Raw genomic sequence first — 54,146 nt, forward strand, 5'->3', positions numbered from 1 at the left:
ATTCAGCACCGTGCGGCACTGGCGTTTGCCTATGGCAAGCATTATGCGGTTGGCACCACCAACGTCAGTATTCTGGTCAGTTCGCTGGGCAGCGATCTGGTGAATCAGAAAAGCGACATCATCGAACACACCGAAACCGAAACCCTGCGCATCCGTCGTCAGGGTGAACGAGAGCGGCAGTTGCGCCAGGAACTGGCCGATCTGGGCTTCAAGGTCGCCACCCGGCAGAGCAAGGCCCTGCCCGACAGCGCGGGTGACATGTATGAACTGCCCAACGACAAGGCCTGGCTGCATTTCGTGCTCGATGACCTGCCACGGTTGCGCGAGCAAGGTTGGGAAATCGACATTCAGGACGAGTTCGGCTTCGACGTCACACCCGTAGAGGACTGGTATGCCGTCATCGACGAAGAAACCGAACGCGACTGGTTCGACCTGGAACTGGGCATCATCGTCAACGGCGAACGCCTGAGCCTGCTGCCGATCCTGATCAACCTGATCCGCAGCCATCCCGAACTGATGAGCCCTTCCGCCGTGGCCAAGCGCGGTGACGAAGAACAACTGCTGGTGCAACTCAATCATTTCACCCAGAGCGGCGGCAGTCCGGTACAGATCGCGCTGCCATACGGCAGGCTCAAGCCGGTACTGGCAACGCTGGGCGATTTCTACTGGCGTCAGGATGGCAACAACGCGCTGCGCATGAGCAAGGCCGATGCAGCACGCCTGACCCAGCTCGAAGACCTGCCGCTGACCTGGCAGGGAGGTGATCGCCTGCGTCACTTTGCCGAGCGCCTGATCAATATAAAGGACGCGCCGGTCAGCCTGCCCGATGGCCTCAACGCCACGCTTCGCCCCTATCAGCTTGAAGGCCTGAGCTGGATGCAATCGCTGCGCGAGCTGGAAGTCGGCGGAGTGCTGGCCGACGATATGGGCCTGGGCAAGACGCTGCAGACCCTGGCTCACCTGCTGATGGAAAAACAGGCCGGGCGCCTCGACCGCCCCGCTCTGGCAGTCATGCCGACCAGCCTGATCCCCAACTGGCTGGACGAGTCCGAGCACTTCACTCCGGACCTCAAGGTGCTGGCCCTGTACGGTGCCAACCGTCATCAGGATGCCGGCAATCTGCAGGATTACGACCTGATTCTGACCACCTACGCGCTGTTGCCACGGGACCTTGAGCTGCTCGAAAAACAGCCTTTCCATGTGCTGATTCTCGATGAGGCGCAGTACATTAAAAACCCCAACAGCAAGGCTGCCCAGGCAGCACGCAACCTCAACGCCCGACAGCGACTGTGCCTGAGCGGCACACCGCTGGAAAACCACCTGGGTGAGCTGTGGTCGCTGTTCCACTTCCTGATGCCCGGCTGGCTGGGCAACAGCAAGGAATTCAACAGCAATTACCGCGCGGCCATTGAAAAGCATGGCAATCAGGACCGCCTGCATCACCTGAACGCGCGCATCAAGCCATTCCTGCTGCGCCGCACCAAGGAACAGGTCGCCACCGAACTGCCGCCCAAGACCGAGATCATCCACTGGGTCGACCTCAATGACGCCCAGCGCGACGTGTACGAAACCGTACGCCTGGCGATGGACAAGAAGGTCAGGGACGAAATCACCCGCAAGGGCGTAGCGCGCAGCCAGATCATCATTCTTGAGGCGCTGCTCAAGCTGCGTCAGGTGTGCTGCGACCTGCGGCTGGTCAATCATGATATGCCGTTCAACAGCAAACAAGGCACCTCGGGCAAGCTCAACAGCCTGATGGAAATGTTCGAAGAACTGCTGGCCGAAGGGCGCAAGATCCTGCTGTTCTCGCAGTTCACGTCGATGCTGAGCCTGATCGAAGAAGAGCTCAAGCAAAGGGGTATCGCCTACGCCCTGCTGACCGGCTCGACCCGTGATCGACGGACGCCTATTCACGACTTCCAGAGCGGCAAGCTGCCGATTTTCCTGATCAGCCTCAAGGCCGGCGGTACCGGTCTCAACCTGACCGCTGCCGATACTGTGATTCACTACGACCCGTGGTGGAACCCTGCAGCCGAAAACCAGGCGACTGACCGTGCCTATCGCATTGGCCAGGACAAGCCGGTGTTTGTTTACAAGATGATCGCGCGGGGCACTGTCGAGGAAAAAATCCAGCGCCTGCAACGGGAAAAATCAGCGCTGGCCGCCGGCGTGCTCGATGGCCGGACAACCGGTGACTGGAAACTGCGCGATGAAGACCTGCAGGCTCTTTTCGCCCCGCTTCCCGCAGCGCCAAAGAAAACCCGCAAGTAAGCCCGTCAGGCGCTTATTCGACAGCAACCTGCTGAAGAATCTGCGCTGTGGACAGCACCGTAGCGTACTCGCCATGCAGATTGGCCAGCGACATCGCGTGCACCTCTTCGGCACTGCGCGGCGTGCCGAAGAAGTCCTTTTGATCAAAGGTAAAACAGGCGTCGTGTGCGACCAGCACGTCAAACCCCAGATTGCCGCCACTGCGCGCAGTGGACTCGACGGAGTTGTTGGTGATCACACCAGCAATCACCACCTGCCTGATCCCGTCCGAGCGTAACCACATCTCCAGAAACGACCCGCAAAACGCATCGGGCACCTGCTTGCTCAATTCCCGTTCATCGGTTTGCGGCAAAAACGCGGGCTGGTACTCGACCCCTGACTGCTCTGGCCAGAAAACTGATTCGGGCGACGTCGAGAAATGCCTGACGTGAATCACCGTCCGCCCGGATTGGCGCCACGTGCCAAGCAGTGCGCTGATGTTGGTCTCGGCCAGTGGATTATTACGCCGCCCCAGCTTGGGATGATGGATGCCCTGCTGCAGGTCGATCAGGATCAGCGCGCTGTTGTCTTGGATATCCATGATGAATCAGTCCGAACTTTTGGTTCAGGAAGACTATCGCAATCAGGGTCTATTCTGGTCGCAATCGTCGACAAGCTCAGGCTTGTCCGAGACCTGCCCCCAAGGAGAACATCATGATCGAACACCTTAAACTCGCTGGCAAAGTAGCGCTCGTGCAGGGCGGCTCACGTGGCATAGGCGCAGCCATTGTCCAGCGGCTGGCCAAAGAAGGCGCAGCCGTGGCGTTTACCTACGTCAGCTCCGAGGTCAACGCTCTGGAGATTCAAGACAGCATCGTCGCCAATGGCGGTCGGGCACTGGCCATTCGCGCAGACAGCGCCGATGAGAAAGCCATTCGTCAGGCCGTGCAGACCACCGCCGAAACCCTCGGCAGGCTGGACATTCTGGTCAACAACGCCGGCATTCTGGCGATTGCACCACTCAATGAATTCAGCATGCAGGACTTCGACAAAACCCTGGCGATCAACGTGCGCAGCGTGTTCATCGCCAGCCAGGAGGCCGCCCGGCACATGGAAGAAGGCGGACGCATCATCAACATCGGCAGCACCAACGCCGACCGCATGCCTTTTGCGGGCGGTGCCACCTACGCCATGAGCAAATCGGCGCTGATCGGCCTGACCAAAGGCATGGCTCGCGACCTGGGCCCGCAAGGCATCACCGTCAACAACGTCCAGCCCGGCCCGGTGGATACCGACATGAACCCCGAGCACGGTGAATTCGCCGAAACCCTGAAGGCACTGATGGCGCTTCCGCGCTACGGCAAAAGCGAAGAAATCGCCAGCTTTGTTGCCTACCTTGCGGGACCGGAAGCGGGCTACATCACCGGTGCCAGCCTGACCATAGACGGCGGCTTCAGCGCCTGAGGCCGCTACCCTACGCGGCTCTTTGCCCAAGGGCCGCATCCCTCGCCAGGCCCTTTTACTGGCGAATTAGCGTTTATTTGCTTAAGCGCATGAAAAATCTGAAAAAAAGTTTTGCGTTAAGAAAAGGTTTCGACTACATTAGCGCGCCTCGACAGACACAACGTTGTCGTCGAGATACGGTGAGGTGTCCGAGTGGCTTAAGGAGCACGCCTGGAAAGTGTGTATACAAGAAATTGTATCGAGGGTTCGAATCCCTCCTTCACCGCCATATTTGAAACACACAAAACCCCTGAATTCGTTGAAGAATTCAGGGGTTTTGTGGTTTCCGGGGTCTGAAAAAATGGCCGTGGGACGCTGTATGGGACAGATCTGGGACAAAACAGAAATTAAGGGTGGCAATGCCAAGGACGTCGGCTACGCTCTCCAGCTGGTGGCATTTAGCCTCACAAGGAGAGTTTGATGGGTGCTTTTTAATCGGTTACGACTTGATATCCCCAGGAAAGGACTACTCGGCAATTATTTCTAATATTAAGAGATCCACAACGACAGCCACTTCCCTTGAGCCCAGATGTAGGTGATGTCGCCCTACCAGACCCGATTCGGCGCCGGCACATCAAACTCTCGATTCAAGATGTTCGGAATGTAAGGCCGCTCAACCGTCGCTCGTTTGTAGGCATGTGATCAAGGTTGTTTGCTGACCAGCTCCAGCTCCAGTTCCCGCACCAGGCCTCGCACCTTGAACCGCCCAATTTGCTCGCCGTCTTTCAGCATCATCGACACGATGCTGCGGCGTGAAGATGCGGTCGTGTGACCGCATCTTCACAGGCATGTACAGGCTTGAAGCAAATGTTATTTTTACCGCATATCGCGTGTGTCGTAAAAAACTCAACCTTCGCCGCCACCGCCGCACGAAATCAGTTCAATAAGTCCCATTTGATACCATTTATTCTGGCAACTCCACCCGTGTTCAAATGTAAACGCACTTGCAGTGCCGCTGAATGCAACGCCCAATGCGAGCGCCAAGGCGATTCCAATATTTCGCGAGCGCACTTTCTTCATGTTGTCTTTCATAAATGCTCCATAGTTTTAGCAGGTAATGCGAGCCTGTAAAGGCTGCATGAACGTCACAATACCCTACCGACTTTAACGCTTTATTGTCGGCACCCAAGGTACACTGCCACGGCCCTAAACCGTGACCAGGCAAACATCGCCCCTAAGTCAGCTGCATGATTTTTGATTTAGAGATGCGCTTCTCTATGGCACATTTGAGTACTGAAACCCAATACAATCAATAGCACAAATGGGCTAATAGCCTCATGCCACAAGGTCAGGCAGCACACGCGTCCCCGGTGTCAGGATATTTGTCGCCTATCCGGTATTTCCTAGGGCTTGTCTGAAAAGTACTAGATTGCCGTTAGAAATCGCGTCCACAAGCTTTTCTTCGGCCAGAGGAACCGGCCGAATAATGATCGGTTCGCCGGCAGGATGTTTCTCCGCGCTGTATTTGCGCGAATAGCAGTGATATGAAAACGTGACGTGCACCGCCAAAGTTTCCTGGCCAGCTTACTGACGACTTCGAAGAAAAACGACATTTTCAAAAGAGTCGACCAAAAGCTGTCGGTCAGATGTGTCCAAGAAATTGTTGATGACTTAAAAAGCGGTCAGGTGCAACCGACTAAAACGTCCAAGATTGCACTAATTTAGACACCCTTTTCCTTCCGAGGCCTATATCGGGCAGGCTCGAATCGCTGCTTCACCGTCATATCTGAAACACACAAAACCCCTGAATTCGTTGAAGAACTTCAGGGGTTTAGTGGTTTCTGGGCTTGAAAAAATGGTCGTGGGATCGATTGTTTAGCAGCAGGCCTCACACGCGGCACACCCCCTTTCTCCGATCCGGAACGGCCACCAAAACGCCGTGCAGGCGTTTTGATAGCGCACGCTCACATCAAAAATAAAGATTGAATCCTCACAAAAAATGTTATTTAAATAACACAAATAAAAGCCGCCGAAGCTTCCGTCGGCGCGAGTGAGGTCAAAATAACAATGGGCAAGATTGCAGTCATCGGCAGCAACATGGTCGACCTGATCACTTATATCGAACGCATGCCTTCCCAGGGCGAAACCCTCGAAGCACCGCGTTTTGCCATGGGCTGCGGCGGCACGGGTGCCAATCAGGCCGCTGCAGCGGCGCTGCTGGGTGCCGACGTACTCATGCTCAGCAAGGTCGGCGACGATGCTTTTGCCGATACCACCCTGGCCAATTTTCAACGGCTGGGCATTGATACGCGCTTCGTCGAACGGGTGCCGGGCGTATCGAGCGGCGTGGCGCCGATCTTCGTTCAGGAGAACTCCCACAACAGCATCCTCATCGTCAAAGGCGCCAATGCCCACCTGAGCCCGGCCGATATCGACCGCGCCGAGGCGCAGCTGCGCGATTGCGCTTTGATTGTGCTGCAACTGGAAGTCGAGCTGGCGACCGTTTACCACGCCATCACCTTCGCTCACCGGCATGCCATCCCGGTGCTGCTCAACCCCGCCCCGGCCCTGGCCGGCCTGAGCCGCGAGCATCTGGCGCAGCTGGATTTTCTGATCCCCAACGAGAGTGAACTGGCACTGATCAGCGGCCAGCCGGTGACGAACGCCGAGGAAGCAACTCAGGCTGCGCGCCAATTGGTCACGCTGGGCGTACGCCACGTCATCGTCACCCTGGGCGAACAAGGGGCGCTGTACGTCGGTGCCGAAGGCGAGTGGCAGGTGCCAGGGGTCAAGGTTCAGGCTCGTGACACCACCGGTGCCGGTGACGCCTTCATTGGCTGCTTCGCCCAGCACTGGAGCCAGGACCGCAATATTCGCCAGGCCATGCATCAGGCGGTGGCCTACTCCGCCTGCTCGGTCACCGGCCTCGGCACGCAATCTTCTTACCCCGATGCGCCGACGTTTGCGCAATTCCTCGGTGCATCGGCCAGCTGACACTCACCAGCATCTCGCGGAGAACAATAATGAATAAGCCTGCGCTGCAACAAACTCCGGACGGGTTCTACCTGAACCGCACGCCGTGGTTCGCCTTCCTCCTGCTCTGCAGCATCTTCGCCCTTTGGGCGGCGGCGGCGAGCATGAACGACGTGCTGATCGCGCACTTCAAGAAAGCCTTCATGCTCAGTGACTTCCAGACCGCTTTCGTCCAGTCGGCGTTCTATCTGGGCTACTTTTTCGTCGCCATTCCGGCGGCACTGGTGGTGCGCCGCTTCAGTTACAAGACCACCATCCTCATCGGCCTGATGCTGTACCTGTTCGGCTGTGCCCTGTTTTTTCCAGCGGCGTCGACCGCCAAGTACGGCATGTTCCTGATGGCACTGTTCGTCATCGCCGCAGGCCTGTCGTTTCTCGAGACCGCGTGCAACACCTATTCGACACTGATGGGACCGCGGGAAACCGGCACCCGACGCCTGAACATCTCGCAGACCTTCCACCCATTCGGTGCCATGACCGGGGTGTACGTCGGCAGCTTCGTGATGTTCAAGGACACCGACGCCACGCGCGAACAGTTGGCCCAGATGAGCGCCAGCGAGGCAGCGGTGCAGCAATTGCAAATGATTCAGTCGACCCTGCTGCCGTACAAATGGATGATCGCGGTACTCATATTGATGTTCATTCTGATCGCCATCACCCGCTTCCCCGCGTGCAAGGGCAACAGCACGGTCAGCGAACCGCGGACGAGCATCGGTCAGAGCCTCGGCCGCCTGCGGCGCAATCCGCGCTTCTGCTTCGGTGTACTGGCGCAGTTCCTCTACGTGGGCGCGCAGGTCGGGGTGTGGAGCTTCACTATTCGTCTGGCCATGCAAATGGGCGGCATGAACGAGCGCAGTGCCTCGTGGTTCTTGCTGACCACCTTTGCCGCCTATTTTATCGGCAAGATGATCGCCAACCTGCTGATGCGCAAAATGCACCCGGCCAAAGTCCTCGCCGTGTATGGCGTGCTGTGCATCGTGCTGCTGGCCTACACCATTCTGGTTCCGAACATCAGCGCGGTGTATGCCGCGGTGGGGGTCAGTGTGTTTCTCGGGCCTTGCTGGCCGACCATCTATGGTCTGACCATTGATGGGCTTGGCGAGGACACCGGTGTCGGCGGCTCATTGCTGGTGATGAGCATCGTCGGCGGTGGCGTAATACCGATCTTCCAGGGCCTGCTCAGCGATGCCAATGGCGGCAACATGCAGATTGCCTATAGCGTGCCACTGCTGTGCTTCGTGGTCATCGTGATGTACGCAGTGCACTGCATGCGCCAGCCGCAACCGGTGCTGGGTGGCTCGGCCACGGCGGTGGCGCAATGAGTAGCGAGCGTTGCGCCTGCCGCTCTATCCACAGTTCTGGGACCAGGCCAGCCGGCTGCTGCTCGAATCAGCGAATTTCAGCGTGCGTGCCTGGACCTACCCCAGCGGGGTCAAGGCGCTGTCACTGGAAAATAGCCGCGGCAAGCTGGTGGTCCTGCCCTGGCAGGGGCAAATGATCTGGTCGGCCGAATTCGACGGTGTTGATTTGACCATGCTCAATATGTTCACCCAGCCGCGGCCCAGTGCAAGCGTGATTGGCACCTACGGCTGTTTCATGTTTCACAGCGGCCTGCTGCGCAACGGTTGCCCGGGGCCAGAGGATGATCATGCGCTGCACGGCGAAATGCCCTGCGCGCCGATGGACGATGCCTGGCTGCAAGCAGGCGAAGACGAGCACGGCGCTTATTTGCGCCTCGGCGGCACTTGTGAATACGTGCAGGGCTTCGGCGACCATTACCGGGCCAGCCCGAGCGTGACCCTGCGCGCGGCCAGCGGGCTGTTCGAGATCGGCATGCAGGTGGTCAATCTGGCCGGCAAGGCCATGGACCTGATGTACATGGCGCACATGAACTACGCCTACGTCGACGACGCCCTCCTCACCCAGCCGTTGGGCTGCGAGCGCACACGGGTGCGCGCCAGTGTGCCGGCCCATGTGCGGCCGACGCCGGCCTGGAGCGCCTATATCGCCGAACTCAGCCAGGACCCTGCCCGCCTCAAGGTGCTTGACTCGCCCGCGCTGTATGACCCGGAGGTCGTCTGTTTCTTCGACGACGTGCGCAGCGACCCTCAGGGCCAGGCACACTTCTTCCTTGATCATCCAGGCGGCGCGGCGTTCTACACCCGCTACAGCCCCCGGCAATTTGAACATGCCGCGCGCTGGATCCTGCATAACACCGATCAGCAGGTGGCGGCCTTCGTATTGCCAGCCACCTGCGAACCGGAGGGCTACCGCGCCGAACTCGCCAAAGGCAACGTGCGCCGCCTCGCGCCCGGTGCCAGCGCCGAGTTCAGCCTGACCACCGGTTACCTGAATGCAGCCGAACGCCGGGCACTGCAATCGTGATGCCGCTAAAGCACAAGCTGCGCACCGCGCGCCTCGATGGCCTCGCGGTAGCTACGAGGGATTTTCTTGTCGCTGACCACGCAATGGAAATCGCTCAAGGCACCGAAATGCGCAGTGCGTACGGCGTCGAATTTGGAGTGATCGGCCAGCAGCAGGCTTTGCCGGGCCTGGCGCATGACCTTCTGCTTGACCTCCACCTCGTGGAAATTGAAGCAGGTAACGCCGCAGTCCAGGCTGACCCCGGCCGCCGAGACAAAGGCCCAGGTCAGGCGCACGCCATCGAGGATGCTGGTTTCGGCGTGACTTTCGAACACCTGGTTCTTGCGGTGGAATATGCCGCCGCACAGGACGATGCTGCAGTTAGGTTTCTGCTGCAGCTTGAGCAGCACGTTGAGCGAGTTGCACACCGCGGTGAACTCCAGTTCGTCGGGTATGAAGTCGACCACGAAGGGGATCGTCGTGCCACAGTCAAAAAAAACCGTGTCGCCGGGACTGATGAAAGCGGCGGCCAGCTTGCCGATGCGGCGCTTCTCCTCGACATGTCGGGCGTCCTGTTCGCTGACCCGGTAATCCCCCGGTTCAGGATCATCATGGGCACGGGTGATGTAGCCGCCCAGCAGCCGTAATTGCTCGGGGTGCCGGCTGAGGTCGCGACGCAAGGTCATTTCGGACACCTCGAGCAGCGCCGCCATCTCCCGCAGATGGATAGCTTTCTGATCTTGCAGGGCCTGTTGAATTTGTTTGATGCGGTCGGTTTTCTTGACGTCCACGGGCATCCCGGCAATCCGTTGGTGGTGTCAACAGAGTAACACCAAGCGTTAATTTTATAACTTGCAGGTATCCACCCAAGTCTTTTTACTGATGACAGGAATCCCTTGATGAATTCACTTGAACCCGCTGCGCTGGCCCAGGCCATCGATCACACTTTGTTGGCGGCGGATGCCAGCCGAGAGCAGATTGCCACACTTTGCGTCGAAGCCCGACAACATGGCTTCTACTCGGTGTGCGTGAACTCCAGCCAGGTGCCTTTTGCCGCTCGACAACTGGCCGGGGCTGCCGTGAAGGTCTGTGCGGTGGTGGGCTTTCCGCTGGGTGCCGGGCTGAGTGCCAGCAAGGCGTCTGAAGCAGCCTTGACGATCGCTGCCGGAGCTCAGGAAATCGACATGGTGCTGAACATCGGCTGGCTCAAGGACGGCCTGTTCGATGAGGTCCGCGATGATATCGCCGCAGTGCTGCAGGCCTGTGGCAAGGTGCCGCTCAAGGTGATCCTGGAAACCTGCCTGCTTGATGAGGCGCAGAAGGTGCGTGCCTGCGAAATCTGCCGCGAGCTGGGGGTGGCATTCGTCAAGACCTCTACAGGCTTCAGCCGCAGTGGCGCGACGCTCGAGGATGTGGCACTGATGCGCCGTGTGGTAGGCCCTGACATTGGCGTCAAAGCGTCTGGCGGGGTGCGTGACGTAGCCACGGCCAGAGCGATGATCGAAGCCGGCGCAACACGCCTGGGTACCAGTTCCGGGATTGCGATCGTGACAGGCGCGGGTACGGGGGCCGGCTATTGAGTCTGCGGGCTTTGACATCAAAGCCCGCTGCACTTAGCTCAGATCGATCACACCGGTCATGGCCGTGAAATGGCTTTGCTTGTGCTGAAGCTTGTCGAGAATCTGCGCAGGGGTCGACTCGCGGAAGACCACCATGTGCCCGACGTCCTTGCCGCCCTCGGTCACGCGTTCGATATCGTTGATCATCCAAGTGGTCAGCTCTTCGGCAGTAATGCCCAGTTCGGCCGCCACTCGCTGGTGAAGGCGCTCGGTGTCGTATTGATTGAATTGATCGCTGTTCATGGGGCTGGCTCCTTCAAGGGGTGTTAAGTTCAGTCCCTGTGAGGGCTCAACAGTTCAATCGCGTTCGAGCGGGCAGCAGACGACCTGTCACTCCGGCTTTGCACCAGGCTCCCGACACACCGGGTATTTGCATATTTTTCTTGCGCCGGAAGACTTCAGAGATGCTGTAAACCGAGAAAGCAATCAGCCCGAAGGCCATCACCACCGAGCTCAGATCCAACGCGAAGTCTGGAAACGGGGGCTTTCCGAACGGGCTCAGGTATTCCCCATCAAGACGTGAGCCCGGCCCCTACGCCAACCGTCTCATGGACAAATTCATCTGTCCCATCAAGTCTCTTTGCTCTCTGAGAGAGAGCACCAGCCGTGCGATGGATCGGCTGCTCTCTACCTCAGACAAGGACAGCCCCGTGACATAGAGCTGGATATCACCTGATTCAGGGTGGACAAGCTTAACCGAGAAGGTTTCATTCGACGCTACAACGCACTCGCACCTGGAAGGCAGAAAAGCTGTTTCAAGAACTCGCTGAATATCGGGCTTTGAAAACATGGTGCGTGCGTCCTCTGGAGGGGGCCAAATTATGATGTGAAGTGTAGACGAGTTTTGGGCGAACAGGTTTCCGACCGCGCAAGGGATGCACACGGCGCAGGGGCTTTTTGTGACGAATGCCCAGAACCGTTTTTGCCTGATCAAGGAACTGCCTGCAACACCTCACGCTCTCTGGTCTAAAGTACCCTCTCCTGAACTCCCCGAGCCTCGACCGATATGAATGACCGCGCACGTGAACTGGCGTCTCGTCTGATTCGCAATTTCAACGAGGCTCCCCTAGAACATGAAGTTCGTGAACCTCTCTACGAAAGCTCGGCAGCACGCCTTGGCACCGGCACGGCCGCGCAAAAGCTGGGGGCATCGATTGATGTCGTAGCGCCGGGCAAGCGCTCCTGCCCTTACCATTTCCATCATGTCCAGGAAGAGATGTTCGTGATCATCGAGGGCGAAGGCAGTTTGCGTGTTGCGGGCGAAATGCTGCCCATCAGGACGGGCGACATTTTATTCATTCCGGCCGGGGCCGAATACCCTCATCAGATTATCAACACCTCTCAGGCACCACTGAAATACTTGTCGATCAGCACACGAGAAACACCCGAAGTGTGTGAATACCCGGACTCTGGGAAGTATCAGGCGATGGTGTCGGCTAACGGAACGCGAGTGTTCACCGCCAATCAGCGGACCACGGAAAACCTCGATTACTGGGACGGCGAGCCGTGATTTGAATTGTTTGTAAATTGTATCCGGCAGTTCACGCTTTTTTCACGTTCGCGGGTTTATTGTTAACTCAATTCCCAGCAAGACCTTAAGCCCGCTACCCCCCATCGCGGGCTTTTCTTTGTCTGCGATTTGAGTGCGCCTCACCCTGCATTCACCAAGAGATATCAGGAACACGACGGCTTCAGCAGCGTCGGGCAGATAGGGAACATCATGCAGAATATGGTTTCCAAGCCCTACTTCCCGGAAGAAAAACCGCCCACCATGAAAGACACTCTCAAAAAACTGGCCCTTACTGTTGCGTGCCTGACGGCGGCTCCAGCCTTCGCTGCTTGCCAGATGACTCCCGTCTCCTATGACATGCCCTCACAGCGCCTGGATGAAGCGCTGCAGCAACTGGCTCATCAATCAGGCTGCCCGGTAAAGGTCGATCTGGGCGCGGACAGCAGCAGAAAGGTCAAGAAGTTCAAGGGCACATTTACCCCGGATCAGGCGCTTTGGCTGGTATTGAAAAAAACCGGGCTGGAAGGCTATGTCGAAAATGACGGGCTCACGGTTGACCGTCGAGGTCAGGATTTTGTAAACCAGCGGGCAACGGAAATACGCACGGCTATCGATGAGGCGGGTACGCGGATGGAGGCCAGAAAGAAGAAACGCTTCCTTCACCAACTGGACACCATCGAGTCCGGAGCGAAGAAATTGGTGCTTGAACAGGGCTTTGTCAGCGCAGCCGAGATGGCGAGTTACAGGCGTGACTTCGACGAACTGTCGAGCCAGATACCGGCCAGCAAGTGAACCTCCGATAATTGCGCTAACATTCGTCGCTTTTTACCAGACGGCCGCACGCGCTGTGGGATATCGATGAGAAAAACTGCCTTATTCGTAGCGGCACTGGCGCTGCACCCGCTGGCTTATGGCGCAGGTGATGCAGAGGCCGGAAAAGCAGTCTTTACCCGCCTCTGCTCCGGCTGTCACAAGATCGGCCCTTCTGCACGCAACGCATTTGGCCCGCCCCTCAACGGCATCATTGGTCGTCAGGCGGGGCAGCAGGAAGGCTATGTATACACCGACGCGATGAAGAACTCGGGTCTGGTCTGGACGCGTGAAGAGTTGCGCACCTATATCAAGGACCCGAGCGAAGTTGTACCCGGCACCCGCATGAAACTGTGGTGGATGGGCAACGATGAGCGAATGGAAGACTTGCTTGAATACCTGGACTCAAACAAGTAATACAGGCCGATAGGTAAACCGCCCTCGGTGTATACCGAGGGCGATCAGTCAGTTACTTATCCGGCGTGTAAGGCGGGTAATCATCCTTGCTGCCCTTGTCACTGGCAGGCGTCTTGGCGGGCTCGGTCGGATCGATTTGCGGATCCTGGGTTTTCGGTGACTCTTCGTCAAAACCCGGATCATTCTTGTCTTCGTTGCTGCCTGGCTGGATGCCGGTCATGTGCGCCTCCATTGGGTAAATTCAGAACCTGATATTCAGAAAGCGGATCAACACAGCCGTGCGATATGTCTGACGAACGGGGCCTGGCGGCAAGAGGACATGGCGGCATTCACAGGCAAATGGTAGCCTTGCGCCATGCAAGGAGAGAACCATGAAAAGGCTTTCAACCACACTGGCAGTGGCAGCGTTACTGAGCGCAGGTACGGCGCACGGCGAGATATTCAAATGCACATCAGCGCAGGGACAGGTGAGCTATGCGTCGATCCCCTGTGACAACGCTGCGCAGAGCGCACTGCAGCGCCAGGGACCGCCGAACATGCGCCGCGAGGATGAACCGCTCGATTATGTTCACCAGACCAATCTCAAGGCCACTGAATACCTGAAAATCAGCGGCCGCACCCACGTGACGGTATACGAGACGGAACGCTACAAAGCGTATCAGCGAAACCGCCCGCCACCGCCGAACATCCCCTCGCAGTGCCAAAGCCCGCAGTACGACAGTCAGTGTTTCGATCCGTCGGGTGGAATGTCCTCGAAAAAACGGGCAGCCTTTGGGGATAGTGCTCGATAACTTACAGAGCAGTTTTCACATCGGCACGTACTTCACTGATCTGAATTTCAGGGATCAGGTCGGTGTAGTTGATGATGTCGGCGTTGATCTGCTTTGAATGCGGTCCCATGCCGGCTTCAAAGTCTTCAATGGAATCGCAATAGATGTGGCACATGCCGATATACACGGGGTCGGAGCCTGGCGTTGCCCCGCCTATGCCTCGGTCCACGCTGTAACCCTTGCAGAACTTGCCCATCAGCTTCTGCACCAGCGGCATGTGTCTGTCACGATAGTAATCGTGGTCGAAACGGGCACCTTCTTCATACGCATACAGCACGCTGACTTTGATCATCTCGATAGGCTCCTGAGTGAGGGTCATTAAATTCGTCTGGACACTCTAGCGATTATTGTCGCCAGGTGCTGACATCAATGACCTGCTCCCTCACAATCACGCCGTCCTGCCTCGCCACCCTTAAAACGGCCGGGCCATAGAAACGTTCGAGGAACCCCGCATGAATACACTTGAGTGGAACGAGGCCGCGCTGGCGAAGTACCTCGCGACCCATCCGACCCTGAAAGATGAAATCAGCGCATTGAGCCCGAAGGAGCAAAAGCAGCAATTGCAGTGGGCGTTTGAGGACGAGGCCGAGAGCCAGGGCATCGAGACCTGGGAACTGGCGCTGGAACTGATTGCCGAATCGCCAGAACAGTTGCAGAGCATGCGCCTGGAAGCGCACCGCCAGGTAGCCGAAGCGCTGGGGATGGACTGGGAAGAATATTGCGGGTTCAACGATATCCAGCCATGAATGGAGCCGCCATCAACGGCGAATCGGCCATTGACAGTCACACTGCTCAGTGACTCATCAGTCAGCGCTTTACCTGTTCCTTATGGATGAGTAACGTCTGCTCACTTCAATAAAGGAATCACGTCATGAGTGATCTGGTCTCGTATCATCTGGACGACGGTGTCGCCACGCTGACGCTGAACAACGGCAAGGTCAATGCCATCTCCCCGGACGTCATCGTTGCGTTCAACGCGGCGCTGGATCAGGCAGAGCAGGATCGGGCAATCGTTATCGTCACGGGGCAGCCCGGTATTCTTTCGGGCGGCTATGACCTCAAGGTGATGACGTCGAGCGCCGAAGCAGCCATCAATCTGGTTGCCCAGGGTTCGACACTGGCGCGACGCATGCTTGCGCACCCCTTTCCGATCATCGTTGCCTGCCCTGGCCATGCGGTTGCCAAGGGAGCCTTTCTGCTGTTGTCCGCCGATTACCGTATCGGCGTTGCGGGGCCTTTCAGCATCGGGCTGAACGAAGTGCAGATCGGTATGACTATGCACCACGCCGGTATCGAATTGGCACGCGACCGGTTGCGCAAATCAGCGTTCAATCGCTCGGTGATCAACGCCGAGATGTTCGACCCTGAGGGTGCGATGGCTGCCGGCTTCCTGGACAAGGTGGTCAGCGTCGAGGAACTGCAGAGCGCCGCCCTCGCGGTCGCCGGCCAGCTGAAGAAAATCAACATGAGTGCACACAAGAAGACCAAGCTCAAAGTCAGAAAAGCCCTGCTCGATACGCTGGATGCAGCCATCGAACAGGATCGGCAGCACATGCTGTGACACCCGATCAAAGCCCGCACGTGCGGGCTTTTGTTTACTCGCGAACTCATACGCATTTGATCAATCTGATCAGCTACCGCGCATGTTTTTTGCGCCACTGACATATTGAAGAAGCGATAGCGCCATGGGTCGAGTTGTTGCAGCAGCGGTGTACAGCAAAGGCAAGAAAGTCCGCGATATTACCCTTGATGAAGGTGCCGCCTGGGCCGCAAAACCCGATCACTTTGTCTGGATCGGGCTGGAGCAGCCCAGCGATGAGGAACTCACCAGCCTCAAAGAGCAGTTCAACCTGCACGAACTGGCTCTTGAAGACGCCATGGAAGTTCACAGCCGTCCGAAGCTGGAGACCTTCGGCGATGCGCTGTTCATCGTGACCTACGCGCCGGTACGCGACAATGGCAAGCTGCTGTTCATCGAAACCCACATCTTCGCCGGCAAGGGCTACATCATCACCTCACGCAACGGCCACTCCAAGTCCTACGGGCTGGTGCGACAGCGCTGTGAAGCACGGCCATTGCTGCTGGAACACGGCGAAGACTTCGTGCTTTACGCCCTTCTGGACTTCGTGACCGAGAACTATCAACCGGTCACCGAAGCCATCCACGCCGAACTCGAATTGCTGGAACAAAGTGTCATCGGTGGTTCACTGCGCGAGTCGGATATTCAGCACATTCATGCACTGCGTCGCGATCTCCTGCGGATGCGCCGTTACGTGGCCCCTATGGTGGAAGTGGGTGAGGAACTGCAGAGACTCAGCTTCCCCTTCATCGACAAGAACATGCGGCCCTACTTCCGCGATGTCGAAATTCACGTCAAACGGCAGATGGAAGACCTCGGCAATCTATGTGACATCGCCAGCCAGACGATCGAAATCGGCTTGCTGCTGGAGTCTTCGCGACAAAGCATCGTGCAGCGCAAGTTCGCCGGATGGGCAGCGATTCTGGCGTTCCCGACGGCCATTGCCGGCATCTATGGCATGAATTTCGAGAACATGCCCGAACTAAAGTGGCATTACGGTTACTTCATCGTACTGGGCGTAATCGTGGGCGGCTGTGCGGCGCTGTTCGCCAGCTTCAAGCGCTCTGGCTGGCTGTAGCAGAGCAGCCCCCCCGCCCCCCTGCAAACCGCCGGGCGCATGACCACACGTCATGCGTTCGCTCACACCGACTGCGCGTGCGGCTTATGCGCCACAAAGCGCATCATCCACTCAGCAACCGTTGCTCCATGATGATCGTGGTCGAGGCTGGCAACCCCCTGTTGGTAGATGTGCTCGCCCAGTGCGTCCTGGCGAAGATCAAGCAAGGTGCGGGAAAACTCATGAATGAACTCGGGATGCCCCTGGAAACATAGCACCTGATCATTGATATGGTAGGCGGCAAACGGACAGAACTCGCTGGAAGCAAGGACCGTTGCGTTCTCGGGCAGCGCGGTAACCTGATCCTGGTGGCTGATCAGCAGCGTGAGTTTGTCCATCGTTGGCGTCATCCACGGCCTGGCAGGTGCCAGCTGGTAGTGATGGATACCGACTCCCCAGCCCTGTACGGCACGCTCGGTCTTGCCACCCAGCAGCAAGGCCAGCAACTGGTGGCCAAAGCAGATACCCAGCAGTTTTTCGCCGCGCTGATAAAGCTCCAGCAGATAAACCTTCAACGTCTGAATCCATGGATCTGTGCCAAATGAATCGGCTTTGCTGCCAGTCACCAGGTAGGCGTCGAACCGCTCGTCTGCAGGTGGATAGTCCCCTTGCACCACGTTATACACCGTCAACTCTGCAGCGATTGGCTGGCGCGCGAAGAGCAATTCGAACATCCGTCCGTAACCATGGTATTGCTCAACCAGTTCCGGTCGAAGGTTGTCGGTTTCCAGAATACAGATGCGTAAAGACATAAAAGAGACCCTGAAACAGTGATGAGGCAAAAGCGTATCGGCAGAGCCTGCCTTGAAGGCCGCAGCAAATCAAGCAACAGCCTGCCCTGCCCCGGACGTTTAATTCGCGTAGGAAAATTCTGCCCCTGACGAACGGTGCAAAGCCGATGCTCACCCACGAGGCGTCTAGAAAAGGCTTGTGCATTCAGCCATGCAGTTGGTAATAGCGTTAACGTCTAAATAGGCAACTTTAGATTCCCAACCGTTCTAAATTACAGGGCACCCCGGCTCTATGGTTAGATCTGTAACAGGAAGCGCGCAAAATCCTTTCAGCGCTCGGGCCGACGGTCGGATGATCGGGCCCACCTGTTCAGTGCGTACCCTTGTCGGCAAGTCGATCATCTGCGTCACAGAGTCACAGAATCGATTTGCTTTGTCGCTCAGGAATAACAACAAAAGGCGGTCAGCCATGTTCAAGTTCAAGCAGTCCAAAGTACGTCAGGCGGGATTGATACTCTTCACCACTGCACTGTTATTGATTGTGCCTAACCTGAACCGGCTGTTCGGCTGATCACAGACGCTTTCGGTCCACGTATAACTGTGCCACTCTTTCCATTCGTACTGAGGGAGATGAGCCTATGCGCCAATGGATTGCTGTTTTTGCACTCGCCGGCAGCTTCGCTGCGCACGCGGGCATGGTGGATCAGGCTGCGGCCGTGGCAGCACTGAAAGAAGGCAAACTGGCGATGGATGTGCGCAGTCAGACCGACTACGACGCAGGTACGGTGTTGAATGCAGTGCGCGTCGATGACAGACGGCTGGTCAACCAGATGAAACAGGTACTCAACGACCGTAACGCGGTGTTCGTCATTTTCAGCAGCACTGACAGCAAGGCCGACAAAGCCCAGGACAAGCTTCGGGCTGCCGGCTACTACAGCGTCATTAATGGCGGTAACTACGAAGAGCTGCATAACGCGCTCTACGACATCACCGACGACCCTGCAGAATAGACAACGGCCGGTGCTTTGGCTCCGGCCGTTTTGGTGATGCGCAGAACAGTATTTACGAACTACTGATGCTGTGTCTGGACCTGCACACGGGTTTTCACTTTTGGCGTACCGGTCATGGGCGAAACCACAACTTTGGCGTGCATCTGTTCAGATCCGCCACCGCGGCGCATACCACGTACCGGACAGGCGTCCAGATAGTCCAGCCCCACCGCCAGTTTCAAATGCCGTTCGGGAATGGCCAACTGATTGGTGACATCAAAACTGTACCAGGCGTCGTCTATCCAGGCCTCGGCCCACGCGTGGCTGGACAAATGCTCGCTGTCTTCGCTGCACAGATAGCCAGACACATAACGTGCAGGCACGCCAAGGCTGCGGGCGCAGGCCAGAAAGGCATGGGTGTGATCCTGACAGACGCCCGAGCGCCCGGCGAAAGCCTGAGCAGCGCTGGTGTCCACTTCAGTCGAACCCTGCGTGTAGGTCATGTGCTGGTTGAGCGCCTGCATCAGATCGATCAGTGCACTACGGTCCGCACGCTTGTGGCATTCCCGCGCCGCGAAAGTGCGAATCGCTTCGTCGGGCTCGGTCAGCCGGGTAACGCGCAAAAACGGCAACGCTGACTGACTCTCATGCTCGGCCTCGCGGGTTTCGTCGATTTCCACCTGCCCACGCGCGCCGATAATGATCGCCTCGTGCGGCTCTTCCAGGCTCAGGACGTGGAGGATATTGCCAAAGGGATCGATCTGCGCGCGTACTGGCCGCGGCAACGTCAGTTGCCAACTGAGCACATGCTGGCGCTCACTGTCGTGGGGTGTCAGGCGCAGATATTGAATACTCGAACGCACCTGATCATCGTAGTGATAGGTGGTCTCATGGCTTATGGAAAGTCTCATGCAGCCTCCAGATACGAAGTGTGGATGGCATCACCCAGTTGGGCCAGCATCGGGATGAATTCGTTCAACCACTCGTGCAGGCCCTCATCCAGAATCTCGTCGATACTGGTATAGCGCAGTCGTGCATCCATCTCGGCGGCCATGCGTTGTGCCGGTCGACCATTGACGCCGGGCAGACTCGCCAGGATGACGTCCATCTCTTCCAGGCACGCCCGCAGTGAACGCGGAATGTCGGCACGCAGTAGCAACAGTTCGGCAACCTGACGCGCGCCGGGCGCATCCCGATAGACCTCGGTGTAAGCCTCGAACGAGGACAGTGCGCGCAACAAGGCGCTCCACTGGTAATAGCCAGCGGCCGAATTGTCCGCCGCGGCATTGGCCTGCGGCCCTCGCAATTCAAGCATTTCATAGCGGGCATCGAGCATGCGCATGGTGTTGTCGGCGCGCTCGATGAACGTTCCCAGACGGATGAAACGGAATGCATCGTTACGCATGATGGTGCCGTAGGTTGCACCGCGGAACAGGTGAGAGCGCTCCTTGACCCACTCGCAGAAGCGACTCATGCCATAACGGGTCAGGCCCTGCTGGGCGATGCCGCGAATTTCCAGCCAGGTGGAGTTGATGTTCTCCCACATGTCGGCGGTGATACGACCGCGCACCGCGTGCGCACTGGCCCTCGCGGCCCCCAGGCAGCTGTAGATGCTGGCCGGATTGGTCGCATCCAGCGCAAAGAAGTGCAGCATGCGCTCGGCATGCAGCTCACCATGACGCTCGATGTAGGTTTCCAGCGTTCCGGTAATCAGTAACGGCATGGCTATTTCATCCAGCCCATCGCCCCGCCCGTCCTGCGGCATCAACGACAGCGAATAGCTCACGTCCAGCATACGGGCGAGGTTCTCCGCTCGCTCCAGGTAACGCGACATCCAGAAAAGATCAGAGGCAGTTCTACTTAACATTGGCAGGCATCCTTAATCCTCGACCACCCAGGTGTCTTTGGTTCCGCCACCCTGTGACGAATTGACCACCAGCGAGCCTTCACGCAAGGCCACTCGGGTAAGCCCGCCAGGTACAACACGGGTTTCGCGACCGGACAGGACAAAGGGGCGCAGATCGATGTGTCGCGGGGCTATGCCATTCTCGACAAAGGTCGGACAGGTCGACAGGCACAAGGTGGGCTGGGCGATGTACGCGTGTGGCTTGGCCTTGAGACGCGCCCGGAAGGCTTCGATCTCGGCGGCGGTCGCCGCAGGGCCGACCAGCATGCCGTAGCCCCCGGAGCCCTGGGTTTCCTTGACGACCAGATCGCCCAGGTTGGCCAGCACATGTGACAGTTCTTCCGGCTTGCGGCACTGCCAAGTGGGTACGTTCTTGAGAATCGGCTCTTCGTCCAGGTAGAAGCGAATCATGTCGGTGACATACGGGTAAACCGATTTGTCATCGGCAACGCCGGTACCGATCGCATTGGCCAGAACCACATTTCCGGAACGGTAGGCTGCCAGCAGGCCGGGAACGCCCAGCATTGAATCAGGGTTGAACGCCAGCGGATCGAGAAATGCATCGTCAAGCCGGCGGTAGATCACATCGACAGCCTTGGGGCCGTCCGTGGTTCGCATGAATACACGGTCATCGCGGACAAAAAGATCCGCGCCTTCCACCAGCTCGACGCCCATCTCGCGAGCCAGAAACGCATGCTCGAAAAAGGCGCTGTTAAAACGTCCGGGCGTCAGTACCACGACACTCGGGTTATCCAGATGACTTGAGCTCTTGAGCGTGTCGAGCAGCAGGTTCGGGTAATGATCGATGGGGGCGATGCGCTGGGCAGAGAACAGCTCCGGAAACAGACGCATCATCATCTTGCGGTCTTCGAGCATGTAGCTCACGCCGCTCGGGGTACGCAGGTTGTCTTCCAGCACGTAATACGTGCCGTCACCGTCACGCACCAGATCAACACCGGAAATATGCGAATACAGATCACGGTGCAGGTTCAAGCCCTGCATCGCCAACTGATACTGCTCGTTGGCCAGCACCTGCTCGGCAGGAATTATCCCGGCCTTGATAATCCGCTGGTCATGATAAAGGTCCGCGAGAAACATGTTCAGCGCCTTGACACGCTGAATGCAGCCACGCTCGACAACGCGCCACTCGCTGGCCGGTATGCTGCGCGGGATGGTGTCGAAAGGAATAAGCCGCTCGGTCCCCTGCTCATCGCCATAGAGCGTGAACGTGATCCCGGCGCGATGAAACAGCAGATCGGCTTCGCGCCTGCGTTGAGCCAAAAGCTCGGGAGGCGTATCGCCCAGCCAGCGGGCAAACTCCCGATAGTGCGGGCGGACTACACCACCAGCATCGTACATCTCGTCATAAAAGGTGCGGATCATGCCGTACTCCTTGTCACCATGGACACCAAGACCATCGCAAAGCCCGTGCCACCGGCATAAACGCTTTATTATCAAATGGTTAGATAACTATCCAGCGCTCTGCGCACCATTCCTGTGCACTAAACGCCCAAGCCAATTCTTTCGCGCCTCATTCGGAAGCGTCATTCAACCGTGAAATCTATGATCAGCATAGTCAGAGTTGATTTCCGCCAACGATATTAGTTCGCCATACTCGCCAGCAACCGAGCAAACAGGGCACCAAACGGTACTTTTGCCTCACGCGTTATTTTTCGGATCCGCCGGTCTGCCTGTGCGGATTTTAAACAGACTTCCCTTTGCGCCACTCATTTGAGTGGCTTTTTTTTGACCACTGTTTATGAACGAAAGCCGAAAACACAACCGGCTGATCCAGAACCTGTCCCGAATCAGCCGGTCGCGTATTGTCTGACAATAAACAAGTATCAAGCGTGCAGTCGTCTGATCTCCTGAGTGACACCCCAGCCTTCCACTTCACCGTCCATAGGTGAAATCACCGCCTGAAAGTCCTGTTCGAAGTCACCGATACCGTCATAGGTGGCGTACATCACTTTGCTCAATTGCAGGTGCCAGTTACCGTCGTCACGTATGTTGACCTGGGTGTTGAGGGATTCACCGCGAAATTGCTCTGCGGCCTGCCGTGCCCGCTCCTCGTCCGGGAAGATGGCGTAGAACTCGATAGGGTAGATTCGCGCGAAATCAAAACCGCCTTCTTTCATGCGGCGCAGTACGTTACTGCTGATGTCCTCTTGATAGGCTGTGCTCATGAAACGTCCTCCTATGCAACGATAGATAGAGTTTCAACTCTTCCAGAGCGACCGCCGAATCGTCGGGGGCCGCCACACGACAGGTAATCCGGCGTGGGGAATCAAGCATGTAGCTGACCGGACCAGGCTTGGCACAGGTCGGATATCGAGATGTCAGAGGCCGCTTCAACGGCCTCATCTGCAGAGTAGACCCTTCACAGGGCAGATGCCAAGTGGTTGCCACGAAAAGCTTTTTGAATCACTTCAGGTCAGGCGACTTCTGTAATGGAAATGATCTGCACACTGTTATGGTCCTTGAGCGTCTTCACAGTCGGCTCTTCGGTACGCCCATCAAGATCATTGAGATTCAGCTCATCGGTGACCGGGTACAGGTCCTTGCGCAGAAAACGCGCGGCGTCCTCCGGGGTCGGGCACTCGTCAAAGCCAGCCTCAACACGCTGCTGCACACCATCCTTGTCCAGGTACAAAATGGCCCACTGTTTCATCAATGCCTCCAGAACGAAGCCAGGCACTCTGGCTTATGTGATCTGGACCTTTTGGCCCGCGCATTCGTTCCAACGAATTAAGCCGGGCAGCCTGCCATCGCGGGCAAAACAAAAGGCCCTCGCAATGGATGCCGAGGGCCTTATGTCTGTGGGCTGATCCCGCTCGCCGGTTACCCCGACGAGTCGGTTTTCATCAGTTGCGGTTCTTGCTGGCTTCTACACCTGCCGTGTTGTCCAGAAGGCTCTTGGTAGCCGTCTGCAGGAAGCTTTCCAGCTTGCGCTTGAGCTCCTGCGCGTCAGGTGCATCAGGCACTTCCTCGGCATGTGGCTTGGCACCAAGGGTATAGGTCAACAACTTGGCAGGCATTTCCGTCGGTTCGATCAGAATGCGGTTGCCGCTGATGATCGCGACCACCTGCTCGCTGCCCGACGGTTTGATCACGCCAAACCCCTTGTCGCCCTCTGGCAGATTGAGCAGATCGCGGCCCCAGCACTGGTTGCGGTTCAGGCCACCCAGACGCCCCATGATGGTCGGCACTACGTCGACCTGCGTACCCACGATGCTGCTGCGCTGACCGAACTTCTCCTGCACACCAGGACCGATCAGCAGCAGAGGCACGTTGAAACGGCCCAGGTCCATTTCGGTCAGTTGCTTGTCGTTACCAAAACCATGGTCGCCCAGTACCACGAACAGCGTGTTCTTGAAGTATGGCTCTTTTTTGGCCTTCTCGAAGAACTGGCCCAGCGCCCAGTCGGCATAACGCATGGCGGTCAGATGCTCGTCCAGCGAACCGTGGCCGGTCACGCGCTCGACCGGCAGCGGATCCGGCAAGGCATACGGCGTGTGGTTGGACAGGGTCTGCAGCAGCGCATAGAACGGCTTGCCGTCTTGACGGGCCTTGAGCTCCTGCGCACCCCGATCGAACATGTCCTGGTCGGAAACACCCCAGGTCGGATCGGAGAACACCGGATTGACGAAGTCCTCGCGACCGACAAAGTTGGTCATGCCCTGGTTGCTGAAGAAACCGGACTGGTTGTCCCAGGCAAAGTTGCCGTTATAGACGTAGACGTCATCGTAGTTACGCCCCGTGCTCAGCAATTGCGGGAGGCCTGACAGCTTGTGACTGCCTTCCGGCGTCTGCATCAGGTACTCGAAGCCCGGCAGGTTCGGGAAGCACGCCATGGTGGCGAACATACCCTGGTGGGTGTGAGTGCCGTTGGAGAAGAAGTGATCGAACAACAAGCCTTCCTTGGACAACTTGTCGAAGTACGGCGTGATGTTGGCATCGCTGCCCAGAGCCCCTACCGAGTGACCGGCAAAGCTTTCCATCAGGATCACGACCACGTTGCGGATCGGCAAGGTGTTCTCTGCCGGCGGCGTGAAGTCGCGACGCACAGCGGCAATATCCGGCTCGACCAGCTTGTCGTGCGGGGTCAGCAGCATGTCGCGCACGGTCTGCTGGGCCTCGTTCTGTGGCAGCGTGGCTTTCCAGATGTTGTCGCGATCTTCGGACATCCGGCTCTTGGCTGCAGTGATCAACGTCAGTGTACCGTTGAGACCCAGCTGATTGGCGAAGTTGGAGTCAGTGGTGTAAGCGTCACCCCAGCGCAGCGGCGGGCCCTGGCGCAGGGTGCCACGGATGCAGACCACCATGACCAGCAACACCAGAACGAATACGCCGACGCGCATGTACCACGGCGCAACGGAACGAGTGCCCGCCGGGCTGGCGTTTGCAGCAAGGCGTGGACGGGTTGCACGATCAATGCCCTTGAACACCAGACTCAGCAGCCAGGTCACCACTGCCCAGGCCAGCAGATAGCGCACCACCGGAAAGCCGTACCAGAGCATGCTCAGAACGGTCTTTGGGTCTTCCTTGACATACTGAAACACCAGCCCGTTCAGGCGCTGGTGGAACTCCCGATAGAAGTCCATTTCCATCAAGCCGAAAAACAGCGTGATGCTGCCGACCAGGGTCAGCCAGAAACGGAAGAACCCGCGTGCCGCCATGGCCCGGGCGCTGAACAGCGACAGCACCAGCGGAATGAGCAGGTACATGGTCAGGCGCAGGTCGAAACGTGTGCCGTTGAACAGCGCTTCAAGGAACGTCGAGGCTGGCGTGTCGCCAATCATCTCGCGGTTGTAGACCAGCAGACCGATACGCAACAGTGTGTACATCACCATCAGAGCGAAGCCGCTGAGCAGGATGTAAGCCAGATGCGATTTGACAGTCGGGTTTTGCAGGCGGGCTTGCCGATGAATCTGGGCGTCCGTTTTGGCCATGGTTGTCAGGATCCGGTGGATTCAGGAGTAGGTTCAGGGTGCAGCACCGCCTTCCTTCAAGAGACGGGCGGTGTGCGACAGGGCGCAGATATTACTTGATTGCGGGTCGTCAGGGGCCTGAGCAGCCCATGAAGACGCTTGCCTGTTCAGCTTCGCGCGCAATTCTGGGACAGAACGTGTGAAATTTCTGTCGCCAGCCGCGCGTATCAACGTCTTTCAGGGCCAACCTGGGCAACGCCGTATCGATGGTCAGTCGTTGCTGGCCTTGCTCACAGCCTTCAATACGTACTGCGGCAAGGCGAATGCGCCGATATGGACTTCAGGATTGTAATAGCGCGTAACAATACCGCTGCCGGTGAAACGCTGACGCAGGGTTTCCACCGGCAGTTTGCGGTAGCTCTTGTCAGTTGCGCCCCACGCGAAGGTCATTGCCCCGCCGATATAGGTCGGGACGGCAGCCTGATAGAAGTGCCAGTCGGCAAACAGACCGTTCATGCGCCCGGCCGTGGTCTGCACACCGCTCAATTGCATGAATGGCGTGCCGTTCTGGGTCACCAGAATGCCACCTTCGTTCAGGCAGCGATGGCAGGCCTGATAGAAGTTTTCCGAGAACAGCACTTCACCGGGGCCGATCGGGTCGGTGGAGTCGGAGATGATCACGTCGAATTTCTCGTCAGTCGTCGCGACAAAGCGCATGCCGTCGTCGATGACCAGATTCAGACGCGAATCGTCAAAGGCACCGTTGGAGTGATTCGGCAAAAACTCTTTGCACATCTCGACCACCGTGGCGTCGATCTCGACCATGGTGATATGTTCGACCGTCAGGTGCTTAGCCACTTCGCGCAACATGCCGCCGTCGCCACCGCCGATGATCAGCACACGCCTGGCGGCACCGTGAGCCAGAATCGGCACGTGGGTGAGCATTTCGTGATAGATGAACTCATCCGCCTCGGTGGTCTGGATGACGCCATCCAGAGCCATGACACGGCCCATGCGCGGGTTCTGGAAGATCACCAGATGCTGGTGTTCGGTGCGCACTTCGTGAAGCATTTTTTCCATACGAAAGCGCTGGCCGTAGCCTTCGTACAACGTTTCCTGATAATCGCTCATGGGTAAGCTCCCGCTGGGTACTGATGACAGGACGGCCGACCGCCCGCAATAAAGGCGCGCATTCTACGTCGAGGAGCATGACAGGTCGAACCTCTGTGCAGCTTATCCCGTGCAGATGACTGCTCCCTTAAACGAAAAACGCCTGATTACCCAAGGCAATCAAGCGTTCCTTTGCAGCCTGCCGAAGTATCAGATGCGTACGTTGCCGCGCGGCCCGAGAATTGCCCAGATGATCAGGCCCACAACAGGCAACAGCACGATCAGCAATACCCAGAGGATTTTCTTGCCGGTCTCTGCGCCGCTTTTCAAGACATTGATGATGGCCCAGATATCGAGCGCCAGAATGATCAAGCCGACCAGGCCATTGAAGCTAGAACCCATGGTGTTGCCCCTAATTGAATGCTTACCTTCCTAGGATAGTTGCGCCGTTCGCGGGTTCCGTTGAACCAACCTTATATTCTCGGGCTCCCAATCGGGGTCGACTTCGCATTTCATCCGCCATCGCTTTCCACCCTCACAAAGGTAGCCGTTTTCATGCCAACGCCCGCACACCCCCGAACGCCCTGGGCGACATGGTCCAGCCATCTTCAGGGCAGCCCGCTGGTAAGCCTGGGCTTCGCGCTCGCTCTACTGATCGTCGCCGGCCTGATCGGCATCAGCCTCTACAACGCCTTCTACGGCACCAGTCAGGTCAACTTCAATCATGCATTGCTGGGCGGGACAGCCGGTTTTCTGGCCACGGCACTGGGCGCGATCATGGCCGTCGCCCTGCGCAATGTCTCGCAACGCGCTCAGGACATCATGCTCGGCTTTGCCGCTGGCATGATGCTGGCTGCCAGTTCGTTCTCGCTGATACTGCCGGGGCTGGAGGCCGCCAAGGACATTACCGACAGCGGACCATGGGCCGCTGCAACGGTTGTCGCGGGGCTTGGACTGGGCGTGCTATTGATGCTGGGTCTGGACAAGTTCACCCCGCATGAGCATGAAAGCGTAGGTCGTCAGGGGCCCCATTCGGAGCGCATCAGTCGGGTCTGGCTATTCGTCCTGGCGATCACCCTGCATAACCTGCCCGAGGGCATGGCGATAGGCGTCAGTTTCGCCAGCGGCGACATGAATGTCGGCTTGCCGTTGACCACGGCCATCGCCATTCAGGACATTCCTGAAGGCCTGGCCATCGCGCTGGCCCTGCGTGCTACGGGGTTGTCGGCATTCAAGGCGATGCTGGTGGCTGTCGGTTCAGGCCTGATGGAACCGCTGGGCGCGCTGGTGGGCCTGGGGATTTCCAGCGGCTTTGCCATTGCCTATCCGCTGAGCATGGGGCTCGCGGCAGGCGCGATGATCTTCGTGGTGTCCCATGAAGTCATCCCGGAAACCCACCGCAACGGCCATCAGACCTCGGCAACGCTGGGGCTGATGGGTGGCTTTGCAGTGATGATGTTTCTCGACACCGCCCTGGGCTAACCGCGCAACGCTTGCAGTGCAGGGGCGGCATGGATGCCGGCCAGCGCTGCCAGTTCGAGCACACGCGCCTCGTCACGGCCGTAAACCAGCACCGCTTGCAATTCGTCATCCAGTGGCTGGCTGAAATTCATCAAGACATAGCCGCCCATGTCCTTGTTCATGCTGCTCAATTGAATCTGAATACGATTGAGCGCTACGAGCGGTTCGACCTTGGCCAACTGTTTCGGCTTGATGTTGAACGTCACATCCTTGCCGAACGATTGCACGATCTGCTCGAACATCTCCATATAGCTGTCAGCCTGGAACAGTACTGTCTCCGGCAAACTGCCCACCACCACCCATTCGCCCAACGGGATCGGAAAGGTGTCGTCGTAGTTGATATCAGGATTAGCGGTCAGAAACGCCTGAGGGTCGGCATACGCCTGTGCCGCCTCATCGGCAATATGCACGATTTCATCGTCGCCCATGCAGCCGGAGCTGACTTTGCTGATTAATTCGACCAGAGAGTCTTTCATGATGGCGATCCTGATAACGGGCAAAAAAAGAGGCGCGAAGGATAACGGTAAATCCTTCGCGCCTCTATGTGTTCATGCCTGAGTACTTGCGCCCTTGAAGAGCACGGCCTCATGACCGGGCTGGCTGTACACCCAGTTTCGTCAACTGCTCGATGGTGACAGTCGCACCCATCGCCTGAGCGGCACCCAGTGCGTTAATGCCCTTGGCATCAGTGGCATGCGGATCTGCGCCCTGACTGATCAGGTAATCGACTATCTCGTTGCGATTGAACATCGCGGCCATCATCAGTGCGGTACGACCGTCGGCAGACGCCCCGTCCACATTGGCACCCGCCTCCACCAGCAACCGGACCACTGCCAGATCACCTTTGAACGCGGCACCGGCGATAGGGCTCTGGCCGTTGTCATTACGGATTTCCGGATCGGCCTTGAAACTCAGCAGCACCCTGACCGCATCCGCATGACAGTGATAGCTGGCCAGCATCAATAGCGTGTCGCCCTTGTGATTGCGCAAATCTGCAGGCAATCCCTTTTCAAGCAGGCGCTCCAGCATGACTGCATTTCCCTGACGAGCCACGTCGAATACCTGCTCGGCGAACTCGGCTGCTTCGTCTTCGGTCATGGTTTTCGACGGGCTGATATCTGTATCGGTCATTAAATGGCTCCTTGGCGCACGGCACTCCGGGCATTTGATGGCCCGGCAGCGATAAACACACTGACCGCAAGTCTCGCTGGCTGTTCGATCGGCATCAGAGACAGCAGCGAAATCCTCCAATACTCCGTTCTGCCCGATTGACCACGGTCAGGAACCGGCAAAATGCAGGGCGCACGATGGGCGTTCATGCAAAATGCACGAGACCTGAAAATCGATAATATTTTAACTGCTTGATTTTAAAGGATTTAATTCAAGTGCAAATACTGGCACAGACACTGCAATAGTACTTGCAAGCTTATTATCCCATGAGCAATGGAGCCGCCTGACATGACCTTTATTCAAGAAAAATTCGCTTCCGTATTCTCCGACTACACCGTCACCACCCAGCCACGTCCTGATGGTGGTGTACTGTTGTCGTTGCGTACTCACGATGGCAAACAGATCCGTCGCTCCGTGTCTTATGCTCAGTTGCACACTCCGGTTCAACTGGAATGGGTAATCAGCGCTATCCGCCGCGACCTGGCTGCACAAGCCAGCGAGTTGCCAGCCATTTCGATGCTGCAAAGCCAGCACCGCTTCGATCTGCCGACTTACCACACCCGTTGATTTTCTCGCCACCCTTTGTGGGTGGCGTCCGCTGTACGCTCTCTCATCCCTTGTTTGCCGCGATCACATTTTGTTTTCGCGGCTTTTTTTTACCCACTATTTTGGCTGCCTGTGGTTGATGAGCTATCTGATCAGACCACGGCAAAGCGCCTCACCTACTGCCTGCGCCCGATTGGCAACACCCAGTTTGGAATAAATGGTCTTGAGGTGATATTTCACCGTCGACTCCGACACATCGCGGATCATGGATATCTCCCAGGCGGTTTTTCCGTCTCTGGCCCACTGCAGCACCTCCAGTTCCCGATGGGTCAGACCACGAGAACAGAATTTCAAACCCCGCGCGACGCTGTGCAGCACTGGCATGAGACTGCTCATCAGGTATTTTTGTTCAGCCGAGATCATGCGTTCTACCTCGCCCAGTGTGCAGACCGATGTGACACTGTCAGTACCGCGGCAATGATTAGTGTAGCCATAGGAAATAGCCGGAAGCAGTCCGCCCGCCTCGACGAGCTCGTCGTAACGTGCTGAGACCGGGTATTGCCTGAATGCGTCCTGCCAGTTTACGAACCCCAGCTGATTACGGTAACAACGGATGACCGGGTCCTGAGTGATCAACTCATGCTGGCGGTAGGCCTTGCCCCAGGCATCATCGACATTGGACGTAATGAACGTCAGCAACAGCGGTCCTTTGAACTGATAGAACATCGCCCGCTCACTGCCACATTCGCGTCGCAGCCACTGGAGGGCATTTTCGATGGCGGTCTGGCCATCGAGTTCGGTGATTGTGCTTACCATCTGCTGTATCAAAAGATCCCTGCTTGCGCTTTCTGTAATGGCACTGCCCATCGCTACCGCTCCTTCTGCGCCCGTGAACGGGTACACGTGTTGTCCCTGACTCGGGGGCGATGGCGCAGAAATTACACGAATAATCGCTTTGAAGAAGGATGAGCCAAACAAACAGATTCAACGCACTTTCAGGCAGGAAACGCCTTACTCGACAGCAGGACACGCCCTACAGAAATGGCGCGCAAGCCTTGCAGCAGGCAGATTTTCAGGCCGCGCCACCAGGGCGATGGCGCGCGCAACAGGCTGGAGTCGTCTAGAAAGAAGCAGGGTCGATGAGTGCAAAGCTGCTCACACAGCGGTGCCCAGCAAGCACCCCGCCCTCACGCGCCAGACCGCAAGTGGCCATCCCGGCGGCCTGGGCAGCGTCGAGTTCCTCGACGATATCGGAGAGGAACAGAATGTCCTGGGCGGGACAGCCAATCGCTTGTGCAATTGTCCGATATGACTGCGCTTCGCGCTTGGGACCGGACGTCGTATCGAAATAACCGCTGAACAGACCTGAAAGATCACCCGCTTCGGAACAGCCGAAGATAAGCTGCTGGGCTTGAATCGAGCCTGACGAGTAAACGTAGAGACCGTAGCCCTGCTGATGCCAGAGCTTCAATGCGTCGACGGCATCCGGGTAAACATGGCCTTTGAGCACTCCCGCGTTATAGCCCTGCTCCCAGATCATGCCCTGCAATGCCTTGAGCGGCGTGGCCTTGCGGTCCTCGGCAATCCATTCCAGCAATATCGCGATAACCCTTTCGATATCGGCGTCTGGCTCATTGGCCTCGGCGCGCACTGCGTGCAGTTGCGACGATATGAGCGGCTGCCCGGCATTTTGCCGAACAAATTCGGGCAAGTGTTTTCTGGCGAACGGAAACAACACCTCGAAAACAAAACTCACTGCACTGGTAGTGCCTTCGATATCCGTGAGGACAGCTTTGATGGGCATCAGAATCGGGCTCCTGTCAGTCTTCCAGCCGTGGAAAACGGCCGGCAATGTCTTCACCGGTAAAATTCGCCACCCAGCCTTCCGGGTTGTTGAACAACCGAATGGCAACGAAATGCGGATGCTCACCCATATCGAACCAGTGCCGTGTGCCGGCCGGTACCGAAATCAGGTCGTTCTTCTCGCATAGCACGGCGTACACATAATCTTCGATGTGCAGCGTGAACAAGCCCCGTCCGGCCACAAAAAAGCGTACTTCGTCCTCGCCATGCCGGTGCTCTTCAAGGAATTTGGCGCGTAACTCGGCTTTCTGCGGATGGTCACCGCTAAGGCTGATGACGTCCACGGTGACATAGCCACGTTCAGTCATCAGCTTGTCGATCTGGGTACGATAGGCGCTGATCACCTCTTCCTGACTGGCACCGGGGGTGATCGGCGTTGCCGCTTCCCAGCGGTCGAACGCCACGCCGTGCTCGGCCAGCGTCGAGGCAATGTCTTCCAGATGGGTCAGCACCTTATTGGGCGTGTCGGGGCTTGAAACGTGATAAACGGACAAGCTGCTCATGGCATGAATCCTCGGTTTGGGGCACCGCCTTCCGGCTTTTACAGGCCGGTCAGGCTTACAGACTGGTTTAATACGGCGTCTTTAACGGTTCAGTACCGCGCGCATTTTCAGCTCGCACTCGAACAGAAACTCGAACGCCTCGATCTGGCGCAATGCATCACTCATTTTCGCTCCCCAGGTGTAAAGGCCGTGACCACGAATCAGGTAGCCGGCGCACTCGGGATGGGCGTCGAGCCAAGGCTGGACCTTTGCGGCGAGACGGGCAATATCCTGATCATTGTCAAAAATCGGGACCACGACCTGTGACTGATGAGTGATCACACCATGAAAAGCCTTCTGCAGTTCATAGTCCTCGAACACCAGATGATCGGCAGCGGTCAGCCTTGAAAGCACCGTTGCGTTCACCGAGTGGGTGTGCAATACGGCACCGACCTGTGGTCTGCAGCTATAAAGCTGGGTATGCAGCAACGTTTCGGCAGACGGTTTTTTGCCTGGTTCCAGGCTGTTGCCAGCCAGATCGGTAGTCAGCACATCGTCGGGACCCAACTGGCCCTTGTGCTTGCCGGATACGGTCAGCAGCGCTTCACTGGCCGAAAGGCGCGCAGAATAATTGCTGCTGGTGGCAGGCGACCAGCCACGGCCATACAGGAAGCGCCCGGCTTCGATGATTTCCAGGCTCAGTTGTTCGCGGCTCATACACCTTCCTCTTTCTTGGGTGTGACAATCATGACGGCTGCGGCAAAGGCTGCAAGGCTGGCGATGGCAAATGTCCAGGCAGGCCCCAGCGCGTTCCAGCTATAGCCGGAGTACAGCGCGCCCAAGGCTCCACCAACACCGGACAAGGCAGCATACAGTGCCTGCCCCTGCCCTTGCTGGCGCGGGCCAAAACTACTTTGCACGAAATGAATGGCAGCGGCGTGAAAGCTGCCGAATGTAGCGGCATGCATCACCTGCGCAATCAGCAGCGCAGTCAAATGATCGGCAAACATGCCCAACAGCAGCCAGCGCAGTGCCGCCAGCAGAAAACTGGCGAACAGCACCTGGCGCACGGAAAACCGCTGCAGAATACGGCTCATTGCCATGAACATCAGCACTTCAGCCACAACGCCGAGCGCCCATAACATGCCGATGAGACCGCGGCTGTAGCCGAGTGCCTCCAAGTGCAGGGTCAAAAAGGTGTAATACGGGCCATGACTGAGCACCATCAGCGCAACGCTGACGTAAAACGCCCACACACCGGGTCGTCCCAGTTGCCGAAGAAAACCGCCCGCCTCGGCTTCCCGCGTCGACGGCGCAGGATGCGCGTTCGGAACCCACCAGCTGCTGAGAGCGATACCCGACATGATCGCCAGCACGATGTAGGGGAACAGGTCCAGGCTGAACCACTCGAACACCCGCCCCAGTACCACCACCGCAAGAATGAAGCCGATCGAGCCCCACAGCCTGATCTGGCTGTAGCGCGAGGTCTGGCCTTGAAGGTGCGCGAGGGTGATGACCTCGAACTGCGGAAGTATGGCGTGCCAGAAGAATGCATAGAGCGCCATGACCATCGCCAGCCAGGCGTAACTTTTTTCCACCAGAATCAGCGAAAATGCCAGCAGCGTACAGAGGGCACCAGAACGCACAATTATCAGCCGGCGCCCGGTATGGTCGCCCAGCCAGCCCCAGATATTGGGGGCTACACAGCGCATCAGCATGGGAATGGCGATCAGTTCGCCGATTCGTGCGCTGGAAAAACCCAAATGGTGAAGGTAAAGGGCCATGAACGGCGCGGACAGGCCGAGCAAGGCGAAATAACACACGTAGAACCCGGACAGCCGCCAGTACGGAAGCTGTCCGCCGCAAGCTTGCGCCACGCTAGCAGTCCGCGACCGTGACGGCGTGCATTACAACTGCCCCAGCACAGGCGTGTTGACGCTGACATCGGCGTTCTGACCGCGATGACGCAGCAGATGATCCAGCAACACGATGGCCATCATCGCTTCGGCAATCGGTGTGGCACGGATGCCGACACACGGGTCGTGCCGCCCTTTGGTGATGACATCGGCCGCGTTGCCATCGGTGTCTATCGAGCGCCCCGGTGTGGTGATGCTGGACGTAGGCTTGAGTGCCAGGTGCGCAATGATCGGCTGGCCAGAGGAAATACCGCCGAGAATACCGCCCGCCTGATTGGACAGGAAACCCTGCGGCGTCATCTCGTCGCGGTGCTCGGTGCCGCGTTGCGCAACGCAATCGAAACCGGCACCGATCTCCACGCCCTTGACCGCATTGATGCTCATCAACGCATGGGCCAGCTCGGCATCCAGACGATCGAAGATCGGCTCGCCAAGGCCAGGCATCACGCCTTCTGCAACCACCGTGATTTTCGCACCGACCGAGTCCTGATCACGGCGTAGCTGGTCCATGTAGGCTTCCAGCTCCGGCACCTTGTCAGGGTCGGGGCAGAAAAACGCGTTGTCTTCGACGCATTCCCAGGTCTTGAACGGGATCTGGATCGGGCCAAGCTGGCTCATGTAACCCCGAATGACGATGCCCTGGGTTGCCAGATATTTCTTGGCAATGGCCCCCGCCGCCACCCGCATGGCGGTTTCCCTTGCCGAACTGCGGCCGCCGCCGCGGTAGTCGCGGATACCGTATTTGTGGTGGTAGGTGTAATCGGCGTGAGCCGGGCGGAACAGGTCCTTGATGGCCGAGTAGTCTTTGGATTTCTGGTCGGTGTTGCGAATCAGCAAACCAATGGAGGCACCGGTCGTCCGGCCCTCGAACACGCCCGAAAGGATCTCGACCTCATCGGCCTCCTGACGCTGGGTGGTGTGACGGCTGGTGCCCGGTTTGCGCCGGTCCAGATCACGCTGCAGGTCTTGCAGGTCCAGCTCCAGCCCAGGCGGGCAGCCGTCGACGATAGCGACCAGCGCCGGGCCGTGGCTTTCGCCGGCGGTGGTGACAGTGAACAGCTTGCCGAAAGTGTTGCCGGACATGCGGGCGCTCCGAAAAATCAGCCAAAAAACCAGATCGTTAAACCAAGCGCGCCAGTATACGCAGGCTCGCGGTTCAGTTCATCCTCGAACCTTCTGCCGCGGCGTGCGTCCAAGCGAGACTTCCCCATGATGGCCTTGCGATGTTATCCGGTAATTCCCTGTTTCGAGTTCCAAAAGCGTTGCGTCTGCTGGCCCTGCCGATGACCCTGATCCTGAGCCTCATAGCTGGAACAGCCAGTGCAGCGGCGCCCAGTGCGGTGCAGCGGCAGATAACGGTGGACACCGAAAACGGCAAGCTGTACGGCACCCTGCTCATGCCACGGTCGGACAAGCCGGTACCGGTGGTGCTGATCATCGCCGGTTCCGGCCCCACAGACCGCGACGGCAATAACCCCGAGGGCGGACGCAACGACAGCATGAAGCGCCTGGCGGTCATTCTGGCCAGCAACAATATTGCCAGCGTGCGTTACGACAAACGGGGCGTCGCGGCCAGCAAGGCGGTCACCCCGGATGAGCGCAACCTCAGCGTCGAGCGTTACGTTGCCGATGTCGGGCTCTGGGCCAGGGCGCTCAAAGCCAATCCGCGTCTGGGCCAGTTGATCCTGCTGGGCCACAGCGAGGGCGCACTGGTGGCAACGCTGGCAGCTGAGAAGGTGGGTGCAGCGGCGCTGATTTCCGTGGCAGGCACCGGGCGACCTGTGGATCAGGTGCTGCGCGAGCAGTTTCAGGAACGCTTGCCACCCGACCTGCTGCAACGCAGCAATCAGTTGCTGGACGAACTCAAGGCAGGAAAAACCGATGACAACGTGCCCGCCGAACTGGAAGTGGTATTCCGCGCCAGCGTTCAGCCTTATCTGATCTCGCTGTTCCGTCAGGACCCGGCTGCAGCGTTCGGTGCATTGCACATTCCGGCGCTGATCGTTCAGGGCCGCAATGACATTCAGGTGGGCGTAGGCGACGCCCTGCTGCTGCAAAAAGCCAGGCCGGATGCCGAATTGGCCCTGATCGACGGAATGAACCATGTGCTGCGCATCGTCCCGGATGATCTGCAGCAGCAGTTGCTGTCCTACCGTAATCCGACTCAGCCGCTGGCCGGTGAAGTCACCAGGCGGATCCTGAGCTTTATCAAAGCCCTGCCCCACCAGGAAAAAAAGATCTGACGCCCGTTAGTCGCATGCCCTTCAGTCCTGGCGGATCTGGCCGATAGCGGATTGCTGGCCTTTTGTTCCGTGACCCGTGTGCCGGGGCAAGGCCCAGGAAAGGACACCATTATGACTGACGCGAATACCATGACTGAAACCACCGCAGCACCCGCAAGCACAGAAGCCGAGGTGCCGGCACCGCCACAGCCGTGGGAAGACGTTCTGCCCGAAAACTTTCAGATGTTGCGTCTGTCGCCACTGCCTACAGACCGTGCGACAGGTGGCCGCCCCTTGCGTTTTGTGCAGTTCGGCCGCGCCGAACGGCATAGCAAGGAATTGAGTCTGCTGCGCATCAATGTTCAGTTGCCGGGCCAGCGGGTTCGCAAGGAACAGAACAATCTGGATGTCTGGGCCGACCACGAGAAACGCACGGTGCGTTTTGGTCCCGAGTCAGGCCTGCAGATCGAGCCGTGGAACCGTGGCATCGGTCGCTTCATGATTGCCCATGCGGTGCATTGGGCACAGAAAAGATGGTCGTCCTACAAGATTGAAGGTGTGGCCCTGGCGAGCAAGGACGGCCTGAACGAGGACACACGTCTGCGACGCGACCACTTCCTGCGCACCCTGGGCTTTGAAGTGGCTTACGCCGATGCCCAGCACATGAAAGGCACCATCAAGGACGTCCATGTCGGCAATCTGCACAGCACCTGGAACAATGACAAGGTGCAGATCATCGAGATTCTCGAAGCCTCGCAAATGCTCGAGAAGGCTGAAAAGAACCTGATCGAGCAGGAAGTGATCATTCGCCAGCATGAAGACCGGGTCGGCAAGTACAAGCGCGAAGACGCCGGTCTGCGCTTCACGATCGCCTGCCTGGTGACCTTCGCAGTCTTTCAGGCGGGCCTGTTGATCTGGATCGCGACCCACCGCTGATAAAAAGGGGCTCGTTTCAGCCCCGTCGACTTCAAATCCGCGACTGAAACAGTGCCTGGTGACTGCGGCACTGTTCTGCGGTCAGCATGAACACACCGTGACCACCCCGCCGGAAGTCCAGCCAGGCGAAATCGACTTCCGGGTATAGTGCCTGCACATGCACCTGACTGTTGCCTACTTCGACGATCAACAGCCCCTTGTCGGTCAGATGATCGGCGGCCTGAGCGAGCATGCGGCGCACCAGGTTCAGACCGTCGCTGCCACAGGCCAGCGCCAGCTCCGGCTCGTGCTGGTACTCATCGGGCATGTCGGCAAAATCTTCGGCATCCACGTAAGGCGGGTTGGACACAATCAGGTCGAAGCGCTGGCCCGGCAAACCGTCGAAACCATCGCCCTGAACGGTGTAGACGCGATCCTCCATGCCATGACGCTCGATGTTCTGGTTGGCGACTTCCAGCGCATCGTAAGACAGGTCGGCCAGCGCCACTTCGGCTTCCGGAAACTCATCGGCACAGGCGATACCGATACACCCGGAACCCGTGCAAAGGTCCAGAATGCGCGCTGGCTCGCTCGCAAGCCAGGGCGCGAAACGCTCTTCGATCAGTTCGGCGATAGGCGAGCGCGGGATCAGTACCCGATCATCGACAATGAACGACATCCCGCAAAACCAGGCTTCGCCCAGCAGATAAGGCGTCGGCACGCGGTCATCGATGCGGCGTTTGATCAGGCGTTGCAGTTCGGATATCTCCTCGACTTCCAGACGGCAATCCAGATAGCTGTCGGCGATTTCCCAAGGCAGGTGCAGTGCGCCCAGCACCAGTTGCCGCGCCTCATCCCAGGCATTGTCAGTGCCATGACCGAAAAATACGTCTTCCTCGTGAAAGCGGCTGACGGCCCACCGAATATGGTCGCGCACGGTACGCAAACGGGAAGTGATCATGGAAAAACTCCTTGGAAAGACGACGAGCTGTTGTGAGACGACTCACGGTGGAAAGTCCGGTTCCGGACAACGTACATTCTTCGTCCCCGGCAGGCGTGGAAGTTTCCATGATTAGTGTACTGTCATCAAGGCAAACCGCCAGCCACCTGCCCGCCCAACTGCCCTGCAGGCCATAAAAACCGTGGCCTGCGATGGTTGCCATTCCCAGAACGCCTCAGCCAGAGGACAATGTCGCAAAAGCCCCACACCAAGGAGCCCGTGAATGTCCGATTTAAAGACCATGTTCCAACTCAGCGGCCGGGTGCATGCGCCCGCCAATCTGAGCAATGCGACGCTGATCATCATCGACGCCCAGAAAGAATACCTCAGCGGCCCGCTGGCGCTGACCGGCGTCGACGAGGCTCTGGCCAATATCTGCCAATTGGTCGATAAGGCACGCGCAGTCAAATGCCCGATCGTTCACATTCGCCATCTGGGCACCGTGGGCGGCCTGTTCGATCCACAGGGCGACCGTGGTCAACTGGTGCCGGAACTGGTGCCGCAAGGTGACGAACATCTGGTCGAAAAACGCCTGCCCAATGCCTTCAACGGCACCGGCCTGCACGAGCTCCTGCAAAAACTGGGTCATCTGGACCTGATCGTCTGCGGCTTCATGAGCCACTCGAGTATCAGCACCACGGTTCGCGCCACCAAGGACTATGGTTATCGCTGCACACTGGTCGATGATGCCTGCGCAACCCGTGACCTCCCTGGCCCGCACGGCGTGGTCAGCGCACAGGTCGTGCACCGAACCGAAATGGCAATCATGGCCGACAACTTCGCCACACTGGCACTGACCAAAGACCTGATCTGATCCCTGCCGGCCGCACGCTCTGGACGAGAAATCGGCGAGCGAAGGTCAGGCAGGGCAAAAACAGGCGAGGAACGGCCGGGGTCGCGTTCGGCTTTACGAGTTTTACATGAGCATTCTGATCGGACTCGCGCTCGAGCCTGTTTTTAACGCAGCGTCACCAAGCGCAGCCACTTTAAGTACAGAGCCCAGGGGTTGTGTGAGCATACTCAGATAACCGCCCATCCCTTGCCGGCCTGGATCACCCCGGAGGCGGGAACAACCCCTTCTGATCCTGGTCAGAGCGCCGATACTCCATTGAGCCGATACCTGTTTGAGGAAAAGGCATGAAAACGTCAGATGGTTTCGATGCACGTCGCCTGCGCCCCAAGGGTCAGGGCAACTGGGGCAAGCGCATCGGCACGCTGATCGCGCTGCTTTTGCTAGCGTCGGGCGTGTTGATGACAGTAGCGGGTGTATCCAGCCTGACCGTTCATCCGCAGATGCTCGGGGAATTGAACGCCAGCCCGGGAGGTGCCGCCTTTGTCGCTGTCGGCGGGTTGCTGGTGCTGTATCTGGGCACCTGGCTCTGGCGTCGCTGCCGCCGCCAGCGCAGTGCCAGTGGCCTGAGCATCTCCGCGCACCTGATGAAAAAACACAACTGACCGTCTCGCTTGAGCGGTTAGAATAGCCCCCTTCGCGGAGGCCTCATGCAAGACGACGATTTTTCCCTGTTCAGAAGCGAGACGCGTGGCGTAAAGCCGCTCAAGCATGAACACGCCGATGTCGGCAAACCCAGAACCGATCGAAAAATGCTGGCCCGCCTGCGCCAGTCGGCCACTGTGCGTACCGATTCAGTCACCGTCGACGGTTTGTCGGATCAATTCGTCATCGACGTCGGTCCTGAAGATGTCCTGAGCTGGTCGCGCGACGGCGTGCAGGAAGGTCAGATGCGCAAGCTGAAACTCGGGCAGATCAGCTTCGAGGGCAGCCTGGACCTGCATGGCATGAGCGTGGAGGTGGCGCGCGAGACGCTGTGGGAGTTTCTGGCTGAAGCGACCCGTCTGGAAATACGTTGCGTACGTGTCACCCACGGCAAGGCGGTACGCCTGGATGGCAAACGTCCGATGATCAAGAGCCACGTCAACACCTGGCTTCGTCAGCATTCGCATGTACTGGGCTTTTGTTCATGCCTGGCCAAACATGGCGGCGCGGGGGCGGTTTACGTGATACTCAGACGCACGATGATGGAAGGACGCGACGAGTAGAACTCGCCGCGCCTGTACGTGACTCAGCGACCCGGGCCAGGACCACCCGGACCAGGGCCACCGCCTTCATGGTGCCCGCCACCGCCGCCATGCCCACCCGGTCCCGGCCAGAACGGCCAGCATCCGGAAACGGACGACAGAACGATCGCGAACAACGCTATTTTTGCTACTCGACTCAACATCGGGCTTTACTCTCTCGACAGGCAATGAATGGATGATCTGCACACTCAGACAGCGCGACCCGAAGGAAGTGGGTAGCGATCTGGTCGCCTGCGTGTAAGCAATACGATACAAAACGCCAGCCACACTGTTGATTTGCAGCGCCGCCGTGCACCCGTACTCTTGCGTAAGTTACTATGTGCGCATCGGCGAAGGGCCTGCCCTCGCACCCATCGAAACCCACACGGAAACACACTCCTGTGACACTGGAACAGAATTACACCGCCATACTCGGACAACTGGGCGAGGACGTCTCGCGCGAAGGCCTGCTGGACACCCCCAAGCGTGCCGCCAAGGCCATGCAGTATCTGTGTCGCGGTTACGCGCAAACCCTGGAAGAAGTGACCAACGGCGCGCTGTTCAGCTCCGATGCCAGCGAAATGGTGATGGTCAAGGACATCGAACTGTATTCGCTGTGCGAACACCATCTGCTGCCGTTCATTGGCAAGGCACATGTGGCCTATATTCCAAAGGGCAAGGTACTGGGCCTGTCAAAGGTGGCACGGATCGTCGACATGTACGCCCGTCGCCTGCAGATCCAGGAAAACCTCAGCCGTCAGATCGCCGAAGCCATCCAGCAGGTTACCGGTGCGCTGGGCGTTGCAGTGGTGATCGAGGCCAAGCACATGTGCATGATGATGCGCGGCGTCGAGAAGCAGAACTCGGCGATGATCACCTCGGTGATGCTCGGCGAGTTCCGTGAAAACGCCGCTACCCGCAGTGAGTTTCTCAGCCTGATCAAGTGACCGGTCGAGCCTGGGTTCACGTGCCTTCGAGCACGCTGAACGTCCGGCTGATCTGCGCCACTGCCCGCAAGAGGTATGACCGTGTTCATGAAAGCGTTAAGAACAGGCCTTGGCCAACTCGTCATCGGTATCGACCTCCTGACCCGACCAGGCAGGAAAAAACGTGATCCGCAGGCCCAGGCGGCTGTAGCCGAGGCGGCTCAAAACCTGACGTTGTATCAGTTCCACGCCTGCCCTTTCTGCGTAAAGACCCGTCGCACCCTGCGCCGTCTCAACGTTCCTGTCGCCCTGCGCGATGCGAAGAACAATGAAATTGATCGCCAGACCCTGCTCAACGAGGGCGGTAAAATCAAGGTGCCCTGCCTGCGGATCGAAGAAGGCGACAAGACGGTCTGGATGTACGAATCCAAGGTGATCATCGACTACCTGAGCCAGCGGTTCGGGGCGATCTGAGCTCGACCTGCCCGACGTATCTCAACGCGGGCAACCGTCCTCGCGACAGGCGACATAGGCTTTCAGCTGCTGTAGCCGCACGCGAGTCTGGTCAGCCAGGCACTGCGACTGCAGCAACGGCCAGATGGAGCCTGAATCCTCGGGCTTGCCTGCCTGATACAGACAATCGGCATCACGCAAGGCTATCCACTTCAGTTGTGCATCCTTGAATGCCTGCTTTTTGGCAGGTGTCTTCAGCCATGCCATCTGAGCGTTGTACTGCTTGTTGAGATCGGCATCGAGCGCTGCCAGCTCATTGGCAGCGCACTCATTCATGCTTGCCTGATTGGCGTCGCAATCCTTCGCCTGGGCCGAGCAGCCGATACCCAGAGCAATGAAAGCGGCCAGAAAAACTATTGAAACGCGCATAAATGTCCTTTTTTGATCAACGGATACATCAATCCAGCATACCGACGTAACCTGGCTGTGCCTTGACGCGATCCAGCCAGCGCCGAATCCCGGTATAGGGTGCCAGATCGAAACCACCCTGATGAGCGACATGGGTGTAGGCATACAAGGCAATATCGGCGATGGAGAAATTGTCACCGACCAGAAACGGTGTGCGATCCAGTTGCTGTTCCATCACCGCCAGCGCGCGATAGCCGGACTTCTGCATGGCGCGATACTCGGCCATACGCTCGGCGGGCAAGCCCAGATAAAACTGGATGAAACGAGCGACTGCGACAGAAGGCTCATGGCTGTACTGCTCAAAGAACTGCCACTGCAGCACCTGAGTACGCAGCCGTGGTTCGACCGGCAGATACGAAGAGCCGTCGGCAAGGAAATTGAGAATAGCATTGGACTCCCACAGGCAGGTGCCGTCTTCCAGCTCCAGCACCGGGATCTTGCCGTTGGGATTCTTTTCCAGAAAAGCCGGGGTCTGGGTTTCGCCGTTGAGAATATCGACCGGCACCCACTCGTACTCACTGCCCAGCAGATTGAGCATCAGCTTGACCTTGTAGCAATTGCCCGAGTTGTAATCGCCATAAACCTTGTACATCGCCCTGCTCCCTTGATGTGTCTGCGTTGCCGGATCGAGTCAGGCGGCTTTCAGATTTTGTGCTGCCAGAACCACGGAAGCCAGTCGTTTTATGCCCTCATCCAAACGCGCCGGGTCGATATGACTGAAATTAAGGCGCAGATGGCCATGATTGGCGTCCGGATCAGCAAAAAAGGGTTCGCCCGGCATGAACGCCACGTCCTGCGCAAGCGCGGCATCCAGCAAGGTCCGGGTGTCCAGCGGCTGTTTCAGGGTCAGCCAGAAGAACAGCCCGCCTTGCGGACAGTTCCACTCGGCCAGATCCGAAAAATGCGTCCGCAACGTGCGTTCAAATGCATCCCGGCGACCGCGATAAAACTCGCACAGCGTCATCAGATGCTCACGATAGTGCTCAGTGCCAATCCACTGCAAGGCCTGCCACTGGCCAAGGCGGTTGGTATGCAGGTCGGCTGACTGTTTCAGCCGCAGCAAATGTGGAAACAGATCGGGACTGGCGATCAGATAACCCACGCGCAGGCCGGGTAACAGCGTTTTGGAGACCGTACCGGTGTAGATCCAGCTGGCTGTCTTCAAGCGGCTGACAATCGGCTGCGCACTGCCGCCGTCAAAGCTCAACTCACGATACGGCTCATCCTCGATCAGGGTGACGCCGAACTCGTCGAGCAAGGCCGCAACAGCCTCGCGACTGGCCTGGCTGTAGCGCACTGCGGAGGGGTTCTGGAACGTCGGGATCAAGTAGGCAAACGCTGGCGTGTGCTGTTCAAGACGCTGACGCATGGCCAGCAGGTCAGGACCGTCAGCCTGCAACGGCACCGTGATGCAGTCGGCGCCAAACAACTGAAATATCTGCAGCGCCGCCAGATAAGTGGGCGCTTCCAGCAGAATTTCGGTGCCTTTGTCGATGTACAGCTTGGCCGCCAGGTCCAGCGTTTGCTGGGAGCCACTGACCACCATCACCTGACTGGCATTACAGGCAATACCCAGAGCGCGGGCGTCGGCAGCCAGTGCTTCACGCAGTTCGGGCTCGCCCTCGCTCATGCCGTACTGGCCCAGGGCAACAGGCATGTCCGCCCACTCGACCTTGGGCAGCATCGACTCGGCAGGCAGACCACCAGCGAACGACATCACTTCCGGGCGTTGAGCGGCGGCGAGGATCTCGCGAATCAGAGAACTTTTCAGACGGGAAACGCGTTCGGAGAAAGCCATGACAGTTACCTGTAGCCGGGACAATTGAAAATAAGTCAAACTGGTTGACTCAAATTACGACGATCAACCCGGATACGTCAACATGCTTGACCTTAAAAAACCTGCCAATCAACAAATGGCCATGGAAGCCTTCTTCTTCGGCTATCAGGCATTCACTGCCAAGGCCGATGAAATGCTCGACAGACGTGGATTCAGCCGCGTGCATCAGCGCATCGTTTTTTTCATCGCTCGCTATCCCGGCCTGAGCGTCAAGGAGCTGCTCACCGTTCTGGGCGTGAGCAAGCAGGCGCTTAACGCCCCGCTTCGCCAACTGATCGCCATGGACCTGGTCCACAGCACAGCCCCTGAGACCGACAAGCGCAAACGGCTGCTGGGGCTCACCGAAGAAGGCACCCGTTTCGAGCAGGCGTTGCGGCGCGAACAGGTCAAGCTGTTGCAGCGCGTATTCGCCGAAGTGGGTCAGGAAGCGGTGGACGGCTGGATGACGGTCAATCTGGCGCTGGGGCAAACACTGCAATCCGGGGCCTGCCCCACCGGACCTGACGCCGAGTAAATGTCACTGTTGCAACTGTGCCGCCATTTACTCGCATCGCTGTATCGCAAGGCCGAGCGGCCATACGTTTAGGCTTGGCGGCCTTTGCTACCTGCCCGCTTCAAGGAACGCCCTGCATGAACCAGACCCTCAAGGCGTCATTGCGCCCGCTGACAGACTCATCGCCGTCCTCGGTGGTTGCCGGCTTCATTGCCATGATGACGGGTTGCACCAGTTCGCTGGTGCTGATGTTTCAGGCCGGACAGGCGGCTGGCCTGAGCAGCGTGCAGATTTCATCCTGGCTGTGGGCTTTATTCATGGGCATGGCGGTGTGCAGCATCGGCCTCTCGCTGCGCTATCGCATGCCGATTACCGTGGCATGGTCGACACCCGGCGCGGCGCTGTTGATCACAAGCCTGGGTGGCGTGGCATACCCACAGGCAATTGGCGCATTCGTGACCAGCGCGCTGCTGGTCATCCTTTGCGGTGTGACCGGCAGTTTCGAGCGCATCGTACGGCGCTTGCCAGCCTCGCTGGCTGCTGCCTTGCTGGCCGGAATCCTGTTCAGGATAGGCAGTGAAATCTTCATCGCCGCCCAACACCGCACCAGCCTGGTCCTGAGCATGTTTTTCACGTACCTGGTGGTCAAGCGTCTTTCTCCACGCTATTCGGTTCTGCTGGCACTGCTGGCAGGCGTCGGAGTATCCGGTGTGCTGGGCCTGCTGCACATCGGCGATCTGGCACTGGAAGTGGCCATGCCGGTCTGGACCACCCCCGAGTTTTCATGGGCAGCAACGGTCAGCATCGGCATTCCGCTGTTCGTGGTGGCCATGACCTCGCAGAACATGCCCGGTGTGGCGGTATTGCGCGCCGACGGTTACTACCCGCCTGCCTCACCGCTGATATCGGTGACAGGTTTTGCCTCTTTGCTGACCGCGCCGTTCGGCTGCCACGGGATCAACCTTGCGGCCATCAGCGCCGCCATCTGCACCAGCCCTCATGCACACGAAGACAAATCCAGACGCTACACAGCGGCGATCTGGTGCGGCGTCTTCTACGCCATCGCCGGGGTCTTCGGTGCCACACTGGCAGGACTGTTCAGTGCATTCCCCAAGGAGCTGATGATTTCGATTGCCGCACTGGCACTGCTTGGCTCGATTACCAATGGCCTGACCGTAGCCATGGCCGAGCCCCGCGAGCGCGAACCGGCACTGATCACCTTTATGGTGACAGCCTCGGGACTGACGCTGTTCTCCATCGGCTCGGCATTCTGGGGCATTGTCGCGGGGTTGCTGACCTTGCTGATCCTGAATGCACGCAAGGCCGAATGAGGCAGCCTCAGGCACACGGCAAAAGAGCGATCAACTGCGGGCAGCCGCCGATACCAACAAGGTTCCGGCGTCTGCGTCGAGTATTGCCTGCGTTCCCAGAGGCACAGCCTGATTGAACTCCCCATGCCCAACCGGCAAGCCGCCGAGCACCGGAATGCCCAGACTGCCCAGCCGCTCCAGCAACACATCGGCCGGGCTGATGGTGCCGCCGGTGTTCGCGGCAGGGGTGAACTCGCCAACCGCAATACCTGCCAGATTCGCGAGAATGCCGCAGTTGCCCAAGTGGGTCAGCATGCGATCGACCCGATAGGCGGGTTCGTTGACCTCTTCGATGAGCAAAATTGCACCGGCCATGTCGGGCATGAACGGGGTGCCCACCGAGGTGTCGAGGATGCACAGGTTGCCGCCAAGCAGCAGCCCCTGAGCGCTGCCACCGGTTCTGACCCTGGCTGTCGGCGAGCCAGCATCGGCCTTGAGCAACACCGGCTCTGTACTCATCAGCACATGGCGCAAGCCGCTGACGAACAGACCGCCACGTTCCAGCTGCGAAGCGACCGGCCCGTGAACGGTGGCCAGGCGCGCATGGTTCCACAACGCCCCGTGCAACGCGGTGATGTCGGAAAATCCGCTGACCAGTCTGGGATCGCGACGCACGGCATCCATGTCCACCTGCTGGACGATTCGCTGCACACCATAGCCGCCACGGGTGCAGATAACCGCGCGAATCTCCGGATCGGCCAGCGCTGCGTTGAGGTCGGCGAGCCGTTCCTCGTCGGTCCCCGAATAGAACGAGTATTTGCCCAGTGCATGCGGGTAGACACGCGGGCGCAGGCCCCATCCCTTCAATACCGTAACAGCAGCGTCGATCTTGCCGGCGTCTACCGGCCCCGCAGGCGATACCAGGGCCACGGCGTCGCCAGCGCGCAGGACCTGAGGATGAAGCGTGGGTACAGAGATGGCAGGCATTACGGTCATCCAAGCGTTATCGAACGACGAATCTAGAACACCACCGCACGTGACTCAAGCCATATCGGCATCCACCTTTATCGCAGGAAGATCAATCTGAACGCCAAAGCCGCAGCGGACTCCTATCAATCATATGGATCAAACGGCATTCGCTTGATGATCGCTTCTTGGAGCATCGGTGTGAGCGTTTGATTCCATCCTTGAACCATTTTTGGAGACCCTGCCATGACTGATCTATCCAATCGCCAGTTTCTGCTCGCCAAGCGTCCTTCGGGCGATGTGCGCCGCGATGACTTTACCTATCAACAAGCCCCGGTCCCTTCTCTTGCAGACGGCCAGATTCTGGTCAGGAACAAATACCTGTCACTGGACCCGGCAATGCGCGGCTGGATGAACGAGGGAAAATCCTATATCCCGGCCGTAAAGCTGGGTGAAGCGATGCGCGCCCTGGGCGTGGGCGAAGTGCTTGAATCGAAAAACCCGAAATTCAAGGTGGGTGATCATGTACAGGGCGCCGTCGGTGTGCAGGACTATTTTGCCGGCGAGCCGAAAGGCTTCTACAAGGTCGATACCAGCCTGGCGCCGCTGCCGCTTTATCTGTCGGCACTGGGCATGACCGGTATGACTGCCTATCTGGCGCTGCTGGATGTAGGTCAGCCCAAAAGCGGCGACACTGTAGTGATTTCCGGCGCTGCGGGCGCAGTCGGCAGCGTGGCCGGACAAATTGCCAAGATCAAGGGTTGCCGGGTCGTCGGCATTGCAGGGGGCAAGGAAAAATGCCGCCTGTTGACCGAGGAACTGGGCTTCGACGCAGCCATTGACTATAAATCCGAAGACGTCATGGAGGGTTTGAAGCGTCATTGCCCGGACGGGGTGAATGTCTATTTCGACAATGTCGGCGGCGACATTCTGGACGCGGCGCTCAGCCAGCTGGCGGTCGGCGCACGCGTGGTGATCTGCGGTGCCATCAGTCAATACAACAACACCACGGCGATCAAAGGCCCGGCCAACTACATGTCATTGCTGGTCAACCGCGCACGCATGGAAGGCTTTATCGTACTGGACCACCCCGAGCGCTTTGCAGAAGCCGGTCAGGTGATGGCAGGCTGGATCAAGGAAGGCAAGCTCAAGAGCAAGGAGCATATCGTCGACGGCCTCGAGACTTTCCCGGAGACCTTCCAGATGCTGTTCAGCGGTGAAAATCAGGGCAAGCTGATATTGAAAGTGGAATAACCCGACAAGGCAGACACCTCACGCTCCGGCGTGAAGGTGCCTGACGTGACGCGCGGCGTTCATCCGGTCAGGCCAGCTCGGCAACCACCGCCGCCAAGGCTTTCGCCGGATCAGCCGCCTGGCTGATCGGGCGGCCGATGACAAGGTAATCGGAACCCGCATCCAGCGCCTGGCGCGGGGTCAGAATGCGGCGCTGGTCGTCTTGCGCGCTACCTGCCGGACGAATGCCGGGCGTTACCAACTGCAACGATGGATGAGCAGACTTGAGCGCCCGGGCTTCAAGCGCCGAGCAGACCAGGCCGTCCATCCCGGCCTTCTCGGCCAACGCTGCGAGGCGCAGCACCTGTACCTGCGGATCGATGTCCAGGCCGATCCCGGCAAGGTCTTCACGCTCCATGCTGGTCAGAACGGTCACGCCAATCAGCAATGGCTGGGGACCGGTGCGTTGCTCCAGCACTTCCCGACACGCCGCCATCATGCGCAGTCCGCCTGAACAATGCACATTGACCATCCACACCCCCATCTCGGCAGCGGCCTTGACCGCCATCGCTGTGGTGTTGGGGATGTCGTGGAATTTGAGATCCAGAAATACCTCGAACCCCTTGTTGCGCAAGGTCTCGACAATGTCGGCCGCGCAGCTGGTGAACAGCTCCTTGCCGACCTTGACCCTGCACAAATCGGGATCGAGCTGATCAGCCAGCCGCAAGGCGGCTTCTCGGGTCGGGAAATCCAGGGCGACAATGACAGGAGTCTGGCAGGCGGACATGAGCGTGGTCTCAGGTAAGTCGAAATCGGCGCGCATTGTAGCCGAACCGGCGAGTCGACGGGACCCGTAGATCGGCATTTGGCAGAAGACCGTCTTCAATCGCCCTGATTCGCTGCACCCCTGACGATCACCGCCGCGCCATTGCGCACCAAAGCTGCACAACACTGTGAATCCTGGCGTATCAGCATTCTGTAAACGACCCGTTTTGAAGCAACACGACAGTGATCCGTGCACTGGCACGGCCTCTGCAACAAGATGTTTCAACGATTATCGAATCTCAGGGAGATGACCATGAGCACGCAACTCAAGCCGACGCTGGGCACCATTCATTTATGGGGGATCGCTGTCGGGCTGGTGATTTCCGGCGAATACTTCGGCTGGAGCTACGGCTGGGGCGTAGCCGGTACATTGGGCTTTTTGGTAACAGCCCTGATGGTTGCAACCATGTACACCTGCTTTATCTTCAGCTTTACCGAACTTACTACAGCCATCCCGCATGCGGGTGGCCCGTTTGCCTACAGCCGTCGCGCGTTTGGCGAAAAAGGCGGACTGATCGCCGGCATGGCCACCCTGATCGAGTTTGTTTTCGCACCGCCGGCGATTGCCATGGCCATCGGTGCGTATCTCAACGTGCAATACCCGGGTCTGGACCCCAGACACGCAGCAGTCGGTGCCTACATCGTATTCATGGCACTCAACATCGTAGGCGTGAAGCTCGCGGCAACCTTCGAGCTGGTCGTCTGCATTCTGGCCGTCGCCGAGCTGCTGGTATTCATGGGTGTGGTTGCACCGGCATTCAGCTTCAGCAACTTCGCCCTCAACGGTTGGGCTGGCTCCCAGACATTCGGACCGCAAGCCATTGCCGGCATGTTTGCCGCCATCCCCTTCGCGATCTGGTTTTTCCTGGCCATCGAAGGCGCGGCAATGGCCGCCGAAGAAGCCAAGGACCCCAAGCGCACCATTCCGAAGGCCTACATCAGCGGTATTCTGACCCTGGTATTTCTGGCGATCGGCGTCATGTTGTTTGCCGGTGGCGTGGGTGACTGGCGCACCCTGGCCAACATCAACGACCCGCTGCCACAGGCCATGAAAGCCGTGGTCGGTAACAGCTCCGGCTGGCTGCACATGCTGGTATGGATTGGCCTGTTCGGCCTGGTTGCCAGTTTTCACGGCATCATCATGGGTTACTCGCGGCAGTTCTTCGCCCTGGCCCGTGCCGGTTACCTGCCAGCCTCACTGGCCAGACTGTCACGCTTTCAGACACCGCACCGGGCAATCATCGCCGGCGGCCTGATCGGCATCGCCGCCATCTATAGCGACGGCCTGATCAATCTAAGCGGCATGACACTCACCGCAGCCATGATCACCATGGCTGTCTTCGGTGCCATCGTCATGTACATCATGAGCATGCTCAGCCTGTTCAAGCTGCGCAAGACCGAACCGCTACTGGAGCGCAGCTTCCGCGCGCCAGGCTACCCGGTGGTGCCTGGTATCGCGCTGGCTCTGGCGGTCGTATGCCTGGTGGCAATGGCCTGGTTCAACATGCTGATCGGTCTGATCTTCCTGGGGCTGATGGCGATCGGCTTCATCTACTTCAGCCTGACCGCCAAATCGCGTGCAGACGCGCCATCCGATGCGATGCTCACCGGGCAATAAGTTTCGGGGTTGCGTGCAAACGCTTTTGCACGCAACCCGTTCAAGGCGCATACACTTGAACCATTGATCAGCCTCGCTGCTCAAACCGGTATCACAACAAGGAGAGCGCTATGCCCTGGTATGCCTGGTTAATTCTGCTCGTAGCCATCGGTTCGATCGTCGGCGGTCTTATGATGCTGCGCGATACGGCCAAGAAACTGCCCCTCACCGAAGAACAGCTCAAGCGCGTCCATGAGCGCAATGCAGAAATGGACGCCAAGGAAGCCAAGGACCGTTGAGCACTTGCAGGTAGCAGGCTGAAAACCTGCCCCTGCCTAGTGACCGGACTGTGCGGTGCTGACCGGAAGCACCTTGATGTGGAGCGGCTGAAAAATCTTCGCCAGTTCCCCGTCGGCGCGCAATGTTTCCAACAGCTGTTTGAAGTGCGGTACATCAATATTGCCGTTCGGGCGTAACAAGGCGTATTGACGATAGATCTGATCAACACGCTCGGACACCATCAACTGCGCCGCTTCATCTTTGTTATGCGCCATGAAATCAATCAGGTAGGAACGGGTCACAGGCGCAATATCCGCTCGACCACGCACGACCATTAACAGGTTACTGTCGTGTGAGTACGTAGACGTAATCGTGAAGTGCTCACTCAGGTACTTCTGATCGGTATTGAAGTTGGCAAATCCATAATGGTAGCCGCTGAACAATGCCAGACGTTTGTCAGACAGCGTATCGAAGTAATCCTGCCCACGGCCTTCGACTCGTCGCGCGACATAGACCTCGGCATCTTCAAGCCCCATATCCACGGTCTCGTGCGGAATATCCTTCCAGCCCCAGTCAGGGTTCTCGAAGATCGCCACGTCGAAACGCCCTTCTGTGAAGTCACGAAAACGCCGGGGCACCGAGGTGGGGATCATCACGAACTCGTAATCGTTCTGCTCGGCATTCAGGGCATCGATCAGTCTGGGCAAAAGACCGGCGTCCTCGCCTTTTTCGGGGCGCACCATATACGGAGGGAAATGGACCGCTGCCACGCGCACCACCTGCGCGGCAAAGACTTGCGGCGTTGCCATGAACGGAACAAAGAGCAAGGCACCCGTTACGACCGTACGCGCGACGCCGTCGATTAACACTGCAAGTCTTTTCATAAAACACGACATCAATCAAAGCCCTCCACGCTATGCGGTTTCCGTGATTTAAACAACTGTCAAATCAACGGCGTCAGCGTTGCTCACTGTGACGGTGGTCGTGCGCATCGCCACGATAAACGTGCGTGAGGCACCAATGCGATTAACGGCGGTCACTGTAAAGGTCGTTATAAAAACGGTGATGCCCACTCGGCACATGACGGGGGCGCAACAGGTTAATCTGACTACGCTGAAGCCGTTGATTATCGTAAGGGAGCGTGATGATGCCGCATTGGCTGGTGATTGATCTTGAGGCTACCACCGAAGAAGGTGGCTGGCCGGTCGCAGAAATGGAAGTCATCGAGATAGGCGCGACGCTGGTCAATCAGGACGGACGCGAGCTTGACCATTTCGAGCGCTTCGTACGTCCGGCACGCAGGCCGTTACTGACACATTTTTGCCGCGAGCTGACCCATATCCACCAAAGCAATATCGATAGCGCCGCGCCGCTTACTACTGTGTGGCCTCAGTTCGAGCGCTGGTTGAGCCATCACCGGGCGCGCATCGTGGGATGGGCGAGCTGGGGGGATTATGATCGCCAGCAATTGCTGGAGGAATGGCGCCATCACCACCTCGACAGTGCGCTGTCGAGCATGCCGCACGTGAATCTCAAACAGCGGTTCGCCCAGGCTCGACAGTTACAAAAGCCGATGGGGCTGAACAGCGCGTTGCAACTGGCGGGTATGCAGTTTACCGGGCAGCAGCATCGGGCATTGGTCGATGCGCGTAATACCGCCCGGCTGTTGCCGTTGATATTGCCTAATTGAAGGTGCCTGCACTGTCTCGTGTGTTCAGTATCAACGTGCATGGAGCGTGACGGGTTTTACCATGTTGGGCATACTGGCGGGCCATTTCCAGCCCTTTCAAAAGGAATCGCCCATGTTCAAGGTCAACGAGTACTTCGACGGCACCGTCAAATCCATCGCCTTCAGCCAGGCCGACGGTCAGGCAACCATCGGCGTCATGGCAGCGGGCGAATATGAGTTCGGGACTTCGCAACGGGAAATCATGCATGTGATCTCCGGCGAGTTGAACGTTAAACTTCCGGACAGCACCGACTGGGAGACTTTCTCCACCGGCAGCCAGTTCAATGTACCGGCCAACAGCAAGTTCCAGCTCAAGGTCAGCGTCGATACCGCTTACCTGTGCGAATACCGCTGAGACTGTCGAAGTGGGGGGCCCGACCTCCCACATTGCCCATACCCTCCCTGCCCCGACGTCTTCCTATTCAACGCCAGTATTGAACTGCAATGCCGCCAGACGAGCATAGAGCGGATTGCTGGCGATCAACTGCTGATGGGTACCGACCGCCACAAGCCGGCCTTGATCCATTACTGCAATCCGGTCGGCATTCTGCACCGTGGCCAGTCGGTGCGCGATGACCAGTGTGGTACGGCCCAGCATCAGGCTGGGCAGGGCCTGCTGAATCAGGTGCTCGCTTTGTGCATCCAGCGCACTGGTGGCCTCGTCCAGTAACAGGATCGGCGCATCGACCAGTAACGCGCGAGCGATCGCCAGACGCTGCCGCTGTCCGCCCGAAAGACCCAACCCGCCCTCGCCCAAATGCGTTCGGTAACCGTCGGCCATTTCAAGAATGAACTCATGCGCATGGGCAATACGCGCTGCTGCCTGGACCTGTTCAAGACTGGCAGTGGCATTGCCGTAACGAATATTGTCTTCGACGCTGCCAAAAAATAACGCGGGCGTTTGCGATACCAGCGCAAAGCACCGGCGCAGATCATGAGGATCAAGCTGTGCGGCCGGTATGCCCTCAATCAGAATGCGCCCCTGACCGGGATCGTAAAAACGCAGCAAAAGGTCGAAAATCGTCGACTTACCCGCGCCGGAAGGCCCGACCAGCGCCAGAGTTTCGCCAGGCTCGACGGTCAGGGTCAGGTTATCGACCGCGTTGCGCTGGGGACGCGACGGGTAGGCAAACGTGACACTTTCCAGCGCCAGACGCCCGCTGATACGCTGTGGCAGGTTCTGCAGGTCTGTAGCTGGCGCCTTGATCTCGCTACGGGCCTGAAGCAGCTCGCCGATCCGTTCGGCTGCCCCGGCGGCGCGCTGCAGATCGCCAATGACCTCGCTCAACGTACCAAACGCCATGCCGACCATCAGCGCATAAAATACAAACGCTGCCAGCTCACCGCTGGAAATGCGCCCATTGATCACATCCATGCCGCCCACCCACAGCATTACAGCCACTGCACCCAACACCAGAACGATCACCAGCGTGATCAGCCAGGAGCGCTGCAGGATCCGTTTGCGGGCGGTATCGAACGCCTGTTCCACCGTGTGCGAAAAGCGCTGTTTGTCCTGTTGCTGATGGTTATAGGCCTGCACCGTCTTGATCTGCCCCAACGCCTCGGCCACGTAACTGCCCACGTTGGCGACCCGATCCTGACTCTCGCGAGACAGGTTCCGCACCCGCCGCCCGAACATGAGAATCGGCGCGATGATCAGCGGCAATGCCACCACCACAA

Annotated in this window: 62 protein-coding genes, 1 tRNA gene and 1 pseudogene (1 of these 64 running past the window's edge); 31 read left to right on the top strand and 33 right to left on the bottom strand. The window is 58.3% G+C overall.

Going from position 1 to position 54,146, the window contains the following annotated elements; genetic code table 11:
- Positions 1–2,271: DEAD/DEAH box helicase (locus ALO80_RS05455; RefSeq protein ID WP_055008226.1), on the top strand; the 2,271-nt coding region annotated here is incomplete at its 5' end.
- Between the two features lie 13 nt (positions 2,272–2,284).
- Here ALO80_RS05455 and ALO80_RS05460 read toward each other — a convergent pair.
- Positions 2,285–2,851: a cysteine hydrolase family protein gene (locus ALO80_RS05460; RefSeq protein ID WP_055008227.1), complete on the bottom strand. Its 567-nt coding sequence runs from the start codon at positions 2,849–2,851 to the stop codon at positions 2,285–2,287.
- Positions 2,852–2,964: 113 nt separating this feature from the next.
- Here ALO80_RS05460 and ALO80_RS05465 point away from each other — a divergent pair, with 113 nt between their 5' ends.
- Entirely contained in the window at positions 2,965–3,714 is a 750-nt protein-coding gene (locus tag ALO80_RS05465) for a 3-oxoacyl-ACP reductase family protein (protein ID WP_055008228.1), read from the top strand.
- Positions 3,715–3,892: 178 nt separating this feature from the next.
- Positions 3,893–3,982 (top strand) — tRNA-Ser (locus ALO80_RS05470).
- Between the two features lie 320 nt (positions 3,983–4,302).
- Here the strand turns inward: ALO80_RS05470 and ALO80_RS30485 are convergent.
- Positions 4,303–4,518 (bottom strand): annotated as a pseudogene (locus tag ALO80_RS30485) (IS3 family transposase); the annotation flags it as partial.
- 81 nt (positions 4,519–4,599) lie between these two features.
- Positions 4,600–4,785, bottom strand: coding sequence for a hypothetical protein (locus ALO80_RS05475; protein WP_004664555.1), 186 nt, complete (start codon positions 4,783–4,785; stop codon positions 4,600–4,602).
- Between the two features lie 975 nt (positions 4,786–5,760).
- Between ALO80_RS05475 and rbsK the strand changes: the two genes are divergently transcribed.
- Genes rbsK through ALO80_RS05490 form a run of 3 tightly spaced genes read left to right on the top strand, consistent with a single transcriptional unit; the run spans position 5,761 to position 9,111 of the window.
- Positions 5,761–6,687, top strand: a complete 927-nt coding sequence (rbsK, locus tag ALO80_RS05480) for a ribokinase (protein ID WP_055008229.1) — start codon at positions 5,761–5,763, stop codon at positions 6,685–6,687.
- Positions 6,688–6,716: 29 nt separating this feature from the next.
- A complete protein-coding gene (fucP, locus tag ALO80_RS05485) occupies positions 6,717–8,048 on the top strand; it encodes an L-fucose:H+ symporter permease (RefSeq protein ID WP_055008230.1) in 1,332 nt (443 codons plus the stop codon).
- A gap of 10 nt (positions 8,049–8,058) precedes the next feature.
- Positions 8,059–9,111, top strand: coding sequence for an aldose 1-epimerase family protein (locus ALO80_RS05490; protein ID WP_055008231.1), 1,053 nt, complete (start codon positions 8,059–8,061; stop codon positions 9,109–9,111).
- Positions 9,112–9,116: 5 nt separating this feature from the next.
- Here ALO80_RS05490 and deoR read toward each other — a convergent pair whose 3' ends face one another.
- Positions 9,117–9,887: a DNA-binding transcriptional repressor DeoR gene (deoR, locus tag ALO80_RS05495; RefSeq protein ID WP_055008232.1), complete on the bottom strand. Its 771-nt coding sequence runs from the start codon at positions 9,885–9,887 to the stop codon at positions 9,117–9,119.
- A 102-nt stretch (positions 9,888–9,989) separates the two neighbouring features.
- Between deoR and deoC the strand changes: the two genes are divergently transcribed.
- Positions 9,990–10,670, top strand: coding sequence for a deoxyribose-phosphate aldolase (deoC, locus tag ALO80_RS05500; protein ID WP_055008233.1), 681 nt, complete (start codon positions 9,990–9,992; stop codon positions 10,668–10,670).
- Between the two features lie 33 nt (positions 10,671–10,703).
- Here deoC and ALO80_RS05505 read toward each other — a convergent pair whose 3' ends face one another.
- The gene (locus tag ALO80_RS05505) at positions 10,704–10,952 is read right to left on the bottom strand and encodes a hypothetical protein (RefSeq protein ID WP_054987749.1); all 249 of its coding nucleotides are present in this window, start codon (positions 10,950–10,952) and stop codon (positions 10,704–10,706) included.
- 289 nt (positions 10,953–11,241) lie between these two features.
- Entirely contained in the window at positions 11,242–11,499 is a 258-nt protein-coding gene (locus ALO80_RS05510; protein ID WP_055008234.1) for a DUF1652 domain-containing protein, read from the bottom strand.
- Between the two features lie 216 nt (positions 11,500–11,715).
- Here ALO80_RS05510 and ALO80_RS05515 point away from each other — a divergent pair, with 216 nt between their 5' ends.
- From ALO80_RS05515 to ALO80_RS05525, 3 genes are all read left to right on the top strand, one after another.
- Entirely contained in the window at positions 11,716–12,219 is a 504-nt protein-coding gene (locus ALO80_RS05515; RefSeq protein ID WP_055006203.1) for a cupin domain-containing protein, read from the top strand.
- Positions 12,220–12,480: 261 nt separating this feature from the next.
- Positions 12,481–13,011 (top strand): hypothetical protein, encoded by a 531-nt coding sequence (locus ALO80_RS05520; protein ID WP_055008283.1) that lies wholly within the window; start codon positions 12,481–12,483, stop codon positions 13,009–13,011.
- Between the two features lie 66 nt (positions 13,012–13,077).
- Positions 13,078–13,446: a c-type cytochrome gene (locus ALO80_RS05525; RefSeq protein WP_055008235.1), complete on the top strand. Its 369-nt coding sequence runs from the start codon at positions 13,078–13,080 to the stop codon at positions 13,444–13,446.
- 52 nt (positions 13,447–13,498) lie between these two features.
- Here ALO80_RS05525 and ALO80_RS31560 read toward each other — a convergent pair whose 3' ends face one another.
- Positions 13,499–13,666, bottom strand: a complete 168-nt coding sequence (locus tag ALO80_RS31560; RefSeq protein WP_061447438.1) for a DUF6021 family protein — start codon at positions 13,664–13,666, stop codon at positions 13,499–13,501.
- A 151-nt stretch (positions 13,667–13,817) separates the two neighbouring features.
- Between ALO80_RS31560 and ALO80_RS05530 the strand changes: the two genes are divergently transcribed.
- Positions 13,818–14,237, top strand: a complete 420-nt coding sequence (locus ALO80_RS05530) for a DUF4124 domain-containing protein (RefSeq protein WP_055008236.1) — start codon at positions 13,818–13,820, stop codon at positions 14,235–14,237.
- 1 nt (position 14,238) lies between these two features.
- Here ALO80_RS05530 and ALO80_RS05535 read toward each other — a convergent pair whose 3' ends face one another.
- On the bottom strand, positions 14,239–14,568 hold the full coding sequence (locus ALO80_RS05535) for an EthD family reductase (protein ID WP_055008237.1): 330 nt from the start codon (positions 14,566–14,568) through the stop codon (positions 14,239–14,241).
- Positions 14,569–14,728: 160 nt separating this feature from the next.
- Between ALO80_RS05535 and ALO80_RS05540 the strand changes: the two genes are divergently transcribed.
- The 3 genes from ALO80_RS05540 to ALO80_RS05550 all read left to right on the top strand — a co-directional run bounded on the left by ALO80_RS05540 (position 14,729) and on the right by ALO80_RS05550 (position 16,933).
- Complete coding sequence (locus tag ALO80_RS05540; RefSeq protein WP_004664517.1) at positions 14,729–15,022, top strand: DUF6388 family protein; 294 nt, start codon at positions 14,729–14,731, stop codon at positions 15,020–15,022.
- Positions 15,023–15,147: 125 nt separating this feature from the next.
- Positions 15,148–15,837, top strand: a complete 690-nt coding sequence (locus ALO80_RS05545) for a crotonase/enoyl-CoA hydratase family protein (RefSeq protein ID WP_054987744.1) — start codon at positions 15,148–15,150, stop codon at positions 15,835–15,837.
- A gap of 124 nt (positions 15,838–15,961) precedes the next feature.
- Positions 15,962–16,933, top strand: a complete 972-nt coding sequence (locus ALO80_RS05550; RefSeq protein WP_054987743.1) for a magnesium and cobalt transport protein CorA — start codon at positions 15,962–15,964, stop codon at positions 16,931–16,933.
- 62 nt (positions 16,934–16,995) lie between these two features.
- Here the strand turns inward: ALO80_RS05550 and ALO80_RS05555 are convergent, their stop codons facing one another.
- Positions 16,996–17,724, bottom strand: coding sequence for an amidotransferase (locus ALO80_RS05555; RefSeq protein WP_055008238.1), 729 nt, complete (start codon positions 17,722–17,724; stop codon positions 16,996–16,998).
- Positions 17,725–18,341: 617 nt separating this feature from the next.
- On the opposite strand from ALO80_RS05555, the gene ALO80_RS05560 reads away from it, so the two are divergent.
- Positions 18,342–18,713, top strand: a complete 372-nt coding sequence (locus tag ALO80_RS05560; protein WP_055008239.1) for a rhodanese-like domain-containing protein — start codon at positions 18,342–18,344, stop codon at positions 18,711–18,713.
- Between the two features lie 59 nt (positions 18,714–18,772).
- On the opposite strand, the gene ALO80_RS05565 is transcribed toward ALO80_RS05560, so the two are convergent.
- The 8 genes from ALO80_RS05565 to ALO80_RS05600 all read right to left on the bottom strand — a co-directional run bounded on the left by ALO80_RS05565 (position 18,773) and on the right by ALO80_RS05600 (position 27,041).
- Positions 18,773–19,603, bottom strand: a complete 831-nt coding sequence (locus ALO80_RS05565; protein ID WP_055008240.1) for a transglutaminase family protein — start codon at positions 19,601–19,603, stop codon at positions 18,773–18,775.
- Positions 19,600–20,559, bottom strand: a complete 960-nt coding sequence (locus tag ALO80_RS05570; RefSeq protein ID WP_003378609.1) for an alpha-E domain-containing protein — start codon at positions 20,557–20,559, stop codon at positions 19,600–19,602. The genes ALO80_RS05565 and ALO80_RS05570 overlap by 4 nt, the downstream gene beginning before the upstream one ends.
- 12 nt (positions 20,560–20,571) lie before the next feature.
- Positions 20,572–21,981, bottom strand: a complete 1,410-nt coding sequence (locus tag ALO80_RS05575; RefSeq protein ID WP_002552858.1) for a circularly permuted type 2 ATP-grasp protein — start codon at positions 21,979–21,981, stop codon at positions 20,572–20,574.
- A 461-nt stretch (positions 21,982–22,442) separates the two neighbouring features.
- Entirely contained in the window at positions 22,443–22,784 is a 342-nt protein-coding gene (locus ALO80_RS05580) for a ribonuclease E inhibitor RraB (RefSeq protein ID WP_054987737.1), read from the bottom strand.
- Positions 22,785–23,032: 248 nt separating this feature from the next.
- Positions 23,033–23,269 carry a hypothetical protein gene (locus tag ALO80_RS05585; RefSeq protein ID WP_054987736.1) on the bottom strand — a complete coding sequence of 79 codons (237 nt, stop codon included), beginning with the start codon at positions 23,267–23,269 and terminating at the stop codon, positions 23,033–23,035.
- Between the two features lie 193 nt (positions 23,270–23,462).
- Complete coding sequence (locus ALO80_RS05590; protein WP_055008241.1) at positions 23,463–25,550, bottom strand: LTA synthase family protein; 2,088 nt, start codon at positions 25,548–25,550, stop codon at positions 23,463–23,465.
- 249 nt (positions 25,551–25,799) lie between these two features.
- Positions 25,800–26,660, bottom strand: a complete 861-nt coding sequence (gene speE / locus ALO80_RS05595) for a polyamine aminopropyltransferase (protein WP_055008242.1) — start codon at positions 26,658–26,660, stop codon at positions 25,800–25,802.
- 189 nt (positions 26,661–26,849) lie between these two features.
- Positions 26,850–27,041 (bottom strand): PLDc N-terminal domain-containing protein, encoded by a 192-nt coding sequence (locus tag ALO80_RS05600; protein ID WP_002552853.1) that lies wholly within the window; start codon positions 27,039–27,041, stop codon positions 26,850–26,852.
- A gap of 153 nt (positions 27,042–27,194) precedes the next feature.
- Between ALO80_RS05600 and ALO80_RS05605 the strand changes: the two genes are divergently transcribed.
- A complete protein-coding gene (locus ALO80_RS05605) occupies positions 27,195–28,121 on the top strand; it encodes a ZIP family metal transporter (protein ID WP_055008243.1) in 927 nt (308 codons plus the stop codon).
- On the opposite strand, the gene ALO80_RS05610 is transcribed toward ALO80_RS05605, so the two are convergent.
- Positions 28,118–28,636, bottom strand: a complete 519-nt coding sequence (locus ALO80_RS05610) for a hypothetical protein (RefSeq protein ID WP_055008244.1) — start codon at positions 28,634–28,636, stop codon at positions 28,118–28,120. The two genes, ALO80_RS05605 and ALO80_RS05610, sit on opposite strands and share 4 nt — an antisense overlap.
- Before the next feature lie 109 nt (positions 28,637–28,745).
- Complete coding sequence (locus tag ALO80_RS05615) at positions 28,746–29,291, bottom strand: ankyrin repeat domain-containing protein (RefSeq protein ID WP_055008245.1); 546 nt, start codon at positions 29,289–29,291, stop codon at positions 28,746–28,748.
- A 327-nt stretch (positions 29,292–29,618) separates the two neighbouring features.
- On the opposite strand from ALO80_RS05615, the gene ALO80_RS05620 reads away from it, so the two are divergent.
- Positions 29,619–29,897 carry a DUF3509 domain-containing protein gene (locus tag ALO80_RS05620; protein WP_002552849.1) on the top strand — a complete coding sequence of 93 codons (279 nt, stop codon included), beginning with the start codon at positions 29,619–29,621 and terminating at the stop codon, positions 29,895–29,897.
- 123 nt (positions 29,898–30,020) lie between these two features.
- Here the strand turns inward: ALO80_RS05620 and ALO80_RS05625 are convergent, their stop codons facing one another.
- From ALO80_RS05625 to aroC, 6 genes are all read right to left on the bottom strand, one after another.
- Positions 30,021–30,743: a helix-turn-helix transcriptional regulator gene (locus tag ALO80_RS05625; protein ID WP_055008246.1), complete on the bottom strand. Its 723-nt coding sequence runs from the start codon at positions 30,741–30,743 to the stop codon at positions 30,021–30,023.
- Between the two features lie 253 nt (positions 30,744–30,996).
- Positions 30,997–31,680, bottom strand: coding sequence for an acireductone synthase (gene mtnC / locus ALO80_RS05630; RefSeq protein ID WP_055008247.1), 684 nt, complete (start codon positions 31,678–31,680; stop codon positions 30,997–30,999).
- 16 nt (positions 31,681–31,696) lie between these two features.
- On the bottom strand, positions 31,697–32,242 hold the full coding sequence (locus tag ALO80_RS05635) for a 1,2-dihydroxy-3-keto-5-methylthiopentene dioxygenase (RefSeq protein ID WP_055008248.1): 546 nt from the start codon (positions 32,240–32,242) through the stop codon (positions 31,697–31,699).
- 81 nt (positions 32,243–32,323) lie between these two features.
- Positions 32,324–32,938, bottom strand: a complete 615-nt coding sequence (locus ALO80_RS05640) for a methylthioribulose 1-phosphate dehydratase (protein WP_055008249.1) — start codon at positions 32,936–32,938, stop codon at positions 32,324–32,326.
- Positions 32,935–34,098 (bottom strand): MFS transporter, encoded by a 1,164-nt coding sequence (locus ALO80_RS05645; protein WP_054987726.1) that lies wholly within the window; start codon positions 34,096–34,098, stop codon positions 32,935–32,937. Before ALO80_RS05645 ends, ALO80_RS05640 begins: the two co-directional genes overlap by 4 nt.
- Positions 34,099–34,128: 30 nt before the next feature.
- Positions 34,129–35,220: a chorismate synthase gene (gene aroC, locus ALO80_RS05650; RefSeq protein ID WP_054987725.1), complete on the bottom strand. Its 1,092-nt coding sequence runs from the start codon at positions 35,218–35,220 to the stop codon at positions 34,129–34,131.
- Positions 35,221–35,360: 140 nt separating this feature from the next.
- Between aroC and ALO80_RS05655 the strand changes: the two genes are divergently transcribed.
- Both ALO80_RS05655 and ALO80_RS05660 read left to right on the top strand, forming a co-directional pair.
- Positions 35,361–36,380, top strand: a complete 1,020-nt coding sequence (locus ALO80_RS05655; protein ID WP_055008250.1) for an alpha/beta hydrolase — start codon at positions 35,361–35,363, stop codon at positions 36,378–36,380.
- Positions 36,381–36,491: 111 nt separating this feature from the next.
- Entirely contained in the window at positions 36,492–37,295 is an 804-nt protein-coding gene (locus tag ALO80_RS05660; RefSeq protein ID WP_082427482.1) for a hypothetical protein, read from the top strand.
- Positions 37,296–37,326: 31 nt separating this feature from the next.
- On the opposite strand, the gene prmB is transcribed toward ALO80_RS05660, so the two are convergent.
- Entirely contained in the window at positions 37,327–38,235 is a 909-nt protein-coding gene (gene prmB, locus ALO80_RS05665) for a 50S ribosomal protein L3 N(5)-glutamine methyltransferase (RefSeq protein WP_055008251.1), read from the bottom strand.
- Positions 38,236–38,497: 262 nt separating this feature from the next.
- Here prmB and ALO80_RS05670 point away from each other — a divergent pair, with 262 nt between their 5' ends.
- From ALO80_RS05670 to ALO80_RS05690, 5 genes are all read left to right on the top strand, one after another.
- Positions 38,498–39,088, top strand: a complete 591-nt coding sequence (locus ALO80_RS05670) for a cysteine hydrolase family protein (RefSeq protein ID WP_055006216.1) — start codon at positions 38,498–38,500, stop codon at positions 39,086–39,088.
- 323 nt (positions 39,089–39,411) lie between these two features.
- Entirely contained in the window at positions 39,412–39,729 is a 318-nt protein-coding gene (locus ALO80_RS05675; protein ID WP_054987721.1) for a hypothetical protein, read from the top strand.
- A gap of 45 nt (positions 39,730–39,774) precedes the next feature.
- On the top strand, positions 39,775–40,332 hold the full coding sequence (locus ALO80_RS05680; protein ID WP_054987720.1) for a Smr/MutS family protein: 558 nt from the start codon (positions 39,775–39,777) through the stop codon (positions 40,330–40,332).
- A gap of 419 nt (positions 40,333–40,751) precedes the next feature.
- Positions 40,752–41,297, top strand: a complete 546-nt coding sequence (gene folE, locus ALO80_RS05685) for a GTP cyclohydrolase I FolE (RefSeq protein WP_054080221.1) — start codon at positions 40,752–40,754, stop codon at positions 41,295–41,297.
- Between the two features lie 75 nt (positions 41,298–41,372).
- Positions 41,373–41,750, top strand: a complete 378-nt coding sequence (locus ALO80_RS05690; protein WP_083493155.1) for a glutathione S-transferase N-terminal domain-containing protein — start codon at positions 41,373–41,375, stop codon at positions 41,748–41,750.
- A 21-nt stretch (positions 41,751–41,771) separates the two neighbouring features.
- Here the strand turns inward: ALO80_RS05690 and ALO80_RS05695 are convergent, their stop codons facing one another.
- From ALO80_RS05695 to ALO80_RS05705, 3 genes are read right to left on the bottom strand one after another with little or no spacing between them, the layout of a single operon-like run.
- Positions 41,772–42,158 (bottom strand): lysozyme inhibitor LprI family protein, encoded by a 387-nt coding sequence (locus ALO80_RS05695; protein WP_055008252.1) that lies wholly within the window; start codon positions 42,156–42,158, stop codon positions 41,772–41,774.
- A 28-nt stretch (positions 42,159–42,186) separates the two neighbouring features.
- On the bottom strand, positions 42,187–42,789 hold the full coding sequence (locus ALO80_RS05700) for a glutathione S-transferase family protein (RefSeq protein ID WP_055006218.1): 603 nt from the start codon (positions 42,787–42,789) through the stop codon (positions 42,187–42,189).
- A gap of 39 nt (positions 42,790–42,828) precedes the next feature.
- Complete coding sequence (locus tag ALO80_RS05705) at positions 42,829–43,995, bottom strand: aminotransferase-like domain-containing protein (RefSeq protein WP_055008253.1); 1,167 nt, start codon at positions 43,993–43,995, stop codon at positions 42,829–42,831.
- Between the two features lie 82 nt (positions 43,996–44,077).
- Between ALO80_RS05705 and ALO80_RS05710 the strand changes: the two genes are divergently transcribed.
- The gene (locus ALO80_RS05710) at positions 44,078–44,548 is read left to right on the top strand and encodes a MarR family winged helix-turn-helix transcriptional regulator (RefSeq protein ID WP_055008254.1); all 471 of its coding nucleotides are present in this window, start codon (positions 44,078–44,080) and stop codon (positions 44,546–44,548) included.
- Positions 44,549–44,664: 116 nt separating this feature from the next.
- The gene (locus ALO80_RS05715; protein ID WP_055008255.1) at positions 44,665–45,858 is read left to right on the top strand and encodes a benzoate/H(+) symporter BenE family transporter; all 1,194 of its coding nucleotides are present in this window, start codon (positions 44,665–44,667) and stop codon (positions 45,856–45,858) included.
- Between the two features lie 30 nt (positions 45,859–45,888).
- Here the strand turns inward: ALO80_RS05715 and ALO80_RS05720 are convergent, their stop codons facing one another.
- Complete coding sequence (locus ALO80_RS05720; protein WP_083493156.1) at positions 45,889–46,824, bottom strand: S66 peptidase family protein; 936 nt, start codon at positions 46,822–46,824, stop codon at positions 45,889–45,891.
- 225 nt (positions 46,825–47,049) lie between these two features.
- Between ALO80_RS05720 and ALO80_RS05725 the strand changes: the two genes are divergently transcribed.
- Positions 47,050–48,057, top strand: coding sequence for an NADP-dependent oxidoreductase (locus ALO80_RS05725; protein WP_055008257.1), 1,008 nt, complete (start codon positions 47,050–47,052; stop codon positions 48,055–48,057).
- Positions 48,058–48,124: 67 nt separating this feature from the next.
- Here the strand turns inward: ALO80_RS05725 and pyrF are convergent, their stop codons facing one another.
- The gene (pyrF, locus tag ALO80_RS05730) at positions 48,125–48,823 is read right to left on the bottom strand and encodes an orotidine-5'-phosphate decarboxylase (protein WP_054987752.1); all 699 of its coding nucleotides are present in this window, start codon (positions 48,821–48,823) and stop codon (positions 48,125–48,127) included.
- A 291-nt stretch (positions 48,824–49,114) separates the two neighbouring features.
- On the opposite strand from pyrF, the gene eat reads away from it, so the two are divergent.
- Positions 49,115–50,479, top strand: coding sequence for an ethanolamine permease (eat, locus tag ALO80_RS05735; protein WP_054987751.1), 1,365 nt, complete (start codon positions 49,115–49,117; stop codon positions 50,477–50,479).
- Between the two features lie 110 nt (positions 50,480–50,589).
- Positions 50,590–50,757 (top strand): DUF2897 family protein, encoded by a 168-nt coding sequence (locus ALO80_RS29085; RefSeq protein WP_002552826.1) that lies wholly within the window; start codon positions 50,590–50,592, stop codon positions 50,755–50,757.
- A gap of 36 nt (positions 50,758–50,793) precedes the next feature.
- Here the strand turns inward: ALO80_RS29085 and ALO80_RS05740 are convergent, their stop codons facing one another.
- Positions 50,794–51,633 carry a substrate-binding periplasmic protein gene (locus ALO80_RS05740; RefSeq protein ID WP_055008258.1) on the bottom strand — a complete coding sequence of 280 codons (840 nt, stop codon included), beginning with the start codon at positions 51,631–51,633 and terminating at the stop codon, positions 50,794–50,796.
- A 251-nt stretch (positions 51,634–51,884) separates the two neighbouring features.
- Here ALO80_RS05740 and ALO80_RS05750 point away from each other — a divergent pair, with 251 nt between their 5' ends.
- Together ALO80_RS05750 and ppnP are read left to right on the top strand one after the other, a co-directional pair.
- Positions 51,885–52,427: an exonuclease domain-containing protein gene (locus ALO80_RS05750; RefSeq protein WP_055008259.1), complete on the top strand. Its 543-nt coding sequence runs from the start codon at positions 51,885–51,887 to the stop codon at positions 52,425–52,427.
- A gap of 112 nt (positions 52,428–52,539) precedes the next feature.
- Positions 52,540–52,821 (top strand): pyrimidine/purine nucleoside phosphorylase, encoded by a 282-nt coding sequence (gene ppnP, locus ALO80_RS05755; RefSeq protein WP_054987750.1) that lies wholly within the window; start codon positions 52,540–52,542, stop codon positions 52,819–52,821.
- A gap of 63 nt (positions 52,822–52,884) precedes the next feature.
- Here the strand turns inward: ppnP and ALO80_RS05760 are convergent, their stop codons facing one another.
- Positions 52,885–54,146, bottom strand: partial view of an ABC transporter transmembrane domain-containing protein gene (locus ALO80_RS05760; RefSeq protein WP_055008260.1) — the 3' portion only. The gene runs 508 nt beyond the window's last position; only the last 1,262 of its 1,770 coding nucleotides appear in the window; its start codon lies beyond the right edge, outside the window; its stop codon occupies positions 52,885–52,887.

Origin of the sequence: Pseudomonas caricapapayae (genome assembly GCF_001400735.1) — a bacterium.
In the GTDB taxonomy this organism is placed as follows: domain Bacteria; phylum Pseudomonadota; class Gammaproteobacteria; order Pseudomonadales; family Pseudomonadaceae; genus Aquipseudomonas; species Aquipseudomonas caricapapayae.

Bases quoted from the DNA above. Each gene is read 5' to 3' on its own strand.
- ALO80_RS05725 (WP_055008257.1), top strand. From the start codon at position 47,050: ATGACTGATCTATCCAATCGCCAGTTTCTGCTCGCCAAGCGTCCTTCG.
- ALO80_RS05565 (WP_055008240.1), bottom strand. From the start codon at position 19,603: ATGAGACTTTCCATAAGCCATGAGACCACCTATCACTACGATGATCAG.
- ALO80_RS05690 (WP_083493155.1), top strand. From the start codon at position 41,373: ATGACCGTGTTCATGAAAGCGTTAAGAACAGGCCTTGGCCAACTCGTC.
- ALO80_RS05575 (WP_002552858.1), bottom strand. From the start codon at position 21,981: ATGATCCGCACCTTTTATGACGAGATGTACGATGCTGGTGGTGTAGTC.
- ALO80_RS05550 (WP_054987743.1), top strand. From the start codon at position 15,962: ATGGGTCGAGTTGTTGCAGCAGCGGTGTACAGCAAAGGCAAGAAAGTC.
- ALO80_RS05710 (WP_055008254.1), top strand. From the start codon at position 44,078: ATGCTTGACCTTAAAAAACCTGCCAATCAACAAATGGCCATGGAAGCC.
- ALO80_RS05520 (WP_055008283.1), top strand. From the start codon at position 12,481: ATGAAAGACACTCTCAAAAAACTGGCCCTTACTGTTGCGTGCCTGACG.
- ALO80_RS05580 (WP_054987737.1), bottom strand. From the start codon at position 22,784: ATGAGCACAGCCTATCAAGAGGACATCAGCAGTAACGTACTGCGCCGC.
- ALO80_RS05640 (WP_055008249.1), bottom strand. From the start codon at position 32,938: ATGAGCCGCGAACAACTGAGCCTGGAAATCATCGAAGCCGGGCGCTTC.
- ALO80_RS05695 (WP_055008252.1), bottom strand. From the start codon at position 42,158: ATGCGCGTTTCAATAGTTTTTCTGGCCGCTTTCATTGCTCTGGGTATC.
- ALO80_RS05605 (WP_055008243.1), top strand. From the start codon at position 27,195: ATGCCAACGCCCGCACACCCCCGAACGCCCTGGGCGACATGGTCCAGC.
- ALO80_RS05655 (WP_055008250.1), top strand. From the start codon at position 35,361: ATGTTATCCGGTAATTCCCTGTTTCGAGTTCCAAAAGCGTTGCGTCTG.
- pyrF (WP_054987752.1), bottom strand. From the start codon at position 48,823: ATGTCCGCCTGCCAGACTCCTGTCATTGTCGCCCTGGATTTCCCGACC.
- aroC (WP_054987725.1), bottom strand. From the start codon at position 35,220: ATGTCCGGCAACACTTTCGGCAAGCTGTTCACTGTCACCACCGCCGGC.
- prmB (WP_055008251.1), bottom strand. From the start codon at position 38,235: ATGATCACTTCCCGTTTGCGTACCGTGCGCGACCATATTCGGTGGGCC.
- speE (WP_055008242.1), bottom strand. From the start codon at position 26,660: ATGAGCGATTATCAGGAAACGTTGTACGAAGGCTACGGCCAGCGCTTT.
- ALO80_RS05600 (WP_002552853.1), bottom strand. From the start codon at position 27,041: ATGGGTTCTAGCTTCAATGGCCTGGTCGGCTTGATCATTCTGGCGCTC.
- fucP (WP_055008230.1), top strand. From the start codon at position 6,717: ATGAATAAGCCTGCGCTGCAACAAACTCCGGACGGGTTCTACCTGAAC.
- ALO80_RS05545 (WP_054987744.1), top strand. From the start codon at position 15,148: ATGAGTGATCTGGTCTCGTATCATCTGGACGACGGTGTCGCCACGCTG.
- ALO80_RS05750 (WP_055008259.1), top strand. From the start codon at position 51,885: ATGCCGCATTGGCTGGTGATTGATCTTGAGGCTACCACCGAAGAAGGT.
- eat (WP_054987751.1), top strand. From the start codon at position 49,115: ATGAGCACGCAACTCAAGCCGACGCTGGGCACCATTCATTTATGGGGG.
- ALO80_RS05700 (WP_055006218.1), bottom strand. From the start codon at position 42,789: ATGTACAAGGTTTATGGCGATTACAACTCGGGCAATTGCTACAAGGTC.
- ALO80_RS05510 (WP_055008234.1), bottom strand. From the start codon at position 11,499: ATGTTTTCAAAGCCCGATATTCAGCGAGTTCTTGAAACAGCTTTTCTG.
- ppnP (WP_054987750.1), top strand. From the start codon at position 52,540: ATGTTCAAGGTCAACGAGTACTTCGACGGCACCGTCAAATCCATCGCC.
- deoC (WP_055008233.1), top strand. From the start codon at position 9,990: ATGAATTCACTTGAACCCGCTGCGCTGGCCCAGGCCATCGATCACACT.
- ALO80_RS05680 (WP_054987720.1), top strand. From the start codon at position 39,775: ATGCAAGACGACGATTTTTCCCTGTTCAGAAGCGAGACGCGTGGCGTA.
- ALO80_RS05715 (WP_055008255.1), top strand. From the start codon at position 44,665: ATGAACCAGACCCTCAAGGCGTCATTGCGCCCGCTGACAGACTCATCG.
- ALO80_RS05475 (WP_004664555.1), bottom strand. From the start codon at position 4,785: ATGAAAGACAACATGAAGAAAGTGCGCTCGCGAAATATTGGAATCGCC.
- ALO80_RS05525 (WP_055008235.1), top strand. From the start codon at position 13,078: ATGAGAAAAACTGCCTTATTCGTAGCGGCACTGGCGCTGCACCCGCTG.
- mtnC (WP_055008247.1), bottom strand. From the start codon at position 31,680: ATGCCCATCAAAGCTGTCCTCACGGATATCGAAGGCACTACCAGTGCA.
- ALO80_RS05660 (WP_082427482.1), top strand. From the start codon at position 36,492: ATGACTGACGCGAATACCATGACTGAAACCACCGCAGCACCCGCAAGC.
- ALO80_RS05675 (WP_054987721.1), top strand. From the start codon at position 39,412: ATGAAAACGTCAGATGGTTTCGATGCACGTCGCCTGCGCCCCAAGGGT.
- ALO80_RS31560 (WP_061447438.1), bottom strand. From the start codon at position 13,666: ATGACCGGCATCCAGCCAGGCAGCAACGAAGACAAGAATGATCCGGGT.
- deoR (WP_055008232.1), bottom strand. From the start codon at position 9,887: ATGCCCGTGGACGTCAAGAAAACCGACCGCATCAAACAAATTCAACAG.
- ALO80_RS05670 (WP_055006216.1), top strand. From the start codon at position 38,498: ATGTCCGATTTAAAGACCATGTTCCAACTCAGCGGCCGGGTGCATGCG.
- ALO80_RS05620 (WP_002552849.1), top strand. From the start codon at position 29,619: ATGACCTTTATTCAAGAAAAATTCGCTTCCGTATTCTCCGACTACACC.
- ALO80_RS05505 (WP_054987749.1), bottom strand. From the start codon at position 10,952: ATGAACAGCGATCAATTCAATCAATACGACACCGAGCGCCTTCACCAG.
- ALO80_RS29085 (WP_002552826.1), top strand. From the start codon at position 50,590: ATGCCCTGGTATGCCTGGTTAATTCTGCTCGTAGCCATCGGTTCGATC.
- ALO80_RS05560 (WP_055008239.1), top strand. From the start codon at position 18,342: ATGCGCCAATGGATTGCTGTTTTTGCACTCGCCGGCAGCTTCGCTGCG.
- ALO80_RS05610 (WP_055008244.1), bottom strand. From the start codon at position 28,636: ATGAAAGACTCTCTGGTCGAATTAATCAGCAAAGTCAGCTCCGGCTGC.
- ALO80_RS05465 (WP_055008228.1), top strand. From the start codon at position 2,965: ATGATCGAACACCTTAAACTCGCTGGCAAAGTAGCGCTCGTGCAGGGC.
- ALO80_RS05740 (WP_055008258.1), bottom strand. From the start codon at position 51,633: ATGTCGTGTTTTATGAAAAGACTTGCAGTGTTAATCGACGGCGTCGCG.
- ALO80_RS05585 (WP_054987736.1), bottom strand. From the start codon at position 23,269: ATGAAACAGTGGGCCATTTTGTACCTGGACAAGGATGGTGTGCAGCAG.
- ALO80_RS05590 (WP_055008241.1), bottom strand. From the start codon at position 25,550: ATGGCCAAAACGGACGCCCAGATTCATCGGCAAGCCCGCCTGCAAAAC.
- ALO80_RS05460 (WP_055008227.1), bottom strand. From the start codon at position 2,851: ATGGATATCCAAGACAACAGCGCGCTGATCCTGATCGACCTGCAGCAG.
- ALO80_RS05720 (WP_083493156.1), bottom strand. From the start codon at position 46,824: ATGCCTGCCATCTCTGTACCCACGCTTCATCCTCAGGTCCTGCGCGCT.
- ALO80_RS05625 (WP_055008246.1), bottom strand. From the start codon at position 30,743: ATGGGCAGTGCCATTACAGAAAGCGCAAGCAGGGATCTTTTGATACAG.
- ALO80_RS05530 (WP_055008236.1), top strand. From the start codon at position 13,818: ATGAAAAGGCTTTCAACCACACTGGCAGTGGCAGCGTTACTGAGCGCA.
- ALO80_RS05570 (WP_003378609.1), bottom strand. From the start codon at position 20,559: ATGTTAAGTAGAACTGCCTCTGATCTTTTCTGGATGTCGCGTTACCTG.
- ALO80_RS05615 (WP_055008245.1), bottom strand. From the start codon at position 29,291: ATGACCGATACAGATATCAGCCCGTCGAAAACCATGACCGAAGACGAA.
- ALO80_RS05540 (WP_004664517.1), top strand. From the start codon at position 14,729: ATGAATACACTTGAGTGGAACGAGGCCGCGCTGGCGAAGTACCTCGCG.
- ALO80_RS05705 (WP_055008253.1), bottom strand. From the start codon at position 43,995: ATGGCTTTCTCCGAACGCGTTTCCCGTCTGAAAAGTTCTCTGATTCGC.
- rbsK (WP_055008229.1), top strand. From the start codon at position 5,761: ATGGGCAAGATTGCAGTCATCGGCAGCAACATGGTCGACCTGATCACT.
- ALO80_RS05555 (WP_055008238.1), bottom strand. From the start codon at position 17,724: ATGTCTTTACGCATCTGTATTCTGGAAACCGACAACCTTCGACCGGAA.
- ALO80_RS05515 (WP_055006203.1), top strand. From the start codon at position 11,716: ATGAATGACCGCGCACGTGAACTGGCGTCTCGTCTGATTCGCAATTTC.
- ALO80_RS05635 (WP_055008248.1), bottom strand. From the start codon at position 32,242: ATGAGCAGCTTGTCCGTTTATCACGTTTCAAGCCCCGACACGCCCAAT.
- ALO80_RS05535 (WP_055008237.1), bottom strand. From the start codon at position 14,568: ATGATCAAAGTCAGCGTGCTGTATGCGTATGAAGAAGGTGCCCGTTTC.